The organism is Cryobacterium sp. M25 (genome assembly GCF_002929635.1).
Taxonomy (GTDB): domain Bacteria; phylum Actinomycetota; class Actinomycetes; order Actinomycetales; family Microbacteriaceae; genus Cryobacterium; species Cryobacterium sandaracinum.
The window spans coordinates 1-56878 of record NZ_PJJU01000058.1 but is presented as its reverse complement, the minus strand read 5'-3'; the positions used below and the strand labels follow the sequence as shown (position 1 = coordinate 56878).

Below are 56878 nucleotides of genomic sequence, written 5' to 3'. Positions count from 1 at the left end.
CACCCACTTTCTGGAACACCTTCTGTTCAAGGGCACCGCCAAGCGCACCGCCCTCGATATCGCGATCGCCTTCGACTCGGTCGGCGGTGAGCACAACGCGATGACGGCCAAGGAATACACCTGCTACTACGCCAAGGTGCAAGACCGAGACCTGCCGATGGCGGTCGAGGTGCTCACCGACATGCTCACGTCGTCGCTGCTCGACCCGGTTGAGTTCGAGAACGAGCGGGGCGTCATCCTCGAAGAGCTGGCCATGGCCGACGACGACCCGGCCGACGTCGCCAATGAGCGCTTCTTCGAGGCGGTCATGGGAGATCACGCGCTCGGGCGCCCGATCGGCGGCAGTCCCGACACGATCCGTGCGGCCACCCATGCCGCCGTTCTAGAGCACTACCGGGCGAACTACCGCCCACAAGACTTGGTCGTCACCGTGGCCGGCGCGGTCGACCACGACGTGCTGGTCGCAGCAGTCACCCGGTCCCTCGCCCTCGCCGGCTGGGACCTCAGTGTTTTCGCACCCCCGGTCGGCCGCCGGTCCGGTGCCCCCGCCGCCCTCAGCCAGGGTGATCCGGTCACCATCGTGCGCCGCCCGCTCGAACAGGCGAACATCCTGATGGGCTTCCCCGGCCTCCTGGCCACCGACGAGCGGCGCGTGACCATGAGCGTGCTCACCTCGATCTTCGGCGGGGGCATGTCCTCGCGCCTGTTCCAGGAGATCCGCGAGAAGCGCGGTCTGGCCTACTCGGTCTACTCCTTCGCGCCCGGCTACTCGGATGCGGGACTGTTCGGCATGTACGCGGGCTGCACCCCGGCGAAGTCCGGCCAGGTGGCCGAGCTGATGTTGGGCGAGCTGCACCGACTCGCCGACAACGGCGTCACGGCCGACGAGATGAAGCGGGCCGCGGGTCAGTTGTCCGGCGCATCCGCTCTCGCCCTTGAAGACTCCGATACCCGGATGTCCCGGTTGGGCCGCGCCGAGATCACCCTCGGCGAGTTCATCGACCTCGACGAGGCCCTCCGCCGGCTCGCGCGCGTCACGGCCGACGACGTTCAGAACCTCGCCGCCGAACTGGCCGCCGGCTCGCTCTCCATCTCTGCGGTCGGCGCGCTCGACGACGACGTCTTCGCCGCGATCCTGCCGACCTTCGTGCCCTCCTGAGCAGAACTGTCGAGCCCAGAAACTCGGTGCCCAGAAACTCGGAGCCCAAAAACTCAGTGCCCAGATACTCAGTGCCCAGATACTGAATGCCCAAAACCACCGAGACCCAAAGCCGGGGCCACACGCTGATGTGCGGCTCCTGACTGAGAGAGATCCCCTTGCACCATTACATTTACCTCGTTCGTCACGGTGAACAGCAGGATGCCGAGCACGGCATGCCCGACGGGCCTCTGTCCGCGCGCGGCACCCGGCAGTCTCAGCTGATCGCCGAGCGTCTCGGCGGCGTGCCGTTCACGGACGCCTGGCACTCCCCGCTGCAGCGCGCCGCCGACACGGCGAAAATCATCGCGCAGCGACTGCCGGCCCTGACCTCGGTGCCCAGCCCGCTGCTCTTCGACTGCATCCCCTCCGGCAGGGCGCCGGAGACGCCGTCGGCCTATGCGCCGTTCTTCGGTGGGGTCACTGAGGCCGACATCGAGGCCGGCAGCGCGCAGATGGGCGACGCAGTGGCCGAGTTCCTCCAGCCGCGCCGCGGCGAACGCCACGACCTGCTGATCACCCACAACTTCGTCATCGCCTGGTTCGTGCGGGAGGTACTGGGCGCCCCGAACTGGCGGTGGATCAGCATCAACCAGGCGAACTGCGGCCTCACCGTGCTGCACCAAAAACCGGGCCGCCCCTGGACGCTGCTGACCCACAACGACACCGGGCACCTCCCCGTGGAGCTGCGCACCGGTCTGCCGGACCCGCTCCTGTTCTAAATGGATAGGCGGGTTCCGGGCGGTCGGCTCTCGGCTGGCCCGGCTCCGTCCGTTTTCCGGGTGAGGCTCTTGCGATACCAGGTCGTGGCATTCGGGTTGTCGTTATACGGCGCGCAGGACTCGTAGCCCGACCGCGCGTAGAGCGCTCCGGCCGCGGTCAGGCTCGCGTTGGTGTCGAGCACGACGTCGTCGGCGCCGAACTCCCGAGCGCGTCGTTCGAGCTCGGTCAGCAGCGACTGCCCCCAGCCGCGCCCGCGCACCTGCGACTGCAGCCAGAGATGCTTGATCTCGAACCGCACATTTCCGGCCGGGGAATCCTCGAGACGACGGATGCCGCCACACCCCACAAACGCACGTTCGGCCGGTCCCATTTCCTCGCTGACCAACAGGAACACCCCGGACGGCGGCAGGAACTGGATCGGATCGGGGAACGTGGTGCGGTACCGGCCCTGCGCGGCCGGGAAGCCCGACTCCCGATCGCTGAAGTACTGGGTGAGCAGCACGATGGAGCCGGCATCCGTCACCGACACAGCGGTGAAGGCAAGGGCGGGAGAGTCAGGCATGGCCCAAGGCTAACTCGATGCCCCGCGATTGATAGATTGGACCCATGAAAACACGGGTGGCCATCGTCGGCGTATCGGGAACGATGGGCCGCTTGGTCTCGGGTCTCGTCGAGCAGTCCGAGGAGTACGATCTCGTCGCCGGCCTGAACTCGAAGAGCGACCTGTCCGAGATGATCGGCGCGGAGATCGTGATCGACCTGACCCTGCCCGGGGTCAGTCAAAGCGTGGTCGACTTCGCGGTGGACCACGGCCTGCGCGTGCTCGTGGGCACCTCCGGCTGGTCGCAGTACCGCATCGACGCCCTCTCCGCCCGCCTCGCCGGGCAGAATGAGATCGGCGTCGTCATCATCCCCAACTTCTCGATGGCGTCGGTCATCGCGACCGGCCTGTCGGTGCTCGTCGCCCGCTTCTTCGACTCGATCGAGATCGTCGAGGCCCACCGGGCCGGCAAGGTGGACTCTCCGTCGGGCACGGCCGTGCGCACCGCCGAACTGATCGGGCGGGCCAGGGCCGAAATCGGGCCGGTGTCGGCGCCGCACACCGACCAGCGCGCCCGTGGCCAGCAGGTGTCGAGCATCCCCGTGCACAGCCTGCGCCTCGACGGCATGCTCGCCCGCCAGGACGTGTTCTTCGGCGGTGCGGGGGAGACCCTCACGATCAGCCACAACACTCTGTCGGCCGCATCCTACGAACGTGGCATCCTGCTGGCCCTGGCGGCCACCCGCACGGCCGTCGGCGTCACCGTCGGGCTCGACCAGATCATCGATCTCGGACTGGGTGCGCCGACGACGGCCACAACTGCCCACCCGGGTGAGGCCGCCGTATGAAGGGCCGGCTTGCCGCCGGCCTGATGGCCCTGCTGCTGGTCTTCTACCTGGTCCTCGTCGGCTGGCGAGCGGTGTTGTTCCTGCAGAGCGGCGAAATCATCGGCATCGTGATCGGGGTGGCGCTTCTCGTGCTCCCGTTGGTCGGAGTCTGGGCGCTGGTCGCCGAACTCCGGTTCGGGCGCAACTCCGAGCGGCTCGTGCGCCGGCTGGAGGCCGAGGGCGGGCTCCCTGTCGAAGAACTGCCGATCAGGCCGAGCGGACGCCCCATGCGGGACGAGGCTGACGCCGAATTCCCGATCTTCCGGGCGGCCGTCGATGCCGCCCCCGACGACTGGCGCGCCTGGTTCAGGCTTGGCCTGGCCTACAACTCCTCGGGGGACCGCCGTCGCGCCCGCGGCGCCATCCGTACCGCGATCGCCCTCGAGCGCGCCTAGCCTCCACCGGTGCGTGAGCCCGCCGAAATGCGGTGACCCGGCCCTCGAACCAGCTCACCGGCGTCCATCACCGCGTGCTAAATGTGGAGTTTTTCGCGACACGCCGCCGGAGCAACCGAAAAATGCGGCGTGTCCCGATTTACTCCGAGTTTACGTCGCGACGGATGCCTTCGGCCCGCTGCGACCGCGCCCGAATCCCCGACCGCGCCCGAACCCCGGGCGGGGTGGTGCCTCGGCCGTCCAAGGCCGCGAACCGTCAGAACTACGGGCGGCTGAGCATCCAGGCCACGGCCTCGGCCGCGGTTTTGTGGGTGAAGACGAAACCGTCTTTGTGCAGCCTCTCCGGCACGATCTGCTGGTCGGCGAGCAGCAGTGCGCGAGCGGCATCCTGCAGTGCGAGCGTCAGCACGAATTCCGGCACCGGCACCAGGAACGGGCGGTGCAGCCCGGCTGAGACGGCCCGGATGACGTCGTTCGCGGTGGCCGGTTTCGGGCCGACCAGGTTGACCGGACCCGACAGCGTCGAGGTGAGCAGGTGCACGACGGCCGCGGCCTCGTCGTGCAGGCTGATCCACGGCCAGTGCTGGGTGCCGCGGCCGAGCGGGCCGCCCAGGCCAAGCTTGACGATCGGCAGAAGCGGCTTCAGGGCGCCGCCGCGGGCGATGACCAGCCCGGTGCGGAGGGTGACGACACGGGTCGACTCCGGCGCACGTGCGGCCTCGGCCTCCCAGTCTCTGGTGACCTTCGCCAGAAAATCGTTGCCGGCAGGGGAGTTCTCGGTGAGCACCTCGCTCGGACGGTCGCCGTAGATGCCCACGGCCGACGCATTGAGCAGCACGGCTGGCGGTGTCGCCTGCCGGCCCATGGCATCCGTCAGCGTGCGTGTGGCCTGCACCCTCGAGTCACGGATCTCCCGGCGATAGGCCTTCGTCCACGGCAGACGGGCGATGGATGCCCCCGACAGGTTGATCACGGCGTCGACGCCGTCGAGGACGCCCTTGTCCATGCTCAGCGCGGCCGGGTCCCAGCGGAATTCGTCGGCCCCGCGCGGATCGCGGCGCACCAGACGGGCCACGGTGTGGCCGGCCGCGCGCAACTGTGCGCTCAGCTCGGTGCCGATCAGTCCGGACGCGCCGGAGACGAGAACTCGCATTGTGTGCGGGCCGCGCCTACGCCAGCTCGGCTTCGATGGTGATCGGGATGCCCGCGAGCGCCTTCGAAATCGGGCAGTTGGCCTTGGCGTCCTCGGCGTAGACCGCGAACTCCTCTTCGGTCAGGCCGGGGATCTTGGCGCTGACCAGGAGGTGGCTGCCCACCACGCCGACGCCGGCTTCGAAGGTCACGGCCGCGGTGGTCTGGATGCTGTCGGGAGTGTGTCCGCCGGCGCTGAGGCCGTTGGCCAGGGCCATCGAGAAGCAGGCCGCGTGGGCGGCTCCGAGGAGCTCTTCCGGGTTGGTGGTGTTCGGGGTGCCGACGGACCGGGCCTGCCAGGTGACCGGGAACTCGGCAGTCTTGGAGGAGTCGAGGGTGACGATACCGCTGCCGGACTTCAGATCGCCGGTCCAGACAGTTGTTGCTTCGCTGGTGAGTGCCATGGTGTTGCCTCCTGAGGTGAAGCTTCAGCCTAACTGTCGCCTCGGCTCACATGGGGTTCACTCTCAGCCAATGATCAGGGATGGAGCCGCGGCGGCCGTCAGCTCCCGGCCACCGGCGTCGGCCCGCGTCCGAGGATGCCGGCACGCATCAGGAGCAGGTACAGCTGGCAGCCGAGGCAGTAATCGAACACGGCGTTCAGGAACGCCGCGACGAACGCGACGGCGGCAGCGACGCCCACAGCGGGCGTCAGCCCGGCCAGACCGAGCACCACGCCGGTCACGGTGACCAGCAGCCCTACCCCCTGCGCAAACGTCGGCGGGGCCGCTTTCTCCAGCGCGGTGGGCGGGCCGAGCCGCGGCCGCATGACGGTCTTGAACAGCACGCCGTAAGGGTGCCGCCCGGCGCCGGCGAACGCACCCCAGGCAAAGAGGGCCGCGAGGATCGTGAGGAGGACGAAGGCGGCGACGGATGCCCCGGTCAGCGACAGGAACACCACCACCAGGAGCAGAACGGCCGTGATCGCGGCGCCGAAGCGTGGTCCGCGCGGGTCGAGGTCCGGGCGATCCGGGCGGGCCCGGCGCGCGGAGGGCTGCGGCCGGGGCTCAGCGGGCGAACTGGGCATGGCTGCTCCCGGTGAGGTCGTCGAGTTGCCGGAGGACGCCGGCCCGGTTCGGAACGCCGCCGATCCGGGCGCGCACCTGACCGGTTCCGTCGAGGATGAGTGTGGTCGGGGTCTGCAGGATCCCGAACCGGTTCGCGAGGTCGCGGCGGTGGGTCAGGTCGACGTCCAGGTGCGCGACGCCGGGACGGGACCGGGCCAGGCCGGCGAGGAGCACCTGGGTGCCGGGGCAGCGGGCGCAGTGACTGGTGGAGAACTGCACGAGCGTGGCGTTCGCGCCGAACGGAACCCGGCTGCTGACATCCGCCGGCGTGAGCGCGTCCGGCACACCGAGCGCCTCCGGAGCCGCCGGGGTGACCACGATGGGGCGCCCCTGGCGGGACCGCCAGAAGAGGCCCAGCACGGTGGTGCCCGAGACGAGAACCAGCACGAGAATCAGGGCGGAGATCGGACTCATGCTGCGACGTTACAAGGATCTCGGGTCGGGCGGGTCCGTGTGACGACAGGTTACGCGTGCAGCAGGTATCGTTTAGCCGTGTCTGAAATCGAGTTCCGCTCCGATGTAACCGTCGAACTGGTGCGCGCAAGCGCCCACGACTCCGATGTGCTGTTCGCCGCACGGGTGTCGACTCAGGGGGAGCAGACCCTGACCAAGGCCCTGCTCGAGGAATCGGACGGCGACGCAGCGAGCACGGGTGACGCCGGGCTGATCAACTACCTCATGCGCGACCGCCACGGCTCGCCGTTCGAGCACAACTCGATGACCTTTTACGTGCAGGCGCCGATCTTCGTATTCCGCGAGTTCATGCGGCACCGCATCGCCTCCTATAACGAGGAATCGGGCCGCTACCGCGAGCTGAACCCGGTCTTCTACGTTCCGGCCCCGACCCGCAACCTCGTGCAGGTCGGCAAGCCCGGCGCCTACGACTTCCTGCCCGGCACGGCCGAGCAGGGCGCGCTGGTCGATCAGCTGACCCGCGAGGCCTCCGCGCACGCCTACGCGTCGTATCAACGGATGCTCGAAGCCGGCGTGGCCCGCGAGGTTGCCCGCATCGTGTTGCCGCTCAACATCTTCTCCTCGATGTACGTGACCATGAACGCCCGGTCGCTGATGAACTTTCTCAGTCTGCGTACCAAGCGCGAGGGAACCCACTTCCCGTCGTTCCCGCAGCGCGAGATCGAGATGTGCGCCGAGAAGATGGAAGACCAGTTCGCGACCTTGATGCCGCTCACCTACGCCGCCTTCAACAAGAACGGTCGCGTCGCCCCGTAACGTGACGCCGCGGCGGTGCGCGGCCGCACACTGACCGGTAGCCTGTCCCTCGTGTCTATGTCTCAGAATCCCTTCGGCCAGGTCCTCGTTGCCCTCGTGACTCCCTTCACCGCCGACGGCGAAGTCGACTGGGCGGGCGTTGCCCAGCACATCGACGACGTCATCAACGCCGGAGCGGACGGCATCGTCGTCACCGGCACCACCGGTGAGACGTCTACCCTCACCGACGCGGAGAAGATCCGCCTGGTCGAGGTCGGCAAGGATATCTCGGGCGGACGCGCGAAGATCATCACCGGCGGCGGGTCCAACGAGACCGCCCACGCCATGCAGCTTGCCAAGCAGAGCGAGAAGGCGGGCGCCGACGGCAACATGATCGTCACCCCGTATTACAACAAGCCCACCCAGGCCGGCGTGCTCACCCACTTCCGCATGATCGCGGATGCCACGGATCTGCCCGTGATCCTCTACGACATCCCCGGACGCACCGGTATCCCGATCGAATACAAGACGATCCTGCGGGCCGCGAAGCACCCGAACATCCTCGCCGTCAAAGACGCCAAGGGTGACCTGGCCCAGGTCAGCCGCGTGCTCAACCAGACCGACCTGATGTACTTCTCCGGCGACGACCCCAACGTTCTGCCGCACCTCTCGATCGGGGCGACCGGCCTGATCGGGGTCACGGCGAACATCGCCGCCACCCCGTATCGCCAGATGGTCGACGCCGTGAATGCGGGCGACCTGAAGGCGGCCACCGCCGCGCATCAGCAGCTCGAACCGCTGGTGCGGGCCTGCATGACGCACGTTCCGGGTACGGTCGCGGTCAAGTACATCCTGCACGGCCTCGGTCGAATCAACAGCCCGCGCGTGCGCCTGCCCCTCGTCGGCCCGGAGGAGTGGGAAGCCGCCCAGATCGAAGACGAAATAGACCTGGTCAAGAACATCCCCGGGGTCAACTTCTCCAACTTCCGCCCGGACCGCAATGCCGCGGCCGGCGGCGCCCTGCCGAAGGTCGCCGGAACGACACGCTAACCGCTCCACCGAACCCCGAGGAGGGCCTGTGCCCATCGATGTGTACGACCCGGCCCCGCTCACGGCGGGAACCCTCCGCATCACGCCGATCGGTGGCCTCGGCGAAATCGGCCGCAACATGACCACGTTCGAGATCGACGGCAAGCTGCTGATCGTCGACTGCGGGGTGCTGTTTCCCGAGGAGCACCAGCCGGGCGTGGACCTGATCCTCCCCGACTTCAGCCCCATCCGGGACCGCCTCGACGACATCCTCGCGGTCGTGCTCACGCACGGCCACGAGGACCACATCGGCGCCGTCCCCTACCTTCTGAAGCTGCGTGCGGACATCCCGCTGATCGGTTCGGGCCTGACCCTCGCCTTTATCGAGGCAAAGCTCAAGGAACACAAGATCACGCCGTACACGCTGCAGGTCAAAGAGGGCCAGACGGAACGGCTCGGCCCGTTCAACCTCGAGTTCGTCGCCGTCAACCACTCCATCCCCGACGCCCTGGCTGTGGCCATCAAGACCGCCGGCGGCACCGTGCTGCACACCGGCGACTTCAAGATGGACCAGCTGCCGCTCGACAACCGCCTCACCGACCTGCGCGAATTCGCGCGCCTCGGCACCGAGGGCGTCGACCTGTTCCTGGTCGATTCCACCAACGCGGATGTCCCGGGCTTCACACCCACGGAACGCTCCATCGGCCCCGTCCTCGACGACGTCATCGCCCGGGCTCCCCGACGGGTGATCGTGGCCAGCTTCTCCAGCCACGTGCACCGGGTGCAGCAGGTGCTCGACGCCGCCCACGCGAACGGTCGCCGCGTCGCGCTCCTGGGCCGCTCGATGGTGCGCAACATGACCATCGCCGCCGACCTCGGCCACCTGCGGGTGCCGGAGGGTGTGCTGGTGGACTTCAAGAAGGCCGGCAACATCCAGGGCGACAAGATCGTCTACATGTCCACGGGCTCGCAGGGGGAGCCGATGGCCGTGCTCAGCCGGATGGTCAACCAGGACCACCAGATCGAAGTCGGCCACGGCGACACCGTCATCCTGGCGTCCAGCCTGATTCCCGGCAACGAGAACGCGGTCTACCGGATCATCGACGGCCTGACCAAGCTGGGCGCCACAGTGGTGCACAAGGGTAATGCGAAGGTGCACGTCTCCGGGCACGCCGCCGCCGGGGAACTGACCTACTGTTACAACATCCTGAAGCCGAAGAATGTGCTGCCCGTGCACGGCGAATACCGGCACCTGGTCGCCAATGCCAAGCTCGCGGTGCAGACCGGCGTGCCGGAGGCGAACGTGCTCCTTGCCGAGGACGGCACGGTCATCGACCTGCGGGACGGTGTGGCCACCAAGGTCGGCCAGCTGGACCTCGGCTACGTCTACGTCGACGGCTCCACCGTCGGCGAGATCACCGAGGCCGACCTCAAGGACCGCCGAACCCTCGCCGAGGAGGGATTCATCTCGATTATCATCGTGGTCGACGCCGCCACCGGCAAGGTGATCGTCGGGCCCGAGATCCACGCGAAGGGCTTCGCCGAAGACGCCTCGGTGTTCGACGCCGTGCGCCCGAAAATCGAGGCGGCCCTGGCGGAAGCCGCCGAGCACGGGGTGCGCGACCCGTTCGCGCTGCAGCAGATCGTGCGCCGCACGGTCGGCCGCTGGGTGAATACCGCCTTCCGTCGCCGCCCGATGATCGTCCCTCTGGTGATCGAGGCCTGATCCCGCCGAGGGCGACGGATGCCGCGCGTCCGCCCAGCCCTGATGTCGCGGTCGCTGATCGCCGCCCGCAGGCGCTTTGGCGTGCCTAAGCCCCAATGTCGGGGGATCGAAGTACCGTAGTTGCATGGCTACGAGCACTAAGTCGAACGGTCGCGCCCGCAGCACGCCTGCGCGCGGCACCCCGGCGCGCAAGCCCGCAGCCCGCACCGCCGCTCAGAAGACGGTCAAGTTCACCGCGGTCGAGGTCAAGCCGAGCCTGTTCGTGCGGTCTTGGATGGCCCTGGCCCACGTGACCGGCGGGGCTGCCCGCGCGCTCGGCCCGGAGAAGCTCTCCAAAGAAGAGCGCCGCGACGGCCTGCCCTTCTTCCTCGTGCTGCTGTCGGTCGCCGGCGCCGTGATCGAGTGGTTCCTGATCAACAACGCGGTCGCCCAGACCCTCGACGCCTGGACCTTCGGCGGACTGTTCGGCCGCGTCGCGTTCGCCCTGCCCGTGATCATGCTGCTCTTCTCCGTCTGGCTGTTCCGCAAACCCAGTTCGGTGCACGACAACGGCCGCATCGGCATCGGACTATCCGTGCTACTCGTTTCGGTGTCGGGTCTCTGCCACATCTTCGGTGGCCAGCCTGCCCCCAGCGACGGCATGGAGACCCTCGCACTGGCCGGCGGCGTCATCGGCTGGATGATCGCTGCCCCCCTGATCTACCTGACCACGGCGATCGGCGCCACCATCGTCGTCATCCTGCTTCTCGCCCTGAGCCTCTTCATCATCACCAAGACCCCGCCCAACCGCATTGGTGAACGCAGCCGGGAGCTCTATGCCTGGCTGTTCGGGGCCCAGCTCCCCGATCCCGAGGAGCGCGCCGCCGCCCGGGAAGCGAAGCATGAGAAGGCCGTTCAGGTCGAACTGGACGGGGTCGACGATGACGACGGAGATGCCGGAGCGCTGCCCTGGTGGCGGCGCAACACGAGCAAGCGCGAGGAGGACCCTGACTTTGGCGGGCCGCTCGGCCCGAACGGCGCCGGTACCCCCGCCGACGATCCGAACGCCGCAGGCCCGCACGGCGCCGACCCGCTGCGCACCCTGCTCGGCGGCGACAAACGAGGCAGCTTCGACACCGCGCTGGAGACGACGCCGACGACCCCCGGTCCCAACCAGGACCATTACGGCACCGAGGTGCTCGAAGACCTGCTCCGAGCCGAAGACGCCCTCAAACGTTTCACGGGCGCGATCGACCTGCCGCAGGGCTCGTCGACCGGGCTCCAGGCCGACGACCAGACGGGCCTGACCGAGGTTCTTCCCGGTTTGACCGGAGCAGGATTCGACGCACTCGACCCGGCCGCGGCCGGTGGGGCCGCCGGTTCCGCCGACACGCCCCTGTCCCTGGTGCCGGCCCCGGTTCCGCCGGCATCAGACCAGCCCGCCGCGCCCTACCTGCTGCCCTCGGACACGACCCTCACCAAGGGCCCGCCGGCCAAGGCCCGCTCGGCGGCCAACGACGAGATCGTCAAGTCCATCACCGAGGTGCTCCGCCAGTTCCAGGTCGACGCGAAGGTGACCGGGTTCTCCCGCGGCCCCACCGTCACCCAGTACGAGATCCAGCTCGGCCCCGGAGTCAAGGTGGAGCGCGTCACCGCGCTGAGCAAAAACCTCTCCTACGCCGTCGCCTCAAACGAGGTGCGCATCCTGTCGCCGATCCCGGGCAAGAGCGCGATCGGCATCGAGATCCCCAACACCGACCGCGAAATCGTCACCCTCGGTGACGTGCTCCGCTCCCCGGCGGCCTCGAACAGCACCCACCCGATGACCATCGGCGTCGGGAAAGACGTCGGCGGCGGCTTCGTGCTCGCCAACCTCGCCAAGATGCCTCACCTCCTGGTCGCCGGTTCCACCGGTTCCGGCAAGTCCAGCTTCGTCAACTCCATGATCACGAGCCTGCTCATGCGGGCCAAGCCGAGCGACGTGCGCATGGTGCTGATCGACCCGAAGCGGGTCGAGCTGGCTGCCTACGCGGGGGTTCCACACCTGATCACGCCCATCATCACCAGTCCGAAAAAGGCCGCCGAGGCGCTGCAGTGGGTGGTGAAGGAGATGGACATGCGTTACGACGACCTGGCCAGCTTCGGATTCCGCCACATCGACGACTTCAACAAGGCCGTCGTCAACAACGAGATCGTGCTGCCCGCCGGCAGCCTGCGCAGCCTCAAGCCGTACCCCTACCTCCTGGTCGTCGTCGACGAGCTCGCCGACCTGATGATGGTCGCACCGCGCGACGTCGAAGACTCGATCGTGCGCATCACCCAGCTGGCCCGCGCGTCGGGCATCCATCTCGTGCTCGCCACCCAGCGCCCCAGCGTCGACGTCGTCACGGGCCTGATCAAGGCCAACGTGCCCTCCCGCCTCGCCTTCGCCGTGACCAGCGTCACCGATTCCCGGGTCATCCTCGACCAGCCGGGCGCCGACAAGCTGATCGGGCAGGGCGACGCCCTGTTCCTGCCGATGGGAGCCTCCAAGGCCATCCGCGTTCAGGGAGCCTGGGTGAACGAGGCCGAGATCGAACGCGTCGTCAAGCACGTCACTCTGCAGGCCCGCCCCGACTACCGGCCGGATGTCTCCATGGTCGCCCCCCGCAAAGAAATCGACTCCGACATCGGAGACGACCTCGAGGTGCTCCTCGCAGCGGCGGAACTGGTCGTGTCGACCCAGTTCGGGTCCACGTCGATGCTGCAGCGCAAGCTCCGGGTCGGCTTCGCCAAGGCGGGCCGCCTGATGGACCTGCTCGAGTCCCGCGAAATCGTCGGTCCCTCCGAGGGATCGAAAGCGCGCGACGTGCTCGTCTCCGTGGAGCAGCTGCCCGGCGTGCTGGCCCTGCTGCGCGGCTCCGACGCCGAACACCACGCCGCCACGGCCACCGCTCAGGCCGCCGCAGCTCACCAGTCCGCGGCCCAGCACACGCCCGGCCCGCCCGATCCGCGCTACGCCGACGACCCGGTCGCCAAAATGTCGGAGGGGTACCGTGAAGAAGACGCATCTCCCGATGAAGACGCCTGGCAACTGACCGACAGGGACTGACCCATGGCCACACCATCCACGCCGGTCGTCCGGCCCAGCAACTGGAATCTCCCGAATCTGATCACGATCGTGCGCATCCTGCTCGCGCCTGTGTTCATCTATATGCTCCTCGCCGACGCCGGCCAGGACGGCGCGCTGCGCTGGTGGGCGGCCGCCCTGTTCATCGTGGCCATCGCCACCGACGGGATCGACGGGGCCATCGCCCGTCGGCACAACCTGGTCACCGACCTCGGCAAGATCCTCGATCCGATCGCCGACAAGGTGCTCACCGGCGGAGCCCTGGTCTGCCTCTCCATCCTCGGCGAACTGTGGTGGTGGGTGACCATCGTCATCCTCGTGCGCGAAGTCGGCATCACGGTGTTCCGGTTCGTCATGCTGAAGAACCGGGTCATCCCGGCGTCACGGGGTGGCAAGCTCAAGACCGTGTTGCAGTCCGTGGCGATCTCCCTGGCCCTCGTGCCCCTCTGGCTGCTGCTGGGCGACTGGATTTACTGGGTCAACTGGACGGCCATGGCCCTCGCCCTCATCGTTACCGTCGTCACCGGCTTCGACTACCTCGTGGCCGCGCGGCGCGAGAACCGGCTCCAGCACGACCATGGCTGATCCGATTCCCCCGGCATTCGACGCGGCCCTGTCACCTGCTGACATACCCGGAGCGACGGATGCCACCGCGCGCCTCGTCGCCGAGCTCACCCGCCGCGGCCTCACTATCGCCGTGGCCGAGTCCCTTACCGGCGGGGCGCTGACAGCCGAACTCATCCGCATCCCCGGCGCATCCGTCGTCGTCAACGGGGGAGTGGTGGCGTACCAGAGTGCGCTCAAGCACACCCTCCTCGGCGTCGACGCGGCTCTGCTCGAGGAGCACGGCCCGGTGCACCCGCAGGTTGCCCTGCAGATGGCAGAGGGAGTGCGTACGCGCCTCGCCGTCGACGGCCGGCCCGCCGACATCGGCATCGCCACGACGGGTGTGGCAGGGCCCGACGGCCAGGGTGGCCACGAGCCGGGAACGGTGTTCCTCGGGCTGGCTCGTGGAGGAGAAATATCGGTCATCCCGCTCCGGCTGCACGGAGACCGTGCCCTCATTCGAGCGGCCTCCGTGGCCGCGGCCGTCGAAGCTGTGTGGCAGCTGTTAGCCCGTGACGCGGTGGAATAGTTCCCCGAATTCCGTGGTTACAACGAGCGTATTCACAAGAAAAGCCCAGTCGATATCGGTAGTGTCAGGGTGTTCAAGGTTGTAGTACTCTTGCGATCCAACACACGCAACCACCCGGTTGAGTGGGCGCCAGAAGTATCAAACGGTACTCGATAAGCAACACATAATCAGTACGAGAAGGAGGTTCCGATGATTCTTGTTCGACAGGAAATCGGCGATGTGCTCAGGGACTTCCGCCTGCAGAAAGGGCGCACACTCCGTCAGGTAGCCAGCAAGGCCAGCGTGGCCCTCGGGTATCTGAGCGAGGTGGAGCGTGGCCAGAAAGAAGCGTCTTCCGAGATTCTGGCTTCCGTTGCAGAAGCGTTGGAGACCCCGATCTCGGTCATCATGCGGGAAGTCGGCGACCGACTGGCCATCATCGAGGGAATCGACAGGTTCCCCGACACTGTGCCCGACGAGCTCGTGGCCAACTACGACGACATGATGGTGCGCTAGTTCCATCCCATGCGACTCAGTGAGTTCCGTCAGGCTCTGAGCGACGAGTTCGGCGAAGGCTACGGCCGCGTCCTCACTCGCGATCTCATCCTGACCCCGTTTGGATGCACCGCCGACCAGGCCCTGGCCGGCGGTGCTTCGGCGCGCGACGTCTGGCTTGCCCTCTGCGCCGAGACGGATGTCCCGAAGGCCCGTTGGTACGGTGCGGGACTGCCCGCCGCCCGCAGCTAGGTTTCGCTCGACACGCCCCGGATTCCGTGGAATTCTCGAATGCGTGTTCGCATTTTGATATGCTCCTCCACAGCAGGAGTCGAAGACGGCTTATCCACTGCCGCTCCCCGTTCCCGGCTCTGTCGGACGTGCCGCGTACAGTCGGTTTGTGTCAGCGACAGAGAGCACATGCCTTGTTGAAAGCGGGTGTCGGGGTCTTCCCGGTGGCCAAACGCGACAGCCTGTAGGCGCCGGAATGCACGACCGAAGGAGATCACTCATGGCATCATCAGCAGATCGCGAAAAAGCGCTCGACACCGCTCTTGCAGCAATCGACCGCCAGTTCGGCAAGGGTTCGATCATGCGTTTGGGCAGCGACGAGCGCGCCCCCGTCGAGACGATCTCCACGGGGTCGATCGCGCTAGACGTGGCCCTCGGCATAGGTGGCCTGCCCCGAGGTCGCATCGTGGAGATCTACGGTCCGGAATCGTCGGGAAAGACCACGCTCACCCTGCACGCCATCGCGAACGCGCAGAAGAACGGCGGCATCGCCGCCTTCATCGACGCCGAGCACGCTCTGGACCCTGAGTACGCCCGCAAGCTCGGAGTCGACATCGACGCGCTCCTCGTCTCCCAGCCCGATACGGGTGAGCAGGCGCTGGAAATCGCCGACATGCTCGTGCGAAGCGGGTCCATCGACCTGATCGTGATTGACTCCGTCGCCGCGCTGGTTCCCCGCGCCGAGATCGAGGGCGAGATGGGTGACTCGCACGTGGGCCTGCAGGCCCGTCTGATGTCCCAGGCCCTGCGCAAGCTCACCGGTGGCCTCAGTCAGACCAACACCACCATGATCTTCATCAACCAGTTGCGCGAGAAGATCGGGGTCTTCTTCGGCAGCCCCGAGACCACCGCCGGTGGCAAGGCGCTCAAGTTCTACGCGTCGGTGCGCCTCGACATCCGCCGTATCGAGACCCTGAAAGACGGCACCGAGGCCGTCGGTAACCGCACGCGGGTCAAGGTCGTCAAGAACAAGATGGCACCGCCCTTCAAGCAAGCGGAATTCGACATCATCTACGGCATCGGCATCTCCCGGGAAGGCAGCCTGATCGACTTCGGTGTCGAGCACGGCATCGTCAAGAAGTCCGGCGCCTGGTACACCTACGACGGCGACCAGCTGGGCCAGGGCAAGGAGAACTCGCGCAACTTCCTGCTGCGTGAAGCGGAGATGGCCAACGAGATCGAGAACAAGATCCTCTTCAAGCTCGGGATCAGCCCCGAGGGTGCGGCCGCCAAGAAGGCTCAGGCCGCAATCGACGCCGCGGCCGCCCTGGTCGCCGCAGCCGCAGCCAAGGAGGCCGCAGCCGCCAAGGCGGAGTCCCTCCAGGCCAAGCTCGCCGCCCGCAAGGGGGCGTAGCGCATGGTCCACTTCGAGCCGGCCGACGAGGTCGCGTCGCTGAGTGCGGCACGTCGCAAGAGCGCGGCCCGCGGCACCGCCGCGACCCGGCCGGTCGAGCTCGAGACGGCGCCGATCGCCGACGAACAACTGGCGCCGGTCACGTATCTCGGAGACGGTGGTCCGGCGGCGTCGAGCGGCCCCGCAGTCGACAGCGGTGCCGGTGCCGGTGCCGGTGCCGGTGCCGACGCTGGTGTCGGTGCCGACGACGGGGACGACACCCCCGAGGGCGTGGCGTCCCGGGCCGCCGCCGATCGCGAGCACGCCGAGGGGGTGCTGCGCCAGCGGCTGCGCGGCCGGTCCCTGTCGGCGGCCGAGGCCCGCACAGTTCTTGGCGGTACGGAGGTCGCTGAGCACGAGATCGAAGAGATCATCGAGCGCTTCATCGAGTTGTCCTACATCGACGAGGGCCGCCTCGCCGATCAGATCGTGCACAGCCACCACGAGCGCAAAGGCCTGGGGCGCTCCGGTGTGCAGGCGGAGATGCGCCGCCGCGGGCTCGATCAGGACCTCATCCTGGAAAAGCTCGACGAAATGCCCGACGACGAGACGGAACGGGCCATCGAAATAGCCGTCAAGCGGGTGGGGCAGCTCGGGCGGCTCGACGACCAGACCATCGACCGTCGACTCAACGCGTTCCTGATGCGCAAGGGCTATTCCTCGTCCATCGTGCGCGTGGCGGTGAAGGCCGCCCTAGCCTCCCGCGGTGGTTCGCCATCGCGGGTGCGGTTCCAGTAGGGAGCGGGTCGGGGCAACCCGGCCCGGTTTCGGAGGTGCCACGCGTAAGCTGGTACCCACTATGACCAGCAGCACCGCTACGCCCCCATTCTCCAGCGCCGAGACGCTGGACCCGCAGCAGTCGGCCCTGCGCACCTCGGCCCTGCGCACCTCGGCCCTGCGCACCTCGGCCCTGAGCGCGCCGACTCTGATTGCTCCAAGCCAGGCGGCGCACGATGCTGAGGGCCGGGCCCGCACCTACGAGGTGCGCACCTTCGGCTGTCAGATGAACGTGCATGACTCCGAACGGCTCAGCGGGTCGCTCGAAGCGGCCGGCTACGTGACGGCCGGCGGGGAGGAAGCCGACATCGTCGTGCTCAACACCTGTGCCGTACGCGAGAACGCCGACAACAAGCTCTACGGCAACCTGGGGCAGCTGGCCTCGGTCAAGCGCCGCCACGACGGCATGCAGATCGCCGTCGGCGGCTGCCTGGCCCAGAAAGACAAGGACGTCATCCTCAAGAAGGCACCCTGGGTCGACGTCGTCTTCGGGACGCACAACATGGGGTCGCTGCCGAGCATGCTCGAGCGTGCACGGCACAACGGCGAGGCCCAGCTCGAAATCCTCGACTCCCTCGAGACCTTCCCCTCGACCCTGCCCACGAAGCGCGATTCGAGCTACAGCGGCTGGGTCTCCATCTCCGTCGGCTGCAACAACACCTGCACGTTCTGCATCGTGCCCGCGCTGCGCGGTAAGGAGAAGGACCGCCGTCCCGGCGAGATCCTCGCCGAAATCCAGGCCCTCGTCGACGACGGGGCAATCGAGGTCACCCTGCTCGGCCAAAACGTCAACTCCTACGGGGTTGAGTTCGGCGACCGTCTCGCCTTCGGCAAGCTGCTGCGCGCGGCCGGCAAGATCGAGGGGCTGGAACGCATCCGTTTCACCAGCCCGCACCCGGCTGCCTTTACCGACGACGTGATCGACGCCATGGCCGAGACGCCGTCGGTCATGCCGCAGTTGCACATGCCGTTGCAGTCCGGCTCGGACCGTATCCTCAAGGCCATGCGCCGCTCCTACCGGTCGGCGCGGTTCCTCGGCATCCTCGACCGCGTGCGCGCGCGGATGCCGCACGCGGCCATCAGCACGGACGTCATCGTCGGCTTCCCCGGCGAGACCGAGGAGGACTTCCAGGAGACCCTGCGGGTCGTGGAGCTGGCCCGGTTCGCCACCGCCTTCACCTTCCAGTACTCCATCCGGCCCGGGACCCCCGCCGCGACGCTGCCCGACCAGGTCCCCAAGGAGATCGTGCAGGATCGTTACGAGCGCCTCGCCGCCCTGCAAGAGCGGATTTCCTGGGAGGAGAACCAGGCTGTGGTCGGTCGAGAGGTCGAACTGCTCGTCGCCAACGGCGAGGGCCGCAAGGACGCCGACACCCGTCGACTCAGCGGCCGCGCCCTTGACAGCCGGCTCGTGCACTTCGACGTGCCGGAAGGCTCGGAACTGCCCCGTCCGGGCGACCTCGTGACCGTCACGGTCACCCAGGCGGCCCCCTTCCACCTGATCGCTGACTCCGTCGACGGGGCTCCGCTGCGCATCCGGCGCACCATCGCCGGCGACGCCTGGGACCGCCTCGAAGCCGAGTCCTGCGGCGTGCCCGGTCACGGCGGAGCAGTCGGCGGGTCTGGCTCGGTCTCCCTCGGCCTGCCGACCCTGCGCCTACCCGACCGGGCCGTGGGCTCGCCCGCGGTGACCAGTTACAGCACCACGCCGATCTACGACGTCACCGACGGGGAGCGCTAGGCAGGTGCCCGGCCCGAACCCGGTGACCGGCGCCGACCCGACGCTGATCGTTGTCGTCGGACCCACCGGCACCGGCAAGTCCGACCTCTCGCTCGACCTCGCCGAACGTCTGGCCGAGGCCGGTCGGGGGGCGGAGATCGTCAACGCCGACGCCATGCAGCTGTACCGCGGCATGGACATCGGCACCGCCAAGCTCACCGTGCTGGAGCGCCGCGGCATCCCGCACCACCTGCTCGACGTGCTGTCGGTCACCGACGAGGCCACCGTCGCCCGCTACCAGACGGAGGCTCGCGCCGCGATCACCGACATCGTGGCGCGCGGCAACGTGCCCATCCTGGTCGGCGGCTCCGGGCTCTACGTGTCCGCCGTGGTCTACGACTTCCAGTTCCCCGGCACGGATGCCGTGCTGCGCGCCCGACTCGAAGCCGACCTGATCGAGCAGGGGCCTGGCGCCCTGTACACCCGGTTGAAGGCCGTGGACCCGGTCGCCGCCGCCCGCATCGGCGCCGGCAACGGTCGGCGCCTCGTGCGCGCCCTCGAGGTCGTTGAGCTGACCGGGGGGCCGCACACCGCCGCCCTGCCCGACGAGCCGGTCTACTGGATGCCCGCGGTCACAGTGGGCCTCCGCGCCCAGCGCGCGGAGCTCACCCCCCGCCTCGACGCCCGGGTGGAGGGCATGTGGGCCCGCGGGCTCGTCGAGGAGGTGCGCGGGCTGATCCCGAGCGGAATCGAGACCGGTGTCACGGCCAGCCGGGCCATCGGCTACGCCCAGGCCCTTGGGCAGCTGACGGGCAGCCTCCGCCGGGCGGAGGCCATCCAGGAGACGCAGCAGTTCACCCGCCGTTACGCGAGACGGCAGGTGAGCTGGTTCAAGCGTTCCCCGCACACCCACTGGATCGACTTCGACGCGCCGGATCGGGTTGACCGGGCGCTGACCCGCCTGGCCGACCCGGAGCAGCCGGCCGAGCACTGGGCGGCCGACCCGGCCTCCTAAACTGGACGGCATGGGTATTGATCTGAACTTCACCAAGGGCCACGGCACCGGGAACGACTTCGTGCTTTTCTCTGATCCCGACGGGCAGATCGACCTCACCCCGAGCCAGATCCGGGCCATCTGCGACCGCCGATTCGGCATCGGTGCCGACGGTATCATCCGCGCGGTGCGCTCCACGAGCCTGGCCGCCGGTGCGATCGCCCTCGCCGAGGACGACGCGGCCGAATGGTTCATGGACTACTGGAACGCCGACGGCACGGTGTCCGAGATGTGCGGCAACGGCATCCGCGTCTACACCCGCTTCCTGGTGGAGCAGGGCCTGACCACGCTCGACCGCGGCGACACGCTCTGCATCGGCACCCGCGGGGGAGTGCGCGACGTGCAGCGCGGCGCAACCGGCTACCAGGTCGACCTCGGCCGGTGGCGCCTCGACGGTATCGAACCGCTCGTTCGGGCGAAGGACCTGCCCGTGGCCCGCCCCGGTCTCGGTATCAACGTGGGCAACCCGCACGTGGTCGTGGCCCTGGCCGACGACGACGAGCTCGCAGGCGTCGACCTCACCTTCGTGCCGCAGCTCGACCCTGACCCGGCGGCCGGGGCGAACATCGAGTTCGTGCTTCCGGGCGATCCGCTCGTCGTGAACGGTGTCGGCCGCATCCGGATGCGCGTGCACGAGCGCGGCAGCGGCGAAACACTCTCCTGCGGTACGGGGGCGGCAGCGGCGGCCCTCGCCACCCGGCACTGGGCCGGCGCGGGTGCCCCGAACCAGTGGCAGGTCGAGGTCACCGGCGGCACGCTCGGCGTGCGCATGTTCCCGACCGAGGACGGCGAGCACGTCTCACTGTCGGGTCCGGCGGAACTCGTGTTCGACGGGGTCTTCCGCCTCGGCTGAGTATTAGCTCGGGGCGATGGGCCGCGACGCGGTCTAGTCCTGGCGTTTCACCCGCAGGACCCGGAAGCCCTTGCTGATGGAGTGCCGTGAGGTGCTGTATTCGGCGGGCAGGTCGCCGTCGAGCCAGCGCTGCAGGGAGTCGGAGCCGAGGTTGCGCTGCACGACGAGCCAGGCATCCGAACCCGGCTCCAGGCGCGGCAGCCAGGTACGCAGCATGGTGTGCAGTTCGGTTTTGCCGACCCGGATCGGGGGATTCGACCAGATGGTGCGGAACGTCACGTGGGCGGGCATCTGATCGGGCAGCACCGCGGTGATGTTGGTGAGGCCGAGCTTCTCCGCGTTCAGCCGCACCAGGTCGAGCGCCCGCTCGTTAACGTCGACGGCCCAGATCGTGGCGCGGGGTGAGGCGAGGGCCAAGTGCAGGCTGATCGGACCCCAGCCGCAGCCCAGGTCGAGGAAATCGCCGCCGGGCGGCGGGGTCGGCGCGTTGTTCAAGAGCACCTGGGTGCCGGTGTCGATGTGCTCCGGGCTGAAGACCGAATTGGCTGTGGTCAGCTCGCGTTCTTGGCCTCCCAATCGAACGGTCACCTGGCGGAGTTTCAGGGTGCTGTCGGGTGCCGGGGTGAAGTAGTGGTCGGAAGGCATAGAGGGAACTTACCGTGCATCGAGGAAGTATTGTTAAAGGAATGACTGAGTCACATCTGCCCGACGACACCGACGACGTGGTCGCCCGCGTTCTTGCCAGCGCTGATAGCAAGGCTGCCGGCTATTCGCTGTTCCGCAGCGGCTCCGCGCAGGCTCTGCAGGCCGAATCCGGCCCGTCGCACGACGACGAGGGCCACGACGGCGTGCAGCAGGACCGCGAGGACCGCAACGCGCTGCGCCGCGTGCCCAGCCTCTCCACCGAACTCGAGGACGTCACCGAGGTCGAGTACCGCCAGCTCCGGCTGGAGAACGTCGTCCTGATCGGCCTGTACACGCACGGGACCGTCGCGGACGCCGAGAACTCCATGCGCGAACTCGCCGCGCTGGCCGAGACCGCCGGCGCCACCGTTCTCGACGGCCTCATGCAGCGCCGGGCGAAGCCCGACGCCAGCACCTACCTCGGCAAGGGCAAGGCCGAAGAGGTGGCCGGCATCGTCAAGGCGATGGGCGCCGACACCGTCATCGCCGACACCGAGCTGGCGCCCAGCCAGCGGCGCGCCCTCGAGGACGTCGTCAAGGTGAAGGTCATCGACCGCACCGCCGTGATCCTCGACATCTTCAGTCAGCACGCCAAGAGCCGCGAGGGAAAGGCCCAGGTCGAACTCGCCCAGCTCGAATACCTGCTTCCCCGCCTGCGCGGCTGGGGCGACTCGATGTCCCGCCAGGCCGGAGGCCAGGTGGGCGGCGCCGGTGCAGGCATGGGTTCGCGCGGCCCCGGCGAGACCAAGATCGAGCTGGACCGCCGGCGCATCCACACCCGGATGTCCCGCCTCCGCAAGCAGATCCTCGAGATGAAACCTGCTCGCGAGGCCAAGCGGGCCAACCGCAAGCGCAACGCCGTGCCATCCGTCGCCATCGTCGGTTACACCAACGCCGGCAAGTCGAGCCTGCTCAACCGCATCACCCGGGCCGGCGTACTCGTCGAGAACTCCCTGTTCGCCACCCTGGACGCCACGGTGCGCAAGTCGACGACGGCCGACGGGCTGCTCTACACGCTGACGGACACCGTCGGGTTCGTGCGGAACCTGCCCCACCAGCTGGTGGAGGCGTTCCGGTCCACCCTCGAGGAGGTCGCCGACGCCAACGTCATCGTGCACGTCGTCGACGGCTCGCACCCTGACCCGGCGAGCCAGCTTGCCACAGTGCGCGAGGTCATCGCCGAGGTCGGCGCCCGGGAGATCCCGGAGGTCGTCGTCTTCAACAAGAGCGACCTGATCAGCGATGATGACGGGCTCGTGCTGCGCGGACTCTGGCCGAAGGGCATTTTCGTCTCGGCCCGCACCGGCGAGGGCATCCAGGAACTGCTCGCGACCATCTCGGACCTGCTGCCGCGGCCGTCGATCAGGCTCGAGTTGCTCATCCCCTACGAGCGGGGAGACCTGATCGCGGTGCTGCACGATCAGGGCACGGTGCTGTCCACCGAGTACGCCGAGACCGGCACCCGGGTTACGGCTCTGGTGACTGATGAGATCCGGGCGCTGTTCGAGCCGTTCGCCGTGCCGCCGGCCGTCACCGGCTGACCGCCGCCGGCTTCGCTCCGCGTACCTTGGCAGGCCTTCGCCTGCCGATGTCCGCACTCCTCCGGCCTGCCTGAGCCGCTCCGGCGCCAGCTGATGACATATTCGGTCACAGACCTGCTGGGCACCGGGCGTGCTTGTTAGAGTCTTCTCAATCGTTGCCGCCGGTCTCCTGACCGGCGGCATGGAGCGACAGCCGAGCCCGGCACCCGCCCGCGAACGTCCGCCTGGCTTGCCGGGCGGTCCGCGGCCGCCCGGCCCCCGGTGACTGACACTGGCAACTGTCGAATGAGGAGCAATGCCCCACACCTCGGATCCTGCGTGCCGGAAAATCCCGTTCTCATTCGAGTTGTATCCGCCCACCTCGGATGCCGCCACCTCCGTGCTGCACGCCACTATCGAGCGGCTGGCCGCGGCCGGCCCGGAATTCATCTCGGTCACCTACGGTGCGAACGGCTCCTCCCGGCGCTCCTCCCTGGACGTGCTCACCCACATCCTGCGCACCACCACCGTGGACCCGCTGGCCCACCTCACCTGCGTGGGCTCGTCCAACGCGGAAGCGAGCCAGCTGATCCGGGAGTTTCTGGACGCCGGGGTGCGGAGCTTCCTGGCCCTGCGTGGCGACCCGCCGGAAGGCATTCGGGAGGGTGAGGCCTTCCTCGGCGACCTGGGCAGCGCCGCGGAACTGGTGCAGCTGATCCACCGGGTGCAGGCCGAGCGGGTGCCGTACCGCGAGGCCGTGATCCCTGGACTCCCTGCCGCCCGCACGATCAAGCGGGAACGGGAGAAGGTACGCATCGCCGTGGCCGCCTTCCCGAACGGCCACCCGCGCTCCCGGTCGGCCACCCAGGACATCGACGCGCTCCTGGCCAAGCAGGCCGCCGGCGCCAACCTGGCGATCACGCAACTCTTCTTTCACGCCGACCACTACCTCAGCTTCATCCTGCGAGCTCGTGCCGCCGGGGTCGAATTCCCGATCCTGCCCGGGATCATGCCGGTCACGAGCCCGGCCCGCCTGCGCCGCATCCTCGAGTTGTCCGGTGAGGAACTGCCGTCCGAGCTGGCGATCGCGCTCGAGGTGGAGCCGACGAAGGAAGGCCAGCGTGAGATCGGCATCCGTCAGGCCACCGAACTGGCCCGGGAACTCATCGCCGGCGGTGCCCCCGGGCTGCACCTCTACGCCTTCAACCAGCACGAGACCGTGCTCGCCGTGCTCGACGGCTGCGGTCTGCTCACCCCCACCCTGCCTGCTTCCGCACAGCCTGCCCCTCACCCCGTCAAGGAGAACCGATGACCCACTCTTCCGCCTTTTCCGCCTTTCCCGCCGGCACCATCCTGGGCTACCCGCGCATCGGGCCGCGCCGCCAACTGAAGAAGGCCGTCGAAGCGTTCTGGACCGGATCGGTCAGCGCCGACGAGCTCGAGGCGACCGCGGCCGCCCTGCGTCAGAGCACCAGGGAGCGCCTCGTGCTGCTGGGACTCGGCCGGGACGACTCGTCCATCCCGGAATCGTTCTCCTACTACGACCAGATGTTGGATGCCCTGTGCACGGTGGGCGCCGTCCCCGCCCGGTTCGCGCATCTGCGGGGCGCGGACGGCCACCTCGACCTGGCCGGCTACTTCACCCTCGCCCGCGGCGAAGGGGAGAATCCGCCGCTGGAGATGACCAAATGGTTCGACACCAACTACCACTACCTGGTGCCGGAGATCGGCCCCGAGACCGAGTTCACCCTCGCCGGCACCCGCCTGGTGCGCGAGTTCGAGGAGGCGAAGGCGGCCGGATTCCTGACCCGGCCCGTCATCGTCGGCCCGGTCACCTTCCTGCTGCTGAGCAAGCCCAGCGACGAGGCCCCGGCCGGATTCAGTCCGCTTGACCGCCTCGACGACCTTGTGCCGGTCTACGCCGCCCTCCTGCAGCGGCTGCGCGCCGCCGGAGCCGAATGGGTGCAGCTCGACGAGCCTGCCCTGGTCAGCGAGAGCATCGACACCCCGAGAACGGATGCCCTCGCCGGCCTCCGCTTCGCCTACAACACCCTCGGCGCCCTCGCCGAGCGTCCCGCCCTGTTCGTCGCCGCGCCGTACGGCAGCCTCGACGACGCCCTACCCGTTCTTGCCATCACCCCGGTGGAAGCCATTGGGCTTGACCTCGTGCGGGGAAGCGTGCCGGCGGAGACCCCCGGACTGGACACGACCACTCTCGTGGCCGGCATCATTGACGGCCACAATATCTGGCGCGGCGACCTGGCCGCCGCCTTCGACACGGCGGCCGGCCTGGTCCGCCTCTCGCCGCGGATCTCGGTTTCCACCTCAACCTCGCTGCTGCACGTTCCCCACGACGTCGACGATGAATCGGCGCTGGACGACGACCTGAAGAGCTGGCTGGCCTTTGCGGATCAGAAGGTCGCGCAGGTTGCCACACTCGCCCGCGGCCTCAGTCTGGGTCGCCGTGCCATCGAGACCGACCTCTCTGCGGCCTCCGCGGCCCTCGACGCGCGGGGGGTGGCTCCCGGAGTCCACGATGGCGCCGTTCGGGTGCGCGCCGACGCGCTCGCTCCGGGCGACTTCACCCGGGGCGCCTACGCAGACCGAGTGGCAGCCCAGGAGATGGCCCTCGGGCTGCCGTTCCTGCCGACGACCACGATCGGATCCTTCCCGCAGACCGGGGACATCCGTCGGGCCAGGGCGCAGCTGGTACTTGGGGTGCTGAGCACCGCGGAATACCGGGACCTGATGCGCGCCGAAATCCGTCGGGTCGTCGCGTTGCAGGAAGACATCGGCCTCGACGTGATCGTGCACGGGGAGCCGGAACGCAACGACATGGTGCAGTACTTCGCCGAGAACCTGGACGGCTTCGCGGTCACCGAGAACGGCTGGGTGCAGTCCTACGGCAGCCGGTGCGTGCGCCCGTCGATCCTCTGGGGTGACGTGTCCCGACCGCGGCCCATCACGGTCGAGTGGTCGGCGTTCACGCAGGGGCTGACGCCCAAGCCCGTCAAGGGGATGCTCACCGGTCCGGTCACGATCCTCGCGTGGTCGTTCGTGCGCGACGACCAGCCGCTGGGCGAGACGGCCAGGCAGGTGGCCCTGGCCCTCCGGGACGAGATCGCCGACCTGGAGACGGCCGGCATTCAGATCGTCCAGGTCGACGAGCCCGCGCTGCGGGAGTTGCTGCCATTGAAGCAGAAGGACCAGGCGGAATACCTCGACTGGTCGGTGGGGTCCTTCCGCCTGGCGACGGCCGGTGCGGCCGTGGCCACCCAGATCCACACCCACCTCTGCTACTCGGAGTTCGGGGTGGTCATCGACGCGATCCGCAACCTGGACGCCGATGTGACCAGCATCGAGGCGGCACGCTCTCGCATGGAGGTGGTGGGCGATATCCGGTCCCAGGGCTTCGACCACGGTATCGGCCCGGGAGTGTGGGACATCCACTCGCCGCGTGTGCCGAGCGTATCCGAACTCACCGACCTGCTCGAGCGCGCCGCGGCAGCCATCCCGGCCACCCGGCTCTGGGTGAACCCCGACTGCGGCCTCAAAACCCGCGGCTACGCCGAAACCGTCCAGTCCCTGCACAACATGCTCGCCGCCACCCGCATCCTCCGCGCCCGCCTGACCTCCTCCGTCTCCGCCTGACCCCGCCTCCACCCACACAAAAGCCGGGCACGACACCAAAAACAGTGTTCGTGCCCGGCCCACAAGACCCGGATCACAAGACCCGACCGAAATAACCATGGTGACTCAACGCACGCGCGTCTCCACGACGCTGGTCGAAACCGTCGAGACCAAGAGTCGGACTGAAGTGCTGAAGTGCTGAAGTGCTGAAGTGCTGATGTGCTGTAGTGCTGATGCCCTAAACCGACCGCAGCACTGCCACAACCTTCCCCAGAATCTCGGCGTGATCGCCGACGATGGGTTCGAAGTTGGTGTTGCGGGGCAGTAGCCAGGTGTGCCCGTCGCGCTGGCGGAAGACCTTGACGGTTGCCTCGTTGTCGAGCATGGCTGCAACGATTTCACCGTTTTCGGCGGTCTTCTGCTGCCGCACGACGACCCAGTCGCCGTCCATTATGGCGGCGTCGATCATCGATTCGCCCGACACCTTGAGCATGAACAGGTCGCCCTTGCCCACCAGCTGGCGGGGTAGCGGGAAGATCTCGTCGATCTGCTGTTCGGCGGTGATCGGGATGCCGGCGGCGATTCGACCGACGAGCGGAACCATGGCGGCGTCGCCGACCTGCACTCCGGTGTGGAAACTCTCCGAGGCTCCGGCCGTCGTGTCTTCGGGCGACTGCGGAATCTCGATGAGCACCTCCAGTGCTCGGGGACGGTTCGGGTCTCGGCGGAGGTAACCGCTCAGTTCCAGCTGGTTGAGCTGGTGGGTGACGCTCGACAGTGACGACAGGCCGACGGCGTCGCCGATCTCGCGCATGCTCGGCGGATAGCCGCGTTGGCTGACCGAGCGCTGGATGACGTCGAGGATGGCGAGCTGCTTCTCGCTGAGGCTCTTGCGCCGTCTGGTGCCGCCCTTGTCGCGGGGACCGCTGGTGTTCTGTGCCACGTTCGTCGCTCCTCGTTTTGATTGATGCGCTGGCGGCAAACAGCGAATGCCGCCGATTCACGCGAATGTCGGGGGTGCCTGATTGAGTGTCAATCAACAATCGAAACTGTATCCGCGTTGAGCCCATTAAACAAACATGTATTCGAGTGGGTCGGAGTAAATATTTCAGAAACTACCGAATAAAGCTTGATTGTTCGAATAATCGAATATACATTCGGAACATAAGTTCGCATCCGGCTCTCCCGGCCGAGAGTCGGATGCGTCTTCTCACAGGAGGTATGACATGAGCACTGCACTTGAACGAGGCGCCCCCATCGCGACCGGACGCACCCGGCTCCGACTCACCCGGCGCGGTCGCGTCGTTTTCACGTCCCTGGCTGCCTTGCCGCTCGTAGCCGTGGCCCTGGCCGTCGCCCTCAACGGAGGCATCGCCGCCGCCGAGAACTCAACCGTCGCTCGCGTGGCCACGGCCTTCGACTACGTCACTATCAAGTCGGGGCAGTCGCTCTGGCAACTTGCCGAGACAATCGCGCCCACGTCCGATCCGCGCGAGGTGATCGCCGAGATTGTGAGCCTCAACCAGCTGCCGTCCGACAGCGTGCAGCCCGGTCAGCGGCTGGCGCTTCCGAACGACCTGTGAACTACCCGCGGCGAGCCCCCGCCGGTCTCACCCCGGTAACATGGGGGGAGTGACCAGTCTCAACGATCTGCCCCTTCGCGATAATCTGCGCGGACTCACTCCCTATGGGGCGCCGCAGTTGCACGTGCCGGTGGCTCTCAACGTGAACGAGAACACCCACGGCATCCCGGCTGAGGTGGCGCAGGACATCGTGGCGGCATTGGCTCTGGCGGTCACGACCGTGAACCGATACCCCGATCGGGAGTTCACCGAGCTGCGGGATTCCCTCGCCCGTTATCTTGGTCACGGCCTCACCCGAAAGAACATTTGGGCCGCCAACGGTTCCAACGAGGTTCTTCAGCAGGTGCTGCAGGCCTTCGGCGGCCCGGGTCGGTCCGTGCTCGGCTTCGCGCCGACCTACTCCATGTACCCTCTGCTCGCCTCCGGCACCGGCACCCGCTGGATCGCGGGTGGTCGTGACGCAAAGTTCGAACTCTCACCGGCCACGGCGCTCGAGTGGGTCGACCGGGTTGCCCCTGACGTCGTCTTCCTCTGCTCGCCGAACAACCCCACCGGCACGCCCCTGTCCCTGGAAACGATCGAGGCCGTCTACGATGCGAGCGACGGCATCGTCGTCGTCGACGAGGCGTACGCCGAGTTCGGGACGGATGACGCGCCAACCGCCCTGAGCCTGCTTCCCGGCCGGGAGCGCCTGCTGGTGTCCCGCACCATGAGCAAGGCGTTCGCCTTCGCCGGTGTGCGCGTCGGCTATCTGGCCGCCGATCCCGCTGTGACGGATGCCCTCCGCTTGGTTCGTCTGCCCTACCACCTGTCCGCGCTCACCCAGGCTGCCGCGGTCGCCGCGCTCGTCCACACGCCCGCGATGCTTGCCATGGTCGACGACATCCGCGGGCAGCGGGACCGCATCGTGAGCGAACTGGCCCGGCTTGGCTACACTCCGCTGCGCAGTGCGAGCAACTTCGTGCTGTTCGGCGGCGTTGAGGACCCTCGGGCCACCTTCGAGGCGCTGCTGGCGGAAGGCATCCTTGTGCGCGACGTCGGCATCCCGGGCCACCTGCGGGTCAGCGCCGGCACCGAGGCCGAGACCACGGCGTTCCTCGACGCCCTCGAGGCGCTTGGGCGGTCGTGAACGGCTCGGGCCAATAAACTAGCCGTATGAGCTTCTCTTTCGCGACCACCTCGCCCCGTTTCGCCCACCTGCAGCGCGAGACCAGCGAGTCGAGCATCGACCTGTCGCTCAATCTCGACGGCACCGGTGAGTCGGACATCCAGACGTCGGTCCCGTTCTTCGATCACCTGCTCACGGCCTTCGCGAAACACTCGTTGACCGACCTCACCGTGCGCGCCCGCGGCGACATCGAGATCGATGTGCACCACACGGTCGAGGACGTCGGCATCCTGCTCGGCCAGGCGATCAAGCAGGCTCTCGGGGACAAATCCGGCATCTCCCGCTACGGTGACGCCGTCGTGCCGCTCGACGAGGCCCTCGTACAGGCCGTCGTCGACATTTCCGGGCGCCCCTACCTCGTGCACCAGGGCGAGCCGGCCGGTTTCGAGTTCCACCTGATCGGCGGCCACTTCACCGGCTCCATGGTGCGCCACGTGTTTGAGGCTATCGCCTTCAACGGCGGCCTCACGGTGCACGTCACCGTGCAGGGCGGCCGCGACCCGCACCACATCGCCGAAGCCGAATTCAAGGCGTTCGCCCGCGCGTTCCGCCAGGCGAAGGCGCTCGACCCGCTGGTGTCCGGCGTCCCCTCGACCAAGGGTGCGCTGTGACCAGCGTCGTTGTCCTCGACTACGGCACCGGAAACGTGCACTCCGCCGTCAAGGCACTCGAACTCGCCGGGGCCGAGGTGACGCTGACCAGCGACCGCCGTCAGGCGCTTGAGGCCGACGGGCTCGTCGTGCCCGGCGTGGGCGCGTTCAGCGCCGTCATGCAGGCTCTGAAGGCGGTGCACGGCGACGAGATCATCGACCGCCGGATCGCGGGCGGACGCCCGGTGCTGGGCATCTGCGTGGGCATGCAGATCATGTTCGAGCACGGCGTCGAACGCGGCGTGGACACGGAGGGGCTGGGCGAATGGCCCGGCACCGTGACGCAGCTGACGGCGCCGGTGCTGCCGCACATGGGCTGGGACACGGTCACGCCGGGGGAGGGCTCGACGCTGTTCCATGGCCTCGAGCAGGAGCGCTTCTACTTCGTGCACTCCTACGCCGCCCAGGAATGGTCCCTCGACGTCATGCCACCGTTCCCGAAACCGATTCTCACCTGGTCCGAGCACGGACAACCTTTCCTGGCCGCCATCGAGAACGGACCGCTTACCGCCACCCAGTTCCACCCGGAGAAATCCGGTGAGGCAGGCATCCGTCTGCTCCATAACTGGCTCGGCACAGTCAAGAACTGACCTTGACTTTTCCCTGACTGACCTGGTCGCCGCGACCATTCCCAACCGAGGACACCCATGACTGTGAATACCCCTTCCCTCCGTCTCGTTCTGCTGCCCGCCGTGGATGTGGCCGACGGCAAGGCCGTTCGCTTGACCCAGGGCGAAGCCGGCACCGAGACCAATTACGGCGACCCCGTCGACGCGGCACTTGACTGGGCCCGCCAGGGCGCCGAGTGGATCCACCTCGTCGACCTCGACGCGGCCTTCGGTCGCGGCAACAACACGGATGTCATCCGCACTGTGATCCGCGAGGTCACGGGCGTGAAGATCGAGCTATCCGGCGGGATCCGCGACGACGCGTCGCTGGACGCGGCCCTGAACGCGGGCGTCAGCCGGATCAACCTGGGCACCGCGGCACTGGAGAACCCGGAGTGGGCGGCGCAGGTCATCGCCCGGCACGGTGACGCCGTCGCCGTCGGGCTCGACGTGCGCGGAACCACCCTCGCCGCCCGCGGCTGGACCAGGGAGGGAGGGGACCTCTGGGAGGTGCTCGCCCGTCTCGAGGAGGCTGGCTGCTCGCGCTACGTCGTCACCGATGTGACCAAGGACGGCACGTTGCAAGGCCCCAACATCGACCTGCTCCGCCAGATGATGGAGCGCACTGACCGACCGGTCGTCGCCTCCGGCGGCATCTCCAGCCTCGACGACCTCTGCGCATTGCGCGAACTTGTACCGCTCGGACTCGAGGGCGCGATCGTCGGAAAAGCCCTCTACGCGGGGGCGTTCACCCTGGGCGAGGCGCTGGATGTCGCGGGCGCGTAACCTCGGCTCCACCGGCCTTCCCGGCGGACCCGGAGGGGGCGACTCCGCCGGGCAACCGTGGGAGGGACGACAGTTTGAGCCCAACATGCACAGCGACGACGACGGGCTCGCGCCCGAGCCGCTGCTGGCGGCCGTGCGCCGCTTCCAGGCTCGGGAGGCCGGCGAAGAGACGGTGGTCGACGCCATCCGTGGCTCACGGCTGCTCGTTCCCCTGGTGACCGAACTCGGCCAATCGGGCACTACCGAAGTTGGCCTCCGCGGCGACAAGACCCAGGAACTGTCGATCATCACCGTGGCCGGGCCTGACGGCCGCACGGTGCTTCCCGTGTTCTCCTCGGTCGCGGCGATGACGGCGTGGAACACGCAGGCCCGGCCGGTCCCGGCCGACGGCGTGCGCGTCGCGCTGGCCGCGGCTCAGGAGAACACCGATCTGGTCGTGCTCGATCCGACCGCGCCCACCGAGTTCGTGGTGCGGCGCCCGGCCCTGTGGGCCATCGCCCAGTCCCTGCCCTGGACCCCCAGCTATGCCAGTCGCGACGTCGCGGATGCCTTTGCCGACTCCGTGGCCACCGAACTGAGTGTGCTCGGGGTTGAGCTGGCCCCCGGCGACCCGGCCGCCCGCCTCGCCGGACCGGAACTAATTGTGCGTCTCGAGCTCGTGGACGGCCTGACCCGCATCGAGCTCGACGCGACCCTCGCCCGGCTCGCGGCTCGCTGGTCATCGAGCGACGTCATCGCCACCCAGGTGGACTCCCTCACCGTGCAGCTGCTGCCCTCCGCCTAGGCGGCCTCTATCATCGTCGGCGGTTCCGGGCCCCGGGCTCCGGGCCCCGGGCTCCGCGCTCCGCGTTCCGCCCGCGCCCCCGCCACGGACGAATTCGACGGAGATTGTGGCAAAATCGGTCCTGGATGTCCGGGAAAGCCCGTTTTAGCTCAGAATCTCCGTCGAATTGGTTCGAGTGGCCCGGCTCAGGCGGATCGACGAGGATAGTCGTATGAACGAGGTTCTGCACCGATTCACCCCGGCCACCCGCGCCTGGTTCGCGCAGGCCTTCGCCGCACCCACCGAGGCCCAGCTCGGGGCGTGGGACGCCATCTCTCGGGGCTCGCACGCGCTGGTGGTGGCCCCCACCGGGTCAGGTAAGACCCTCGCCGCGTTCCTCTGGGCCATCGACCGCCTGGCCGCGGATACTGCAGAGGCCGCAGATGTCTCGGAAGCCTCGGCGCGTCCTGACCGGGTCACCGCGCCGGGAACCCGCGTGCTCTACATCTCGCCGCTCAAGGCGCTCGGCGTCGACGTGGAACGCAATCTGCGGGCCCCGCTGGTGGGCATCGTCCAGGCTGCCGAGCGCCTCGGGTTCGCCCCGCCCCGGGTGACCGTCGGCGTGCGGTCGGGGGATACCCCGGCCACGGAACGCCGAAGCCTGGTCAAAACGCCGCCGGACATCCTGATCACCACGCCAGAATCGCTGTTCCTCATGCTCACCTCGGCGGCGCGGGAATCGTTGCGCGCCGTGGACACGGTCATCATCGACGAGGTGCACGCGGTCGCGGCGAGCAAGCGCGGCGCGCACCTGGCCGTCTCACTGGAACGGCTCGACGACCTGCTCGCCCGCCCGGCCCAGCGCATCGGACTGTCGGCTACCGTGCGACCGGCCGCCGAGGTCGCCCGGTTCCTCGGAGGGTCCGCACCGGTGGAGATCGTCGCACCGGTGTCGACCAAACGATTCGACCTCAGCGTGGTCGTTCCCGTCGACGACATGAGCCAGGTCGGCACGGTACCGGTGCGGGAGGGTTCAACGGCCGCCGCCGCCCCACAGACCGGGTCCATCTGGCCGCATGTGGAAGAGGCAATCGTCGACGAGGTGCTGGCGCACACCTCCTCGATCGTGTTCGCCAACTCCCGCCGTCTGGCCGAACGGCTGACCGCGCGCTTCAACGAGATCTACGCCCAACGCCTCGAGGACGAGCTCGTGCCCGCCGCGATGCCGGCCGTGATGACCGAGCGGATGCCTGCCCTCGTGCCCGTCCGCACTGCGGCACCCGGCCCGCCGGCCGCGCTCATGGGCGCCAGCGGCCAGAGCGCCGGGGCCGAGCCGCTGCTTGCCCGCGCCCACCACGGCTCCGTCAGCAAGGAGCAGCGCGCACTGATCGAAGACGACCTGAAAGCCGGGCGGCTGCGCTGCGTGGTGGCGACGTCCAGCCTCGAACTCGGCATCGACATGGGCGCCGTCGACCTGGTCGTGCAGGTGGAGTCGCCGCCGTCCGTGGCCAGCGGGCTGCAGCGAATCGGCCGGGCCGGGCACCAGGTGGGCGAGGTCTCCCGGGGCGTGATCTTCCCCAAACACCGGGCCGATCTCATCCATGCGGCCGTCGCCGCCGAGCGCATGGCCGCCGGCCTGATCGAATCCCTGCAGGTGCCGTCCAACCCACTCGACATCCTCGCCCAGCAGACCGTGGCGGCGACCGCCCTCGAACCCATCCACGCGGAGGAGTGGTTCGACACCGTGCGCCGCAGCGCCCCCTTCCACACCCTCCCGCGGTCGGCCTACGAGGCCACCCTCGACCTGCTTGCCGGCCGGTATCCCTCCGACCAGTTCGCCGAGCTGCGCCCCCGCATCGTCTGGGACCGGGAGACGGGCATCCTCACCGGGCGCCCGGGCGCGCAACGGCTCGCGGTGACCAGCGGCGGCACGATCCCCGACCGCGGCCTGTTCGGCGTCTTCATGGTCGGCGGCGACCAGGCCACCGGCCGCCGGGTGGGGGAGCTCGACGAGGAGATGGTCTACGAGTCCCGGGTCGGCGACGTCTTCGCCCTCGGTACGACGAGCTGGCGTATCCAGGAGATCACCCACGACCGGGTGCTCGTGCTGCCCGCCTTCGGTGAACCGGGGCGGCTGCCGTTCTGGAAGGGCGACGGCCTCGGCCGGCCTGCCGAGCTCGGTGAGGCGATCGGCGCGTTCCTGCGCGAGGTCTCGGCGCTCCCCGACGCGGAGGCCCGGGTGCGCTGCCGGGCCGGCGGCCTCGACGAGCGGGCCGTTGACAACCTCCTGGCCTTCCTCGCCGAGCAGCGCGCCGCGACCGGTCAGGTCCCGACCGATCGCACCCTCCTCGTCGAGCGGTTCCGAGACGAGCTCGGCGACTGGCGGGTGGTGCTGCACTCCCCGTTCGGCCTGCAGGTGCACGCGCCCTGGGCCCTCGCCGTGGGCGCCCGGGTGCGGGAGCGCTACGGGCTCGACGGGGCCTGCGTGGCCAGTGACGACGGCATCGTCGTGCGCATCCCCGACACCGAGTCCGACCCACCCGGAAGCTCCCTCTTCGTCTTCGACCCGACCGAGCTCGAACAGATGGTCACCGACGAAGTCGGCGGGTCGGCCCTGTTCGCCGCCCGGTTCCGCGAGTGCGCCGCGCGGGCACTGCTGCTCCCGCGCTACAACCCGGGCCGGCGGTCGCCGCTCTGGCAGCAGCGCCAGAAGGCCGCGCAGCTGCTCGACGTGGCCCGCACCTTCCCGACCTTCCCGATCATCCTCGAAACCGTGCGCGAGTGCCTGCAGGACGTCTACGACCTGCCCGCCCTCTTGGCCCTCACCCGCCGCATCGACAGTCGCGCCCTGCGCCTGGTCGAGACCCAGACGGATGCCGCGAGCCCGTTCGCGAGCACCCTCCTCTTCGGCTACGTGGCCGCGTTCATGTACGAGGGAGATTCCCCGCTCGCCGAGCGGCGCGCCACCGCCCTCTCGCTCGATTCCAGCTTGCTGGCCGAGTTGCTCGGTCGGGTGGAGCTGCGCGAGCTGCTCGACCCGGCCGTGATCGAGCAGACCGACCTGGAACTGCAGCGGCTGCCGGCCGACCGGAAGGCGCGCGGAGTCGAGGGCATCGCCGACCTGCTCCGCGGCCTCGGACCGCTCACCACGGCGGAGGTGGCCGCCCGCCTCGACCCCGCCGTGTCACCGGGCGCCGCCGAGGGCGTGCAGGTGCTTTTCGACGCCCGGCGCATCATCCCGGTCGGTTTCGCCGGGCAGCAGTGGTGGGCGGCCATCGAAGACGCCGCCCGGCTTCGCGACGCCCTCGGCGTCCCCCTGCCGCAGGGGGTCCCGGCCGTGTTCACCGAGCCGGTGCCGGACCCGCTCGGCGACCTGGTCAGCCGGTACGCCCGCACCCACGGCCCGTTCACTCTCACCGACGTGGCCGCGCGCTTCGGGCTCGGTCCGGCCGTGGCGCTCGTCGCCCTCCGGCGGCTGGCCGGGGCCCGCCGCCTCCTCGAGGGCGAGTTCCGGCCGCACGGCACCGGCAGCGAGTGGTGCGACGCCGAGGTGCTGAGGCGCCTCCGCCGCCGCTCCCTGGCCGCGCTCCGGCACGAGGTCGAGCCGGTCGACCAGGTCACAATGGGCCGGTTCCTGCCGGCCTGGCAGCATGTGGGCGGGCGCCTGCGCGGGATCGACGGGGTCGCATCCGTGATCGAACAGTTGGAGGGGGCGCGCATCCCGGCATCCGCCTGGGAGACGCTTGTGCTGCCTTCCCGCGTCGCAGACTACCGGGCGGGCATGCTCGACGAGCTCACCAATACGGGCGAGGTGCTCTGGGCCGGCGCCGGCACGCTGGCCGGCAACGACGGCTGGATCAGCCTGCACCTGCGCGACACGGCGCCGCTCACCCTGCCGCTGCCCACCCCGCTGGAGACCACTGCGCTCCAGCAGGAGATTCTGACCACCCTGGCCGGCGGCGGGGCCTTCTTCTTCCGTCAACTCGCGGATGCCGTCGGCAGCCAGGACGACGCCGGCCTCGCCGCCGCCCTCTGGGACCTGGTCTGGGCGGGACTGGTGGGCAACGACACCTTCGCCCCCGTACGCGCCCTGCTCTCCGGCGGGCGCGCGGCGCACAGCACCCGCCGGGCCGCCCCGCGAGCCCGGCTGCACGGCGGCCGCATCCCCGCGCGTAGCACCCTCCCGTCCCGCACCGGGCCACCGACCGTATCCGGGCGCTGGTCGATCGTTCCGGTCGCCGATGACTCGCCCACCCGTCGGGCGCACGCCCTCGGCGAGACCCTGCTCGAACGCTACGGCGTCGTCACCCGGGGCGCGGTGATGGGGGAGGGCGTGACGGGCGGCTTCGCCCTCGTCTACCGCACCCTCAGCGGCTTCGAGGAGATGGGGCGGTGCCGGCGCGGCTACTTCATCGAGGGTCTCGGGGCCGCCCAGTTCGCCACGGTCGGCACGATCGACCGGCTGCGCTCCTACGTCGCCGAGGCACAGCATCCGGAACCGGTGGCGATCACCCTCGCCGCCACCGACCCGGCGAACCCCTACGGCTCGGTGCTGCCCTGGCCTCCGCTGCCCGAGGGCACCGGGCACCGCCCCGGACGGAAGGCCGGCGCGCTGGTCGTGCTCGTCGACGGGGCCTTGGTGCTCTACGTCGAACGCGGCGGCAAGACCGTGCTCGCGTTCGACGGAGCGGCCGGGAACGGAGCGGCTGGGAATGGTGCCGACGGGAACGGTGCCGACGGGAACCGTGAACCCGCCGTCGAAAATGGCGGACCGACTGCGGTCCTGACCCTCGCCGCCGCGACCCTTGCCGGCACGGTCACCGCCGGGCGGGTTCCGAAGCTCGGCGTGGAGACCGTCAACGGCGTGTTCGTGATCGGAACAGCGGTGGGCACCGCCCTGCTCGCGGCCGGATTCGGTGTCACCCCGCGGGGAGTGAAGCTGCATGCCTGAGGGTGACACCGTCTACCGCACCGCGTGGAACCTCGACCAGGCCCTGCACGGAGCCCGGCTCACCCGCTGCGACGTGCGGGTGCCGGCGTTCGCCACCGTCGACCTGACCGGGCAGACCGTGCACGAGGTTCTCAGCCGCGGGAAGCACCTGCTGATGCGCGTGGGGGAGGCCAGCATCCACTCTCACCTGAAAATGGAGGGGTCGTGGCACCTCTACCGTCATGGGAGCGCCTGGCGCCGCCCCGCGTTCCAGGCGCGCATCGTTCTCGAGACGGTGGAGTGGGTGGCTGTGGGCTTCGAACTCGGGCTGCTCGAGGTGGTGCCGCTCAATCAGGAGGCCGCGCTCCTCGACTACCTCGGACCTGACCTCCTCGGCCCCGACTGGGATGCGGCCGAAGCCGTGCGTCGCCTCGAATCACGTCCCGCGCAACCCATCGCGGTGGCGCTCGCCGACCAGGGCAACCTCGCCGGGCTCGGCAACGTTTACGTGAACGAGCTGGGTTTCCTTCGCGGCCTGCTGCCGTCCCGGCCGGTGGCCGAGGTGACGGATGTCCTGGGCCTCGTCGCTCTCGCCCGCCGCCTGATCCTGGCGAACCGTGACCGCACCGAGCGGATCACGACCGGCAATGCCCGGCGCGGCATGCAGAGCTGGGTCTACGGCCGCGCCGGCCAGCCCTGCCGGCGCTGCGGTACCGCGGTCGAGCAGGGCCGGCTCGGCCGCACCGAGCTCGAATTGCGGGTCACCTACTGGTGCCCGCGCTGCCAGACCTGAGCTCGTGGCCCCGTAGCGGCTCTGGCCCGAACCAATTCGACCGCAGAAACCCCCGCCGGAGTCGACGGGGTTTTCCACGGTGCTAGGTCACTTCAGGGAGCCGCACCGCGACCCATCCGAGCCGGCTGTTCGTCCCTAGTTGACCGGCCCGGTAAACTTTTCGCCCGGACCCTGGCCGATCGCGTCGGGGATGGCCGAGGCCTCCCGGAACGCCAGCTGCAGCGATCGCAGACCGTCGCGCAGGCTGCGCGCGTGCATGTCGGCGATGTCGGGGGCCGCGGCGGTGATCAGGCCGGCGAGGGCCGTGATCAGCTTGCGCGCCTCGTCAAGGTCGGTCTGGTTCTCCGGGTCGTCGGCCAGGCCCACCTTGACCGCGGCGGCGCTCATCAGGTGAACGGATGCCGTCGTGATGATCTCCACGGCCGGCACGTCGGCGATATCGCGTGTTGCCTGGGCTGCATCCTGCTCGTTGCTGTTGGTCACTGCATTCCTCTGTTAGACTCGACCGGGCTCCGAGATGCAAGTCTCGGTACGAAAGTGGATAATCTCCCACCCGCGCATACCGCTTCATAAAGGTTACCGGGTAGTTGCACTCCGCCTTCGCGGCGCTGGACTCCAACAGGAATCCGGTCCACGTGGGTAGACAGGGTGTCGTCTGTGATATTCGGGCAGTTTTCTCCGACTGTCCAGACGCGTTTTTCCTCTCTTCGTCTCCGGGCGACATCCGTCTCCTGGCTGTAGCCACGATGCATGAGAAGAGGAGAGACGCATCAGCGATCCCCGTACAAATGACCGTATCCGCGTCCCCGAAGTCCGTCTCGTTGGTCCTAACGGCGAGCAGGTAGGGGTCGTGGCCATCGATGTTGCGCTGCGCCTTGCACAGGAGGCCGATCTTGACCTCGTCGAGGTTGCACCGACCTCGAAGCCGCCCGTTGCCAAGATCATGGACTACGGCAAGTTCAAGTACGAGGCTGCGCAGAAGGCCAAGGAGGCCCGGCGCAACCAGGCGAACACGATCCTGAAAGAGGTTCGTTTCCGTCTCAAGATTGATAAGCACGACTACGAGACCAAGCGCAAGCGCGCCGAGGGCTTCCTGAAGGCCGGTGACAAGGTCAAGGCCATGATTCTGTTCCGTGGCCGCGAACAGTCCCGTCCCGACCAGGGCGTACGTCTGCTCCAAAAATTTGCCGAGGATGTCGCCGAGTTTGGTTCCGTGGAATCGAGCCCGACCATTGACGGTCGAAACATGGTCATGGTCGTTGGCCCGCTGAAGAACAAAGCGGAAGCCAAGGCCGAGATCAACGCACACAAGGCTGCCGATCGGGCAGAAAAGGTTGCCGACAAGGCTGACAAAGTTGCTGATAAGGCAGCGAAACTGGAGGAAAAAGATGCCTAAGATGAAGACCCACTCCGGGACGAAGAAACGCTTCAAGGTCACCGGTTCCGGCAAGATCATGAAGCAGCAGGCCGGCCTGCGCCACAACCTCGAGGTCAAGAGCACCCAGCGCAAGTCCCGCCTGAACCACGACCAGGTGCTGGCCAAGGCCGACACCAAGGTCATCAAGAAGCTTCTCGGTCGCTAGACCCGTACCCCGTAAGGAACTAAGAAAATGGCAAGAGTCAAGAGGGCCGTAAACGCCCATAAGAGCCGTCGCGTTATTCTCGAGCGCGCCAAGGGTTACCGCGGTCAGCGCTCGCGTCTGGTCACCAAGGCCAAGGAGCAGCTCACTCACTCCTTTACCTATAGCTACCGTGACCGTCGTGCACGCAAGGGTGACTTCCGTCGCCTATGGATCCAGCGGATCAACGCTGCGTCCCGCACGAACGGCCTGACCTACAACCGTCTGATCCAGGGTCTCGCCCTGGCCGGCATTCAGGTCGACCGTCGCATCCTGGCCGAGCTGGCCGTCAACGAGCCCGCCACGTTCGCGGCCATCGTCGAGAGCGCCAAGGCAGCACTGCCCGCCGACACGTCGGCACCCCGGGTCGCCGCGTAGCTGTCAGCCGGCACCAGCACTATCACGCACTCTCCACGGGAGCGGGCCCCGCGCCCGCTCCCGTTTTGCGTGCCCGGGGCCGGTTCGCCGGGTCACCGCGTGTGCCCCGAGCGGGAACACAGCCGCCCCGCCCCGGCAAGTAAGCTGGAGGCATGCTAGATAATCCCCGTTCTCCGCGCGTGCGGGCTGTCGCGAAACTGGCGAATCGAGCCGCTCGCTCCGAGGCGGGGCTGTTCCTCCTGGAAGGACCCCAGTCGGTCTCCGAGGCCCTCAACTTCCGGCCCGACCTTGTTGTGGAGCTCTTCGTGACCCCCACCGCCCTCGAGCGGCACCCCGAGATCGCCCAGGTCGCCCAAGAGGTGGGCGCCGAGCTCGAATTCGTCACCGAGCAGGTGCTCGAAACGATGGCCGACACGGTCACGCCGCAGGGTTTCATCGCGGTGTGCCGTCAGTTTCCCACCTCGGTCAAGGACATCTTCGCCAACGAGCCCAAGCTCATCGCCATCCTCGAAGAGGTGCGCGACCCCGGAAACGCCGGCACCATCATCCGTGCCGCGGATGCCGCCGGCGCCGACGCCGTGATCCTCACCGGCCGCAGCGTGGACCTGTACAACCCGAAGGTCGTGCGCTCCTCGACCGGCTCGATCTTCCACCTCCCCGTCGCCGTCAGCGCGACGCTCTCGGACGTGCGCGAACGGGCCCGGTTCGCCGGCCTGCAGATCTTCGCCGCCGACGTCAAGGGCACCGATTTGCTCGCTGCCCGCACCGAGGGGCTTCTGGTCGCTCCGACGGCGTGGCTGTTCGGCAACGAAGCCCGCGGACTGACCGACGAAGATCTCGCCGTGGTCGACCGGTCCATTTCTGTTCCCATCTACGGTCACGCCGAATCGATGAACCTGGCGACGGCCGCCAGTGTTTGCCTGTATGAAAGCGCGTTTGCTCAGCGCAGCTGATTATCACAGCTCGGTAACCACCGGCTTGGTGGTTCTGAGAAACCCTGTTCTAGCCTAGATTTGGGACATGGAGCCTACAGAATCTGCGCCGGCGACGTCCAACATCACGGTGTTGCGCGGTGAGCCTCTCGTCGTGATCAGCGACGTGGACAAGCACTACGGTGACCTTCACGTGCTGAAGAAGATCAACGCCGTGGTCAACCGCGGCGAGGTCGTGGTGGTGATCGGGCCGAGTGGCTCCGGCAAGTCCACCCTCTGCCGGGCCATCAACCGGCTTGAGACCATCGACGCGGGCGTCATCACGATCGACGGCGTCAAGCTGCCGGCCGAGGGCAAGGCGCTGGCCAAGCTGCGCGCGGACGTCGGAATGGTGTTCCAGGCGTTCAACCTCTTTGCCCACAAGACCGTCCTCGAGAACGTCACCCTCGGACCGATCAAGGTGCGCGGCCTGTCGAAGGCCGAGGCCGAGAAAAAGGCCATGGTCCTCCTCGAGCGCGTCGGCGTGGCCAACCAGGCCAAGAAGATGCCCGCCCAGCTCTCCGGTGGACAGCAGCAGCGGGTCGCGATCGCACGGGCCCTCGCCATGGACCCGAAGGTCATCCTGCTCGACGAGCCCACCAGTGCGCTCGACCCCGAGATGATCAACGAGGTGCTCGAGGTCATGATCAACCTGGCCAACGACGGCATGACCATGATCGTCGTCACGCATGAGATGGGCTTCGCCCGCCGCGCCGCCGACCGGGTCATCTTCATGGCCGAGGGCGAGATCGTCGAGGAGACCACGCCCGAACAGTTCTTCACCAACCCCCAGAGCTCGAGAGCGAAGGACTTCCTCTCCAAAATACTTGCCCACTAACCGGTGTGCAGGACGACACAGCAATCAGGAGATACCCATGAGACTCACTAAAGGTCTAATGATTTCGGCCATTGCCCTCGCGAGCGTTCTCACGTTGAGCGGATGTACCGATTCCGCCCAGACGCCCGAGGCCGCACCGGTCGAGGAAACGGTTGAGTTCGAAGCCGGCACCTCCATGGCCGCGTTGAACGAGGCCGGGGCGATCACCATCGGCACCAAGTTCGACCAGCCGCTGTTCGGCCTCAAGGGCCCGGACAACAACCCGGTCGGCTTCGACGTCGAGATCGGCAAGCTCATCGCCGCAAAACTCGGCATCTCCGCCGACAAGATCAAGTGGACCGAGACCGTCTCGGCCAACCGCGAGCCCTTCCTCCAGAACGGCCAGGTTGACCTTGTCGTCGCGACCTACACGATCAACGACACCCGCAAGGAGGTCGTCGACTTCGCCGGACCGTACTACCAGGCCGGCCAGGACCTGCTTGTGCTCGCCGGCAACCCCGACAAGATCACCGGCCCGGAAGACCTCGCCGGCAAGCCCGTCTGCACCGTAAGCGGCTCGACGTCGGAGAAGAACATCGCCGCGTACACCGACAACGTGATCGCGACCGACACCTACTCCAACTGCTTGGGCCCGCTCCGCAGCGGCGAGGTTGTCGCCGTGACCACGGACAACGTTATCCTGGCCGGCCTCGCCGACCAGAACGCCGGTGAGTTCGAGGTTGTCGACAACCCCTTCACCAAGGAGCCCTACGGCATCGGCGTGAAGAAGGACGACACCGAGTTCCGCACCTTCATCAACGATGTGCTCGATGAGGCGTACGAGGATGGCACGTGGGCCGAAGCCTGGGAAGCGACCGCCGGTACCGTGCTCGAGACCCCGACCCCGCCGGCAGTCGACCGGTACTAGTCGCCGAAAGCAGCACCTGCTGATCGGGGCGGCCGCGCCGCACGGGAGGCCGCCTCGACCAGCACCTTTTTCCCGGAACCCGCACGACCCAACCGCACGACATCCAGATAGTCACTACAGAAGAGGAGGTGAGTTGTGGACGCAGTCATCGAAAACCTGCCCCTGTTTCTGGAGGGCTTCAGAAATACGTTGGGCCTTCTGCTTCTGGCCGGCACGGGAGCGCTCGTGTTCGGCATCATCATCGCTGCCATGCGCATCTCGCCCGTCGCATCCCTGCGCGGATTCGCCACCGTCTACACCGAGATCGTGCGCAACACCCCGCTCACGCTGGTGCTGTTCTTCTGCGCCTACATCCTGCCCTACCTCCAGTTCAGCCCAGGCTACTTCGTGCTCGCCACGATCGGACTCACCGTCTACACCTCGCCGTTCGTCGCCGAAGCCCTGCGCTCGGGCGTCAACGGTGTGCACGTGGGTCAGGCCGAGGCCGCCCGCAGCGTGGGTCTGACCTTCACGCAGACCCTCTCGTTCGTCGTCATGCCCCAGGCGGTGCGCATGGTCATCCCGCCGCTCATCAATGTGTTCATCGCCTTGACGAAGAACACCTCGGTCGCCGGCGCCTTCTTCGTCTTCGAACTCTTCGGCGCCGCCCGTAAGATCACCAACGATCGCGGCGATGAGGTGCTCGCGATCTTGCTCGCCGTGGCAGTCTTCTACCTCCTGGTCACCATCTCGCTCGGCCTGATCGCCGGTCGGGTCGAGAAGAAGGTGGCGGTTCTCCGATGACTTCCGTGCTTTACGACGCTCCGGGCCCCAAGACCATCTTCCGTTCCCGGCTGTTCTCCGTGGTGGCCGGCCTCGTCATCGCCGCCGGCCTGGTCTGGCTGATCCTGGCGCTGGGTGCGCCCAAGACCAGCGCCAACGGCGCCGTTCAGCCGGGCCTCTGGGACGTCTCCCGGTGGGACGTCTTCGCCGACCGCGAGGTCTGGCGCACGCTGGGCCGCGGAGCGCTGAACACCCTCCGAATGGCCGGCGTCGCCGCCGCGTTCGCCCTGGTACTCGGTGTGCTGTTCTCCTTCGGGCGCGTCTCCGACACTAAATGGATTCGGATCCCGACCACGGTCGTGCTCGAATTCGTGCGCGGCATGCCCGTACTGCTGATGATGCTTTTCATCCTCCTCGTCTTCTCCACCGGCTCCTTCTGGGCCGGTGTCGCCGCCCTCTCCGTCTATAACGGCGCGATCATCGGCGAGGCGCTGCGGGCCGGCATCAAAAGCCTGCCTCGCGGCCAGCGCGAGGCTGGGCTGGCCATCGGGCTCACGCCCGTGGCAACCCGGTTCCGGATCGAGTTCCCGCAGGCGTTCCGGCAGATGCTGCCGATCATCATCGCGCAGCTCGTCGTGCTTCTCAAGGACACGTCCCTGGCGTTCGTGGTCGGCTACGAGGAGCTCCTCCGCAGCGGGCTGTACAACCTGACGAACTTTTTCGGCAGCCGGTACTCCTTCTCCTTCTTCCTCGTCGTGCTCGCGATCTACCTGACGATGAACCTACTGCTCTCCTGGCTGGCCCGCGTCATCGCCCGCCGCACCGGCTCCAAGTCCGGCGGCGTCACCACGGACACGAAGGCGCCGCCTGAGAAGCCCCTCGATCCCGAGGTGGTCTACCCCGCTGCGCTCGGCAACCAGATGGGCGCCCGGGGTCTTTAGCGGCACTAAACTTGTGCCTTGTGTCTGACCCCACTGAGATCTCTGAACCAGTCGTGAGCGCGGCCGTCGACGCCGCACTCGCCGCCATTGACGCCGCGAACGACTCCGCGGCCCTGAAAACCGTGCGCACCGAGCACACCGGCGAGGCCTCCCCGCTGGCCCGGCTCAACGCGCTGATGCGCGGCGTGCCGGGCAACCAGAAGGCCGCCGCCGGCAAGCTCCTCGGCCAGGCCCGAGGTGCCGTCGCCCAGGCGTTCGCCGCCCGCGAGGCCGCGATCACCGAGGCTGAGGCAACCGCTCAGCTCGCGGCCGAAACGGTCGACGTGACCGCGGCGGCCTTCACCTGGAAGCCCGGAGCGCGGCATCCGCTCACCCTGTTGCAGGAGCGCGTCGCGGATGTCTTCGTCGGCATGGGCTGGGAGGTCGCCGAGGGCCCCGAGCTCGAGAGCGAGTGGTTCAACTTCGACGCCCTCAATTTCGACGAGGACCACCCGGCCCGTGCCATGCAGGACACGTTCTTCATCGACCCACCCGAGGCACACCTGGTACTGCGCACCCACACCTCGCCGGTACAGCTGCGTGCCCTGTTGTCGCGCGAACTTCCCGTTTACGTCGTCGCGCCCGGCCGGGTGTTCCGCACCGACGAACTTGACGCCACGCACACGCCCGTGTTCCACCAGATCGAGGGCATCGCCGTCGACAAGGGCCTGACCATGGCGCACCTGCGCGGCACCCTCGACCACTTCGTGCAGGCCATGTTCGGCCCCGAGGCGAAGGTGCGCCTGCGCCCCAACTACTTCCCGTTCACCGAGCCGAGCGCCGAACTCGACCTGTGGCACCCGACCTTCAAGGACGGCGCCCGCTGGATCGAGTGGGGCGGCTGCGGCATGGTCAACGCCAATGTGTTGCGTTCCGCCGGGATCGACCCGGAGGTCTACTCCGGATTCGCGTTCGGCGTCGGCGTCGAACGGGCATTGATGTTCCGAAATGATGTGAAGGATATGCACGACATGGTCGAAGGCGACGTCCGGTTCAGCCAGCAGTACGGGATGACCGTCTGATGCGCGTACCGCTGAGCTGGCTGGCTGAGTTCGTCGACCTGGCCCCGGGCACCACGCCCGAGGACGTGCACGCCGCCCTGGTGAGCGTGGGCCTCGAAGAGGAGGAGATCCACCGCTTCGAGCTGACCGGGCCGATCGTGGTCGGCCAGGTGCTCGAGTTCGTCGGCGAGGAGCAGACCAACGGCAAGACCATCAACTGGTGCCAGGTGCGCGTCGCCGCTGACGGCGAGCTCGCGGCCGACGGCGGCCCGGCCGTGCACGGCATTGTCTGCGGCGCCCACAACTTCGTCGTCGGCGACAAGGTCGTCGTGACCCTGCCCGGCGCCGTGCTGCCAGGTCCGGTCCCGATCGCGCCCCGCAAGACCTACGGCCACGTGTCCGACGGCATGATCGCCTCGGCCCGCGAACTCGGCCTCGGCGACGAGCACGACGGCATCCTGGTGCTCGGCAGCCTCGGCCTCGACCCCGAGATCGGCACGGATGCGATCAGCCTGCTGGGCCTGGACGACACCGCCGTCGAGATCAACGTCACGCCCGACCGGGGCTACGCCTTCTCGATCCGTGGCGTCGCTCGCGAGTACGCGCACGCCACCGGGGCTGCCTTCCGCGACCCGGCGCTCTCCGTCACCGCGGACGCGTCCACGGTCGCCTTCCCGGTCACCATCGCCGATCAGGCCCCGATCCGCGGTCGCGTCGGCGCGAGCGTGTTCGTCACCCGCGCGGTGCGCTTCGTGGACCCCACCCGACCGTCTCCGGCGTGGCTGATCGCCCGCCTGAAGCTGGCCGGCATCCGTTCGATCTCGCTGATCGTCGACGTCACCAACTACGTGATGATCGAGCTCGGCCAGCCGATCCACGGCTACGACCTTGACAAGCTGGCCGGCGGTATCACCGTGCGTCGCGCAGAACCGGGCGAGAAGCTCGTCACCCTCGACGACGTCACCCGCATCCTCAACGCCGAAGACTTGCTGATCACCGACGAGTCCGGACCGATCGGTCTGGCCGGCGTAATGGGCGGTCAGAGCACCGAGATCGGTTCCGCGACCACGAATGTGCTGATCGAGGCCGCGAACTTCGACCCGGTATCGATCGCGCGCACGGCCCGCCGGCACAAGCTTCCCAGCGAGGCATCCCGCAGGTTCGAGCGCGGGGTGGACCCGGCCGTGGCCGCGGTCGCCGCCGCCCGCGTCGTTCAGTTGCTGGTCGAGCTCTCCGGGGGAGAAGCCGACGGCCTCGGCTCCCTGCACGACGCCACGCCCGACGCCGAGCCGATCTTCCTGCCGACCGGCTTCATCTCCGGCCTGATCGGACTCGACTACACCCGCGAGGAGGTGCGCACCTCGCTGGCCGAGATCGGCGCCTCGATCGAGGAGACCGAGATCGGGATGAACGTCACCGCCCCGAGCTGGCGCCCCGACCTGACGGACAAGTGGACCCTGGCCGAGGAAGTCGCCCGCATCGTCGGTTACGACCGCATCCCCTCGGTGCTGCCCGTCGCCCCGCCCGGGCGCGGCCTCACCCACGCGCAGACCCTGCGCCGCCAGGTGGCGCAGACCCTGGCGGCCACCGGCCACACCGAGGTGCTCGCGTACCCGTTCGTGGCGGAGAAGTCGAACAACCTGTTCGGGCTGCCCATCGGCCCTGCTGTTCCGCAGATCCGGGTTGCCAACCCGCTCGACGGAGAGGCGCCGTTCCTGCGCACGTCGATCCTGCCCGGGCTGCTGCAGATCGCACACCGCAACCGCTCGCGGGGCCTCACCGACCTGGCCGTCTTCGAACTGGGCCTGGTGTTCCGGCCGGTGGCGGGCATCCGTTACGGCGGCTCCGTCGTGCCGCCTGGCGCGGTGCGCCCGAGCGCGCAGCTGGAGGCCGAGCTCAACGCGGGCATCCCGCCGCAGCCTCTGTCGGTGGCGGTCGTGCTGACCGGCTCCGTCGTGCGGCACCAGCCGGGGCAGCCCGCCGTGGCCGCAAGCTGGCAGCACGCCCTCGCCGCGGTGCAGCAGGTCGCGCTGGCCGCCGGCGTTCCGATCACGGTTCGCCAGGGTTCGCACCAGGCCATGCACCCCGGCCGCACCGCCGAGCTGTTCGTGACGACGGATGCCGGCACGACCTCGGTCGGCTACGCCGGCGAACTGCTGCCCAGCATCGCCCGCGACGCGGACCTGCCCGCGGTCGTCGCGGTTGCCGAGATCGACCTGACCGCCGTGTTCGCGGAGGCCGGCGCCGAGTTGCGCGCCACACCGATCGCCACGATGCCGGCCGCCACACAGGACCTGTCCCTCGTGGTCGACGCCGGCGTGCCGGCCGGCGACGTGCTCCGCACGCTGCTCGAGGGCTGCGGGCCGCTGCTCGACCACGCCGAACTCGTCGACGATTACCGCGGCACGGGCGTGCCGTCCGGGCGCAAGTCACTGACGTTCGCGCTGCGGTTCCGGGCGCCCGAGCGCACCCTCACCGCCGCGGAGGCCAGCGACGCCAAACTCGCCGGCGTCGCGGTGGCCGCCGTTCGCTTCGGGGCCACTCTCCGCGAGTAGCGCGAGTAGCGCGAGCAGCGCGAGTAGCGCGAGTGGCGCGGGCTGGCGCCCGCTCCGCGCGCCGAGTGTCGCCCGTTTTGCCGAGAGTCACCGCCCGGGCGGCGATTATCGGCGCGAACGGCGATTCTCGGCGCGCGGGGCGGCGCGCTAGGTTGGGAACATGTCTTTTTCGGTGGCGGTGGCAGGTGCGAGTGGCTACGCGGGCGGTGAATTGTTGCGTCTGTTGGCCGGGCACCCCGACTTCGAGGTGCGCACGGTTACGGCGCACAGCACTGCCGGGCAGCGTCTGATCGACGCGCAGCCGCACCTGCGCTCGCTCGCGCACCTCACCCTGGTCGACACGACGCCCGAAACCCTCGCCGGGCACGATGTGGTGTTCCTCGCCCTGCCCCACGGGGCATCCGGTGCCCTCACCGCGCACCTTTCCGCCGACACGCTCGTCGTGGACTGCGGTGCCGACCATCGGCTCGAAAGTGAGAGCGACTGGGCGGCGTTCTACGGGGGCGACTACTTCGGCGCCTGGACCTACGGCGTGCCCGAACTCCCGGTGGTCGGCGGCACGCAGCGCTCCCGGTTGGCCGGCTCCCGCCGCGTCGCCGCCCCCGGCTGCAACGCGAGCACGGTGGCGTTGGCGCTGGCGCCGGGCATCCGTGCCGGGGTGATCGAGCCCGAAGACTTGGCCGCGGTGCTCGCGGTCGGACCCTCCGGCGCCGGCAAGAGCCTGACGCTGCAGAACCTCGCAAGCGAGATCCTCGGCTCCGCGAACCCCTACGCGGTCGGCGGCGTGCACCGCCACATCCCCGAAATCCAGCAGAGCCTGCGCTGGGCAGGGGCCTCGAACCCGACCATCTCATTCACCACGGTGATCGTGCCGATGTCGCGGGGCATCCTCTGCACCGCGACGGCCCGTCTCGTGCCCGGTACATCCGGCGCCGCGGTGCGCGCCGCCTGGGAGGCGACCTACGCCGACGAACCGTTCGTGCATGTGCTGCCGGAGGGCCGATTCCCGCGCACTGGCGACGTGCTCGGCGCCAACACCGCGCTGATCGGCCTCGCCGTCGACGAGGCCGTGGGCCGCGTCGTGACGATCACCGCCGTCGACAATCTCACCAAGGGCACCGCCGGTGCCGCCATCCAGTCCGCCAACCTGGCGTTGGGACTGCCCGAAACCACGGGCCTGAGCACGAATGGAGTTGCCCCATGAGTGTCACCGCCCCCGCCGGGTTCGCCGCCGCCGGAGTCACCGCCGGCCTGAAACAGTCCGGCGGGCTCGACCTCGCCGTCGTGCAGAACCTCGGCCCGCTCACCAGCGCGGCCAGCGTTTTCACCAGCAACCGGTGCAAGGCGAACCCGGTGCTCTGGAGCGAGCAGGTCATGAAGGGCGGCCGAGTCAAGGCCATCGTGCTCAACTCGGGCGGCGCGAACTGCTACACCGGCAGCATCGGCTTCCAGACCACGCACGCCACCGCCGAGGCCATCGCCGACCGCTTGGAGATCTCCGCCGGCGAGGTGCTGGTCTGTTCCACCGGCCTGATCGGCGAACAGCTCGACCTGGGCAAGATCACCGCCGGCGTGTGGGACGCGACCCTCGCGCTGCAGGGTGAGAAGGCCACCTCCGACGCCGCCGGCCTGGCCGCGGCGCAGGCGATCATGACCACCGACACCACACCCAAGCAGACCATGCTCGTTTCCGACACCGGCTGGACCATCGGCGGCATGGCCAAGGGCGCGGGCATGCTCGCGCCTGGCCTGGCCACCATGCTCGTGGTGCTGACCACCGATGCCGTGCTCGACTCCGAGCAGCTGGACGTGGCCCTCCGCCAGGCCACCCGGGTCACGTTCGACCGCCTCGACTCCGACGGCTGCATGTCCACCAACGACACGGTCACCCTCCTCGGCTCCGGGGCGAGCGGGGTCACCGCCGACCTGGCCGAATTCACGGATGCCCTCATCGCCATCTGCCAGGACCTCACCCTGCAGCTGCAGGCCGACGCCGAGGGGTCTGCCCACGACGTCGCCATCACGGTGCGGCACGCCGGCACCGAGGCCGACGCCGTCACGGTCGCCCGCGCGGTCTCCCGCAGCAACCTGTTCAAGACCGCGATCTTCGGCAACGACCCGAACTGGGGCCGCGTGCTCGCGGCGGTCGGTACGACGGATGCCGCCTTCGACCCCTACGGCATCGACGTCGCCATCAACGGCGTGCAGGTCTGCACCGCGGGGGAACCCGACCAGCCGCGCGAGCTCGTCGACCTGACCCCCCGCTCGGTCTCCGTGCTGATCGACCTGCACGAGGGCGACGAGACGGCCACCATCTGGACCAACGACCTCACCCACGCCTACGTCGAAGAGAACAGCGCGTACTCGAGTTGAACCCGGTCCACGAAACCCCCGGCGACGAGACGACCCCAGGCGACGAGACGAACAGCCGGGCGGAGGCAGCCGTCAAGGCCGCCACGCTGATTGAGTCGCTGCCCTGGCTCAAGCGGTTCCACGACCAGATCATCGTGGTCAAGTTCGGCGGCAACGCCATGGTCAGCGAGGAACTGCAGCGCGCGTTCGCCGAAGACATGGTGTACCTGCGTTATGCCGGCATCCGCCCCGTCGTCGTGCACGGCGGCGGCCCGCAGATCTCCGCGATGCTCGACCGCCTCGGCATCGCGAGCGAGTTCCGCGGCGGCTACCGGGTGACCACGCCCGAGGCGATGGACGTCGTGCGGATGGTGCTCACCGGCCAGATCAACCGCGAGCTGGTCAGCCGCATCAACCAGCACGGCCCACTGTCGGCCGGGCTGTCCGGCGAGGACGCCGGGCTGTTCCAGGGCCGTCGCCGCGGCACCGTCATCGACGGCCTCGGGGTTGACCTCGGCCTCGTCGGCGACGTGATCGGCGTCGACCCCGAGGCCGTGCTCGCCCAGCTCGCCGTCGGCCGCATACCGGTCGTCTCCTCGATCGCACCCGACACGGATGTCCCGGGCCAGTCCCTGAACATCAACGCCGACGCCGCCGCCGCGGCCCTCGCGGTCGCGCTCGGCGCCGCCAAACTGGTCATCCTGACCGATGTCGCGGGGCTGTACAGCGACTGGCCCAACCGTGACTCGCTGGTGTCGGTCATCGACGTGGACTCGCTTCGCTCCCTGCTGCCGGGCCTCGAGTCGGGAATGATCCCCAAGATGACGGCCTGCCTCGACGCGGTCGAGGGTGGCGTCGCGAAGGCGGCCATCATCGACGGCCGGGTACCACACTCGATCCTGCTCGAGGTCTTCACCGGCAGCGGGATCGGAACCGAAGTGGTCCCGGCATGAGCAATACGCACCCAGAATCAAGCACTGCACAGATGGCCGACTCCGGAACCCCCGACTGGCGCGAGCGTTTCAGCGCCGCCATGATGCACACGATCGCACCGCCGCTGGCGATGCTCGTGCGCGGGAAGGGGTGCTACGTCTGGGACGACGAGGGCACGAAGTACCTCGACTTCCTCGCCGGAATCGCCGTGAACTCGCTCGGCCACGCGCATCCGGCTCTCGTCGCCGCGGTCACCGACCAGGTCGGCCGGCTTGCCCACGTCTCGAACTACTTCGCGTCGCCACCGCAGCTGGAACTGGCCGAACGGCTCAAGCGCCTCACCGGTGCGGGACAGGCCGGCCGGGTCTACTTCTGCAATTCCGGCGCCGAGGCCAACGAAGCCGCATTCAAGCTGGCCCGGCTGAACACCGGCGGTGGCAACCGAACCCGCATCCTCTCCCTGCACGACTCGTTCCACGGCCGCACGATGGGGGCGCTCGCCCTCTCCGGCAAGCCGGCCATGCGCGAGCCGTTCCTGCCCGTCCCCGAGGGGGTCGAGCACATCCACGCCACGCTCGAGGGGCTGGATGCCGCGATCGACGAGACCGTCGCCGCCCTCTTCCTCGAGCCCGTGCAGGGCGAGGCCGGGGTGGTCGACCTGCCCGCAGGGTTCCTGCGCCGCGCCCGCGAACTGTGCACCCGAAACGGCGTGCTGCTCATCCTCGACGAGGTGCAGACCGGCGCCGGCCGCACCGGCGAGTGGTTCGCCTACCAGCACGACGGTATCCAGCCGGATGCGCTCACGCTGGCGAAGGGGATCGGCGGCGGCCTGCCCATCGGCGCCCTCGTCACCTTCGGGGCGGCGTCGGAGCTGTTCCAGCGCGGCCAGCACGGCTCGACCTATGCCGGCAACCCGCTCGTCACGGCCGCCGCCAACGCCGTGCTCGGCGCCATCGAGGCCGACGGCCTGGTCGCCAACGCCGCGCGGCGCGGCGAGCAGCTGCGGGAAATCCTCGCCGGGTTCGGCTCCCCCCTCATCGGCGAGGTGCGCGGCCGCGGGCTCCTACTCGGTGTCGGGCTGACCGAACCGGTCGCCACCCGCCTGGCGGCCGCGGCCCAGAGCAACGGCTTGATCGTGAACGCCGCAAACGAGTCCACCATCCGTCTGGCCCCGCCCCTCATCGTCGGCGACGACGAACTGGCCGATTTCGAGTGCCGATTCGGGCTCGCTCTGGCCAGCCTCTAGAGTTGAACGATCTATTCCCCAGAAGCGAAAGTGACGCCGTGACCCGCCATTTCCTGCGCGACGACGACATCTCACCGGACGAACAGGCCGAGATCCTCGACCTTGCCCTGGAACTCAAGCGTGACCGATTCGCGGTCAAACCTCTGGCCGGCCCGCAGACCGTGGCTGTCATCTTCGACAAGTCATCGACCCGCACCCGGGTCTCCTTCGCCGTGGGGATCGCCGACCTCGGCGGCAGCCCGTTGATCATCAGCACCGCGAACAGCCAGCTCGGTGGCAAGGAAACCGCTTCCGACACGGCCCGCGTGCTCGAACGCCAGGTGGCCGCGATCGTCTGGCGCACCTACGGCCAGGCCGGACTCGAGGAGATGGCCCTCGGCACCACGGTGCCCGTCGTCAATGCGCTGTCGGACGACTTCCACCCCTGCCAGTTGCTCGCCGACCTGCTCACCATCCGTGAGCACCGCGGCGACCTGGCCGGTCAGACCCTCGCGTTCCTCGGCGACGGCGCCTGCAACATGGGCCAGTCCTACCTGCTCGCCGGCGCGACCGCGGGCATGCACGTGCGCATCGCCTCCCCGGTCGGGTACACGCCCACCGACGAGGTCGTCGCGGATGCCGCGGCGATCGCCCTGCGCACCGGCGGCTCCGTGGAGCTCTTCACCGACCCGGTCGCGGCTGTCACCGGCGTCGACGTGGTCGTCACCGACACCTGGGTGTCGATGGGCAAGGAAGAGGAGAAGGCCACCCGCCTGGGCGACCTCGGTCGCTACCGTGTGGACGCCGCCCTGATGGCCCTCGCCAAGCCCGACGCGCACTTCCTGCACTGTCTGCCGGCTGATCGCGGTTACGAGGTGACCGCCGACGTCATCGACGGCGTGCAGAGCATCATCTGGGACGAGGCCGAAAACCGCCTGCATGCCCAGAAGGCGCTGCTCGTCTGGCTGCTCACCCAGAACAGCGCCTGAACGCCCCGGCGGGCGTCACAGCGTGACCGTAAACTTGAACAGATCGAATTTTTTAGGGAGAACCATGGCTGAACGCGTTGTGCTGGCATATTCGGGCGGTCTCGATACCTCGGTTGGCATCGGCTGGCTGAAGGATGCGACCGGCAAAGAGGTCGTGGCCCTCGCCATCGACGTGGGACAGAGCGGCGAGGATATGGACGTCATCCGCCAGCGCGCCCTGGACTGCGGCGCCGTCGAGTCCATCGTCGTCGACGCGAAGGACGAGTTCGCCAGCGACTACGTCGTGCCGGCCCTCAAGGCCAACGCGCTCTACCAGAAGCGTTATCCGCTCGTCTCCGCGCTCAGCCGCCCGCTGATCGCCAAGTACCTCGCCTCCACGGCCAAGGAGCTCGGAGCGAACAGCGTCGCGCACGGCTGCACCGGCAAGGGCAACGACCAGGTGCGCTTCGAGGCCGCCGTCGCCGCCCTCGCGCCCGAGCTCACCTCGCTCGCCCCGGTGCGCGATTTCGCCCTCACCCGGGACAAAGCCATCGAATACGCGGCGCTGCACAACCTGCCCATCGCACAGTCGAAGAAGAGCCCCTACTCGATCGACCAGAACGTCTACGGCCGTGCGGTCGAAACCGGCTTCCTCGAAGACCCGTGGAACGCCCCGATCGAAGACCTCTACACGTACACGCAGGACCCGGCCGTGACTCGCGAGCCCACCGAGGTCGTCATCAGCTTCGACCAGGGTGTTCCCGTCGCGATCGACGGCGTCGCCGTCACCCCGCTTCAGGCCATCGAAATGATGAACCTGCTCGCCGGCAACCAGGGCGTCGGACGGATCGACATCGTCGAGGACCGCCTCGTCGGCATCAAGAGCCGCGAGGTCTATGAGGCCCCCGCCGGCATCGCCCTGATCGCCGCGCACGAAGAGCTCGAGAATATGACCGTGGAACGTGACCTGGCCCGCTACAAGCGCACGGTCGAGTCCAAGTGGGCCGAACTCGTCTACGACGGCCTCTGGTTCTCCGGCCTGAAACGCGCACTCGACGTGTTCATCGACGAGACGCAGAAGCACGTGACCGGCGACATCCGTCTGAAGATGCATGCCGGCACCGCCGTCGTCACCGGCCGCAAGTCCACTCGGAGCCTCTACGACTTCAACCTCGCCACCTACGACACCGGGGACACCTTCGACCAGTCCATGGCCAAGGGTTTCATCGAGCTGTGGTCGCTGCCGAGCAAGATCTCGGCCCGCCGCGACCTCGCCGGCAAGTAGGGCTGACGTGGCTGGCGACACGGACACGCACGAGAACCGCGCGGGCAAGGCGGGCGCCCTCTGGGGTGGCCGCTTCGCCGGGGGACCATCGCCGGAACTGGCGAAGCTGAGCAAGTCGACCCAGTTCGACTGGCCGCTGGCTCCCTACGACATCCGTGGTTCCCAGGCCCACGCGCGGGCCCTGGCCGCGGCCGGTTACCTGACCGCCCCGGAACTCGTCGCCATGATCGCCGGCCTCGACACGCTGATGCAGGCCGTGGTCGACGAGAGCTTCCTGCCCGCGGAATCCGACGAGGATGTGCATTCGGCCCTGGAACGCGGCCTGATCGACATCGTCGGCGTCGAACTGGGCGGCAAGCTGCGCGCCGGCCGCAGCCGCAACGACCAGGTCGCCACCCTGGTGCGGATGCTGCTGCGCGACAAGGCGAAGGGCATCTCCGCCCACGTCATCGACCTGATCGACGCCCTGGCGTCGCAAGCCGAGGCGAACGACGATGCCATCATGCCGGGCCGCACGCATCTGCAGCACGCCCAGCCGGTGCTGCTCGCCCACCACCTGTTCGCGCACTGCTGGCCGCTCGTGCGCGACCTCGAGCGGTTCACCGACTGGAACACGCGCGCCGACTACTCGCCCTATGGGTCGGGTGCCCTGGCCGGCAACACGCTCGGCCTCGACGCCAACCTGGTGGCGGCCGACCTCGGCTTCAGCGCCGTGGTCGAGAACTCGATCGACGGCACCGCGAGCCGCGACCTGGTCGCCGAGTTCGCGTACATCACCGCCCAGATCGGTATCGACCTGTCCCGTCTGGCCGAGGAGATCATCCTCTGGAACACCCGCGAGTTCGGTTTCGTCACCCTCGACGACTCCTACTCCACCGGGTCGTCGATCATGCCGCAGAAAAAGAACCCGGACATCGCCGAGCTGGCCCGCGGCAAGTCGGGGCGCCTGATCGGCAACCTGACCGGTCTGCTGACCACTCTCAAGGGGTTGCCGCTCGCCTACAACCGCGACCTGCAGGAAGACAAGGAGCCCGTCTTCGACTCGATCGAGACGCTCGAGGTGCTCCTGCCGGCCTTCAGCGGAATGATCGCGACCCTGACCTTTCACACCGAACGGATGGCCGAGCTCGCCCCCCAGGGATTCTCCCTGGCCACCGACGTCGCCGAGTGGCTCGTCAAGCAGCAGGTCACGTTCCGGGACGCGCACGAAATCACCGGTTCGCTGGTGAAGTTCGCGGAGCGAAACGGGCTCGACCTGCACGAGGTGGACGACGCCGCGCTGCTCGCGCTGTCGCCGCACCTCACGCCGGACGTGCGCGAGGTACTCACCATCACCGGTTCGGTGTCCCGCCGCGACGGCCAGGGCGGGACCGCCCCGGTGCGCGTGGCCGAGCAGCGCGCGGCGCTCGTCACCCGGGTGCGCGCGCTGACGGCTGCGCTCGGCATGTGACACTCGTCGACGGCATTCTGGCGCGACCGGCGGTTGAGGTCGCGCCACAGTTGCTGGGCGCGCTGCTCGACCGCGCCGGGGTGCGGCTGCGCATCACCGAGGTGGAGGCTTACCTCGGGCCAGGGCTCGACCCCGGCTCGCACGCCTTCCGTGGCCAGACCCGGCGGAACGCGTCGATGTTCGGCCCGAGCGGCCACGTCTACGCGTACTTCAGCTACGGCATGCACGTCTGTGCGAACATCGTCTGCTCGCCGGGCGGCGAGGCGTCCGCCGTGCTGCTGCGCGCCGGCGAGATCGTCGACGGTGTCGCCGAGGCACGGATGCGCCGCCCCACCTCACGCAGCGACCGCGACCTGGCGCGCGGCCCGGCCCGGCTCACGCTGGCGCTCGGCATCGGGCTGGGAGACGACGGTGCGGACCTCGGTGAGGCGCCGTTCACGCTGACCCTGCCTCCCGAACCGGTCGCTTTCCGCAGCGGACCCCGCACCGGAGTGGGCGGCGCCGGCGGGAGAGCGGAGTATCCGTGGCGATTCTGGATCCCGGGCGACGCGTCGGTGTCGCCGTACCGGCGACATCCGAAGCTGGGCGCTGAGCCCGACTCTCGCTAGGCGCGCGTCGTCGACAGGCTCGCGCCGTGACCGGGACCCGCGCTGGGGCATCCGGCGTCACGCAATTACGGAGATTTTCGGGAAACGCGGGCTTCGGTGGCTGGGGTGACCCGGTCTTTTCGGACGGGGTCCTTGGTTTCATTTTAGGCGGCGAGTGTGAGTTTGATGAGGCGTTCGGTG

The 56878-nt window shown here is 68.5% G+C and carries 54 protein-coding genes (1 of these 54 cut by a window edge); 46 read left to right on the top strand and 8 right to left on the bottom strand.

What is annotated here, in order from left to right; genetic code table 11:
* On the top strand, positions 1 to 1159 hold the 3' portion of the coding sequence (locus CXY81_RS14635) for a pitrilysin family protein (RefSeq protein WP_104170125.1). Its footprint begins 197 nt before the window's first position; only the last 1159 of its 1356 coding nucleotides appear in the window; its start codon lies beyond the left edge, outside the window; the stop codon is at positions 1157 to 1159.
* A gap of 158 nt (positions 1160 to 1317) precedes the next feature.
* A complete protein-coding gene (locus CXY81_RS14630; RefSeq protein WP_104195285.1) occupies positions 1318 to 1920 on the top strand; it encodes a histidine phosphatase family protein in 603 nt (200 codons plus the stop codon).
* Here the strand turns inward: CXY81_RS14630 and CXY81_RS14625 are convergent.
* Positions 1917 to 2483: a GNAT family N-acetyltransferase gene (locus CXY81_RS14625; protein ID WP_104195284.1), complete on the bottom strand. Its 567-nt coding sequence runs from the start codon at positions 2481 to 2483 to the stop codon at positions 1917 to 1919. The two genes, CXY81_RS14630 and CXY81_RS14625, sit on opposite strands and share 4 nt — an antisense overlap.
* A gap of 44 nt (positions 2484 to 2527) precedes the next feature.
* On the opposite strand from CXY81_RS14625, the gene dapB reads away from it, so the two are divergent.
* Positions 2528 to 3310: a 4-hydroxy-tetrahydrodipicolinate reductase gene (gene dapB / locus CXY81_RS14620; RefSeq protein WP_104170122.1), complete on the top strand. Its 783-nt coding sequence runs from the start codon at positions 2528 to 2530 to the stop codon at positions 3308 to 3310.
* The gene (locus tag CXY81_RS14615) at positions 3307 to 3744 is read left to right on the top strand and encodes a hypothetical protein (RefSeq protein WP_104170121.1); all 438 of its coding nucleotides are present in this window, start codon (positions 3307 to 3309) and stop codon (positions 3742 to 3744) included. Before dapB ends, CXY81_RS14615 begins: the two co-directional genes overlap by 4 nt.
* A gap of 262 nt (positions 3745 to 4006) precedes the next feature.
* Here CXY81_RS14615 and CXY81_RS14610 read toward each other — a convergent pair whose 3' ends face one another.
* The 4 genes from CXY81_RS14610 to CXY81_RS14595 all read right to left on the bottom strand — a co-directional run bounded on the left by CXY81_RS14610 (position 4007) and on the right by CXY81_RS14595 (position 6416).
* Complete coding sequence (locus tag CXY81_RS14610; RefSeq protein ID WP_104170120.1) at positions 4007 to 4897, bottom strand: TIGR01777 family oxidoreductase; 891 nt, start codon at positions 4895 to 4897, stop codon at positions 4007 to 4009.
* Between the two features lie 16 nt (positions 4898 to 4913).
* Complete coding sequence (locus CXY81_RS14605) at positions 4914 to 5339, bottom strand: OsmC family peroxiredoxin (RefSeq protein WP_104170119.1); 426 nt, start codon at positions 5337 to 5339, stop codon at positions 4914 to 4916.
* Between the two features lie 98 nt (positions 5340 to 5437).
* Positions 5438 to 5962, bottom strand: a complete 525-nt coding sequence (locus CXY81_RS14600; RefSeq protein ID WP_104195283.1) for a DUF4395 domain-containing protein — start codon at positions 5960 to 5962, stop codon at positions 5438 to 5440.
* Positions 5943 to 6416: a thioredoxin family protein gene (locus tag CXY81_RS14595; protein WP_104170117.1), complete on the bottom strand. Its 474-nt coding sequence runs from the start codon at positions 6414 to 6416 to the stop codon at positions 5943 to 5945. The genes CXY81_RS14600 and CXY81_RS14595 overlap by 20 nt, the downstream gene beginning before the upstream one ends.
* Positions 6417 to 6494: 78 nt before the next feature.
* Here CXY81_RS14595 and thyX point away from each other — a divergent pair, with 78 nt between their 5' ends.
* The 13 genes from thyX (at position 6495) to dapF (ending at position 20751) form a co-directional block, all read left to right on the top strand.
* On the top strand, positions 6495 to 7232 hold the full coding sequence (gene thyX / locus CXY81_RS14590; RefSeq protein WP_104195282.1) for an FAD-dependent thymidylate synthase: 738 nt from the start codon (positions 6495 to 6497) through the stop codon (positions 7230 to 7232).
* 51 nt (positions 7233 to 7283) lie between these two features.
* A complete protein-coding gene (gene dapA, locus CXY81_RS14585; RefSeq protein WP_104101302.1) occupies positions 7284 to 8261 on the top strand; it encodes a 4-hydroxy-tetrahydrodipicolinate synthase in 978 nt (325 codons plus the stop codon).
* A gap of 28 nt (positions 8262 to 8289) precedes the next feature.
* Positions 8290 to 9966 (top strand): ribonuclease J, encoded by a 1677-nt coding sequence (locus tag CXY81_RS14580; protein ID WP_199183072.1) that lies wholly within the window; start codon positions 8290 to 8292, stop codon positions 9964 to 9966.
* A gap of 124 nt (positions 9967 to 10090) precedes the next feature.
* Positions 10091 to 13036, top strand: coding sequence for a DNA translocase FtsK (locus CXY81_RS14575; protein WP_104195280.1), 2946 nt, complete (start codon positions 10091 to 10093; stop codon positions 13034 to 13036).
* Between the two features lie 3 nt (positions 13037 to 13039).
* Positions 13040 to 13639, top strand: coding sequence for a CDP-diacylglycerol--glycerol-3-phosphate 3-phosphatidyltransferase (gene pgsA / locus CXY81_RS14570; protein ID WP_104195279.1), 600 nt, complete (start codon positions 13040 to 13042; stop codon positions 13637 to 13639).
* Entirely contained in the window at positions 13632 to 14189 is a 558-nt protein-coding gene (locus tag CXY81_RS14565) for a CinA family protein (protein WP_104170112.1), read from the top strand. Before pgsA ends, CXY81_RS14565 begins: the two co-directional genes overlap by 8 nt.
* Before the next feature lie 189 nt (positions 14190 to 14378).
* The gene (locus tag CXY81_RS14560; protein ID WP_104195278.1) at positions 14379 to 14684 is read left to right on the top strand and encodes a helix-turn-helix domain-containing protein; all 306 of its coding nucleotides are present in this window, start codon (positions 14379 to 14381) and stop codon (positions 14682 to 14684) included.
* 9 nt (positions 14685 to 14693) lie between these two features.
* The gene (locus CXY81_RS14555; protein ID WP_104101179.1) at positions 14694 to 14915 is read left to right on the top strand and encodes a DUF3046 domain-containing protein; all 222 of its coding nucleotides are present in this window, start codon (positions 14694 to 14696) and stop codon (positions 14913 to 14915) included.
* 259 nt (positions 14916 to 15174) lie between these two features.
* Complete coding sequence (gene recA, locus CXY81_RS14550; RefSeq protein WP_104170109.1) at positions 15175 to 16308, top strand: recombinase RecA; 1134 nt, start codon at positions 15175 to 15177, stop codon at positions 16306 to 16308.
* A gap of 3 nt (positions 16309 to 16311) precedes the next feature.
* On the top strand, positions 16312 to 17085 hold the full coding sequence (locus CXY81_RS14545; RefSeq protein ID WP_104195277.1) for a regulatory protein RecX: 774 nt from the start codon (positions 16312 to 16314) through the stop codon (positions 17083 to 17085).
* Between the two features lie 61 nt (positions 17086 to 17146).
* Complete coding sequence (miaB, locus tag CXY81_RS14540) at positions 17147 to 18865, top strand: tRNA (N6-isopentenyl adenosine(37)-C2)-methylthiotransferase MiaB (RefSeq protein WP_104195276.1); 1719 nt, start codon at positions 17147 to 17149, stop codon at positions 18863 to 18865.
* A 4-nt stretch (positions 18866 to 18869) separates the two neighbouring features.
* The gene (gene miaA, locus CXY81_RS14535) at positions 18870 to 19859 is read left to right on the top strand and encodes a tRNA (adenosine(37)-N6)-dimethylallyltransferase MiaA (protein ID WP_233194198.1); all 990 of its coding nucleotides are present in this window, start codon (positions 18870 to 18872) and stop codon (positions 19857 to 19859) included.
* Positions 19860 to 19869: 10 nt separating this feature from the next.
* Positions 19870 to 20751 (top strand): diaminopimelate epimerase, encoded by an 882-nt coding sequence (dapF, locus tag CXY81_RS14530; RefSeq protein ID WP_104195275.1) that lies wholly within the window; start codon positions 19870 to 19872, stop codon positions 20749 to 20751.
* Between the two features lie 33 nt (positions 20752 to 20784).
* On the opposite strand, the gene CXY81_RS14525 is transcribed toward dapF, so the two are convergent.
* Positions 20785 to 21396, bottom strand: a complete 612-nt coding sequence (locus CXY81_RS14525; protein WP_104195274.1) for a class I SAM-dependent methyltransferase — start codon at positions 21394 to 21396, stop codon at positions 20785 to 20787.
* A 41-nt stretch (positions 21397 to 21437) separates the two neighbouring features.
* On the opposite strand from CXY81_RS14525, the gene hflX reads away from it, so the two are divergent.
* The 3 genes from hflX (at position 21438) to metE (ending at position 26606) form a co-directional block, all read left to right on the top strand.
* A complete protein-coding gene (gene hflX / locus CXY81_RS14520; protein WP_104170104.1) occupies positions 21438 to 22976 on the top strand; it encodes a GTPase HflX in 1539 nt (512 codons plus the stop codon).
* Positions 22977 to 23271: 295 nt separating this feature from the next.
* Positions 23272 to 24267 carry a methylenetetrahydrofolate reductase gene (locus CXY81_RS14515; protein WP_104170103.1) on the top strand — a complete coding sequence of 332 codons (996 nt, stop codon included), beginning with the start codon at positions 23272 to 23274 and terminating at the stop codon, positions 24265 to 24267.
* A complete protein-coding gene (gene metE / locus CXY81_RS14510) occupies positions 24264 to 26606 on the top strand; it encodes a 5-methyltetrahydropteroyltriglutamate--homocysteine S-methyltransferase (RefSeq protein WP_104195273.1) in 2343 nt (780 codons plus the stop codon). Before CXY81_RS14515 ends, metE begins: the two co-directional genes overlap by 4 nt.
* Positions 26607 to 26823: 217 nt before the next feature.
* On the opposite strand, the gene lexA is transcribed toward metE, so the two are convergent.
* On the bottom strand, positions 26824 to 27528 hold the full coding sequence (gene lexA, locus CXY81_RS14505) for a transcriptional repressor LexA (protein WP_104101199.1): 705 nt from the start codon (positions 27526 to 27528) through the stop codon (positions 26824 to 26826).
* Positions 27529 to 27811: 283 nt separating this feature from the next.
* Here lexA and CXY81_RS14500 point away from each other — a divergent pair, with 283 nt between their 5' ends.
* The 8 genes from CXY81_RS14500 to CXY81_RS14465 all read left to right on the top strand — a co-directional run bounded on the left by CXY81_RS14500 (position 27812) and on the right by CXY81_RS14465 (position 37866).
* Positions 27812 to 28168, top strand: a complete 357-nt coding sequence (locus CXY81_RS14500) for a LysM peptidoglycan-binding domain-containing protein (protein WP_104195272.1) — start codon at positions 27812 to 27814, stop codon at positions 28166 to 28168.
* Positions 28169 to 28217: 49 nt separating this feature from the next.
* Entirely contained in the window at positions 28218 to 29297 is a 1080-nt protein-coding gene (locus CXY81_RS14495; RefSeq protein ID WP_369828400.1) for a histidinol-phosphate transaminase, read from the top strand.
* Positions 29298 to 29323: 26 nt separating this feature from the next.
* Positions 29324 to 29947: an imidazoleglycerol-phosphate dehydratase HisB gene (hisB, locus tag CXY81_RS14490; RefSeq protein WP_104101207.1), complete on the top strand. Its 624-nt coding sequence runs from the start codon at positions 29324 to 29326 to the stop codon at positions 29945 to 29947.
* Positions 29944 to 30576: an imidazole glycerol phosphate synthase subunit HisH gene (gene hisH, locus CXY81_RS14485; protein WP_104170099.1), complete on the top strand. Its 633-nt coding sequence runs from the start codon at positions 29944 to 29946 to the stop codon at positions 30574 to 30576. The genes hisB and hisH overlap by 4 nt, the downstream gene beginning before the upstream one ends.
* A 57-nt stretch (positions 30577 to 30633) precedes the next feature.
* Positions 30634 to 31380 (top strand): bifunctional 1-(5-phosphoribosyl)-5-((5-phosphoribosylamino)methylideneamino)imidazole-4-carboxamide isomerase/phosphoribosylanthranilate isomerase PriA, encoded by a 747-nt coding sequence (gene priA / locus CXY81_RS14480; protein WP_104195271.1) that lies wholly within the window; start codon positions 30634 to 30636, stop codon positions 31378 to 31380.
* Positions 31364 to 32164: an SseB family protein gene (locus tag CXY81_RS14475; protein WP_104195270.1), complete on the top strand. Its 801-nt coding sequence runs from the start codon at positions 31364 to 31366 to the stop codon at positions 32162 to 32164. Before priA ends, CXY81_RS14475 begins: the two co-directional genes overlap by 17 nt.
* Before the next feature lie 211 nt (positions 32165 to 32375).
* The gene (locus CXY81_RS14470; protein ID WP_104195269.1) at positions 32376 to 37094 is read left to right on the top strand and encodes an ATP-dependent helicase; all 4719 of its coding nucleotides are present in this window, start codon (positions 32376 to 32378) and stop codon (positions 37092 to 37094) included.
* Complete coding sequence (locus CXY81_RS14465) at positions 37087 to 37866, top strand: DNA-formamidopyrimidine glycosylase family protein (RefSeq protein ID WP_104101222.1); 780 nt, start codon at positions 37087 to 37089, stop codon at positions 37864 to 37866. The genes CXY81_RS14470 and CXY81_RS14465 overlap by 8 nt, the downstream gene beginning before the upstream one ends.
* A gap of 135 nt (positions 37867 to 38001) precedes the next feature.
* Here CXY81_RS14465 and CXY81_RS14460 read toward each other — a convergent pair whose 3' ends face one another.
* Entirely contained in the window at positions 38002 to 38349 is a 348-nt protein-coding gene (locus CXY81_RS14460; protein ID WP_104101224.1) for a DUF1844 domain-containing protein, read from the bottom strand.
* 286 nt (positions 38350 to 38635) lie between these two features.
* On the opposite strand from CXY81_RS14460, the gene infC reads away from it, so the two are divergent.
* The 18 genes from infC to CXY81_RS14370 all read left to right on the top strand — a co-directional run bounded on the left by infC (position 38636) and on the right by CXY81_RS14370 (position 56698).
* A complete protein-coding gene (infC, locus tag CXY81_RS14455; RefSeq protein WP_104101226.1) occupies positions 38636 to 39262 on the top strand; it encodes a translation initiation factor IF-3 in 627 nt (208 codons plus the stop codon).
* Positions 39255 to 39449, top strand: a complete 195-nt coding sequence (gene rpmI / locus CXY81_RS14450; protein ID WP_104101228.1) for a 50S ribosomal protein L35 — start codon at positions 39255 to 39257, stop codon at positions 39447 to 39449. Before infC ends, rpmI begins: the two co-directional genes overlap by 8 nt.
* A 27-nt stretch (positions 39450 to 39476) precedes the next feature.
* Positions 39477 to 39863 carry a 50S ribosomal protein L20 gene (rplT, locus tag CXY81_RS14445; RefSeq protein ID WP_104195268.1) on the top strand — a complete coding sequence of 129 codons (387 nt, stop codon included), beginning with the start codon at positions 39477 to 39479 and terminating at the stop codon, positions 39861 to 39863.
* Positions 39864 to 40015: 152 nt separating this feature from the next.
* Positions 40016 to 40816, top strand: a complete 801-nt coding sequence (locus CXY81_RS14440; protein WP_104170095.1) for an RNA methyltransferase — start codon at positions 40016 to 40018, stop codon at positions 40814 to 40816.
* 67 nt (positions 40817 to 40883) lie between these two features.
* Positions 40884 to 41672 (top strand): amino acid ABC transporter ATP-binding protein, encoded by a 789-nt coding sequence (locus CXY81_RS14435; protein ID WP_104101236.1) that lies wholly within the window; start codon positions 40884 to 40886, stop codon positions 41670 to 41672.
* Between the two features lie 37 nt (positions 41673 to 41709).
* Entirely contained in the window at positions 41710 to 42579 is an 870-nt protein-coding gene (locus CXY81_RS14430; protein ID WP_104170094.1) for a glutamate ABC transporter substrate-binding protein, read from the top strand.
* 135 nt (positions 42580 to 42714) lie between these two features.
* Positions 42715 to 43362 (top strand): amino acid ABC transporter permease, encoded by a 648-nt coding sequence (locus CXY81_RS14425; protein ID WP_104170093.1) that lies wholly within the window; start codon positions 42715 to 42717, stop codon positions 43360 to 43362.
* A complete protein-coding gene (locus CXY81_RS14420) occupies positions 43359 to 44282 on the top strand; it encodes an amino acid ABC transporter permease (RefSeq protein ID WP_104170092.1) in 924 nt (307 codons plus the stop codon). Before CXY81_RS14425 ends, CXY81_RS14420 begins: the two co-directional genes overlap by 4 nt.
* 20 nt (positions 44283 to 44302) lie before the next feature.
* On the top strand, positions 44303 to 45343 hold the full coding sequence (pheS, locus tag CXY81_RS14415; protein WP_104195267.1) for a phenylalanine--tRNA ligase subunit alpha: 1041 nt from the start codon (positions 44303 to 44305) through the stop codon (positions 45341 to 45343).
* Positions 45343 to 47877, top strand: coding sequence for a phenylalanine--tRNA ligase subunit beta (gene pheT, locus CXY81_RS14410; protein ID WP_104195266.1), 2535 nt, complete (start codon positions 45343 to 45345; stop codon positions 47875 to 47877). The genes pheS and pheT overlap by 1 nt, the downstream gene beginning before the upstream one ends.
* A gap of 160 nt (positions 47878 to 48037) precedes the next feature.
* Positions 48038 to 49081, top strand: a complete 1044-nt coding sequence (argC, locus tag CXY81_RS14405) for an N-acetyl-gamma-glutamyl-phosphate reductase (protein WP_104170089.1) — start codon at positions 48038 to 48040, stop codon at positions 49079 to 49081.
* Positions 49078 to 50250, top strand: a complete 1173-nt coding sequence (argJ, locus tag CXY81_RS14400; protein WP_104170088.1) for a bifunctional glutamate N-acetyltransferase/amino-acid acetyltransferase ArgJ — start codon at positions 49078 to 49080, stop codon at positions 50248 to 50250. Before argC ends, argJ begins: the two co-directional genes overlap by 4 nt.
* On the top strand, positions 50247 to 51182 hold the full coding sequence (argB, locus tag CXY81_RS14395; RefSeq protein ID WP_104195265.1) for an acetylglutamate kinase: 936 nt from the start codon (positions 50247 to 50249) through the stop codon (positions 51180 to 51182). The genes argJ and argB overlap by 4 nt, the downstream gene beginning before the upstream one ends.
* 32 nt (positions 51183 to 51214) lie before the next feature.
* The gene (locus tag CXY81_RS14390; RefSeq protein ID WP_104170086.1) at positions 51215 to 52408 is read left to right on the top strand and encodes an acetylornithine transaminase; all 1194 of its coding nucleotides are present in this window, start codon (positions 51215 to 51217) and stop codon (positions 52406 to 52408) included.
* Between the two features lie 38 nt (positions 52409 to 52446).
* Positions 52447 to 53376, top strand: coding sequence for an ornithine carbamoyltransferase (gene argF, locus CXY81_RS14385; protein WP_104195264.1), 930 nt, complete (start codon positions 52447 to 52449; stop codon positions 53374 to 53376).
* Between the two features lie 64 nt (positions 53377 to 53440).
* Complete coding sequence (locus tag CXY81_RS14380; RefSeq protein ID WP_104170084.1) at positions 53441 to 54640, top strand: argininosuccinate synthase; 1200 nt, start codon at positions 53441 to 53443, stop codon at positions 54638 to 54640.
* A gap of 7 nt (positions 54641 to 54647) precedes the next feature.
* On the top strand, positions 54648 to 56090 hold the full coding sequence (argH, locus tag CXY81_RS14375; protein ID WP_104195263.1) for an argininosuccinate lyase: 1443 nt from the start codon (positions 54648 to 54650) through the stop codon (positions 56088 to 56090).
* The gene (locus CXY81_RS14370; RefSeq protein WP_104195262.1) at positions 56087 to 56698 is read left to right on the top strand and encodes a DNA-3-methyladenine glycosylase; all 612 of its coding nucleotides are present in this window, start codon (positions 56087 to 56089) and stop codon (positions 56696 to 56698) included. Before argH ends, CXY81_RS14370 begins: the two co-directional genes overlap by 4 nt.
* Positions 56699 to 56878 lie beyond the last annotated feature (180 nt).

Excerpts from the sequence above, each read along its gene's own strand:
- CXY81_RS14625 (WP_104195284.1), bottom strand. The coding sequence starts at position 2,483 with ATGCCTGACTCTCCCGCCCTTGCCTTCACCGCTGTGTCGGTGACGGAT.
- dapB (WP_104170122.1), top strand. The coding sequence starts at position 2,528 with ATGAAAACACGGGTGGCCATCGTCGGCGTATCGGGAACGATGGGCCGC.
- CXY81_RS14615 (WP_104170121.1), top strand. The coding sequence starts at position 3,307 with ATGAAGGGCCGGCTTGCCGCCGGCCTGATGGCCCTGCTGCTGGTCTTC.
- CXY81_RS14610 (WP_104170120.1), bottom strand. The coding sequence starts at position 4,897 with ATGCGAGTTCTCGTCTCCGGCGCGTCCGGACTGATCGGCACCGAGCTG.
- CXY81_RS14605 (WP_104170119.1), bottom strand. The coding sequence starts at position 5,339 with ATGGCACTCACCAGCGAAGCAACAACTGTCTGGACCGGCGATCTGAAG.
- CXY81_RS14600 (WP_104195283.1), bottom strand. The coding sequence starts at position 5,962 with ATGCCCAGTTCGCCCGCTGAGCCCCGGCCGCAGCCCTCCGCGCGCCGG.
- CXY81_RS14595 (WP_104170117.1), bottom strand. The coding sequence starts at position 6,416 with ATGAGTCCGATCTCCGCCCTGATTCTCGTGCTGGTTCTCGTCTCGGGC.
- CXY81_RS14575 (WP_104195280.1), top strand. The coding sequence starts at position 10,091 with ATGGCTACGAGCACTAAGTCGAACGGTCGCGCCCGCAGCACGCCTGCG.
- pgsA (WP_104195279.1), top strand. The coding sequence starts at position 13,040 with ATGGCCACACCATCCACGCCGGTCGTCCGGCCCAGCAACTGGAATCTC.
- CXY81_RS14565 (WP_104170112.1), top strand. The coding sequence starts at position 13,632 with ATGGCTGATCCGATTCCCCCGGCATTCGACGCGGCCCTGTCACCTGCT.
- CXY81_RS14560 (WP_104195278.1), top strand. The coding sequence starts at position 14,379 with ATGATTCTTGTTCGACAGGAAATCGGCGATGTGCTCAGGGACTTCCGC.
- CXY81_RS14555 (WP_104101179.1), top strand. The coding sequence starts at position 14,694 with ATGCGACTCAGTGAGTTCCGTCAGGCTCTGAGCGACGAGTTCGGCGAA.
- recA (WP_104170109.1), top strand. The coding sequence starts at position 15,175 with ATGGCATCATCAGCAGATCGCGAAAAAGCGCTCGACACCGCTCTTGCA.
- CXY81_RS14545 (WP_104195277.1), top strand. The coding sequence starts at position 16,312 with ATGGTCCACTTCGAGCCGGCCGACGAGGTCGCGTCGCTGAGTGCGGCA.
- miaB (WP_104195276.1), top strand. The coding sequence starts at position 17,147 with ATGACCAGCAGCACCGCTACGCCCCCATTCTCCAGCGCCGAGACGCTG.
- dapF (WP_104195275.1), top strand. The coding sequence starts at position 19,870 with ATGGGTATTGATCTGAACTTCACCAAGGGCCACGGCACCGGGAACGAC.
- CXY81_RS14525 (WP_104195274.1), bottom strand. The coding sequence starts at position 21,396 with ATGCCTTCCGACCACTACTTCACCCCGGCACCCGACAGCACCCTGAAA.
- hflX (WP_104170104.1), top strand. The coding sequence starts at position 21,438 with ATGACTGAGTCACATCTGCCCGACGACACCGACGACGTGGTCGCCCGC.
- CXY81_RS14515 (WP_104170103.1), top strand. The coding sequence starts at position 23,272 with ATGCCCCACACCTCGGATCCTGCGTGCCGGAAAATCCCGTTCTCATTC.
- metE (WP_104195273.1), top strand. The coding sequence starts at position 24,264 with ATGACCCACTCTTCCGCCTTTTCCGCCTTTCCCGCCGGCACCATCCTG.
- CXY81_RS14500 (WP_104195272.1), top strand. The coding sequence starts at position 27,812 with ATGAGCACTGCACTTGAACGAGGCGCCCCCATCGCGACCGGACGCACC.
- hisB (WP_104101207.1), top strand. The coding sequence starts at position 29,324 with ATGAGCTTCTCTTTCGCGACCACCTCGCCCCGTTTCGCCCACCTGCAG.
- priA (WP_104195271.1), top strand. The coding sequence starts at position 30,634 with ATGACTGTGAATACCCCTTCCCTCCGTCTCGTTCTGCTGCCCGCCGTG.
- CXY81_RS14475 (WP_104195270.1), top strand. The coding sequence starts at position 31,364 with ATGTCGCGGGCGCGTAACCTCGGCTCCACCGGCCTTCCCGGCGGACCC.
- CXY81_RS14470 (WP_104195269.1), top strand. The coding sequence starts at position 32,376 with ATGAACGAGGTTCTGCACCGATTCACCCCGGCCACCCGCGCCTGGTTC.
- CXY81_RS14465 (WP_104101222.1), top strand. The coding sequence starts at position 37,087 with ATGCCTGAGGGTGACACCGTCTACCGCACCGCGTGGAACCTCGACCAG.
- rpmI (WP_104101228.1), top strand. The coding sequence starts at position 39,255 with ATGCCTAAGATGAAGACCCACTCCGGGACGAAGAAACGCTTCAAGGTC.
- rplT (WP_104195268.1), top strand. The coding sequence starts at position 39,477 with ATGGCAAGAGTCAAGAGGGCCGTAAACGCCCATAAGAGCCGTCGCGTT.
- CXY81_RS14440 (WP_104170095.1), top strand. The coding sequence starts at position 40,016 with ATGCTAGATAATCCCCGTTCTCCGCGCGTGCGGGCTGTCGCGAAACTG.
- CXY81_RS14435 (WP_104101236.1), top strand. The coding sequence starts at position 40,884 with ATGGAGCCTACAGAATCTGCGCCGGCGACGTCCAACATCACGGTGTTG.
- CXY81_RS14430 (WP_104170094.1), top strand. The coding sequence starts at position 41,710 with ATGAGACTCACTAAAGGTCTAATGATTTCGGCCATTGCCCTCGCGAGC.
- CXY81_RS14420 (WP_104170092.1), top strand. The coding sequence starts at position 43,359 with ATGACTTCCGTGCTTTACGACGCTCCGGGCCCCAAGACCATCTTCCGT.
- pheT (WP_104195266.1), top strand. The coding sequence starts at position 45,343 with ATGCGCGTACCGCTGAGCTGGCTGGCTGAGTTCGTCGACCTGGCCCCG.
- argC (WP_104170089.1), top strand. The coding sequence starts at position 48,038 with ATGTCTTTTTCGGTGGCGGTGGCAGGTGCGAGTGGCTACGCGGGCGGT.
- argJ (WP_104170088.1), top strand. The coding sequence starts at position 49,078 with ATGAGTGTCACCGCCCCCGCCGGGTTCGCCGCCGCCGGAGTCACCGCC.
- CXY81_RS14390 (WP_104170086.1), top strand. The coding sequence starts at position 51,215 with ATGGCCGACTCCGGAACCCCCGACTGGCGCGAGCGTTTCAGCGCCGCC.
- CXY81_RS14380 (WP_104170084.1), top strand. The coding sequence starts at position 53,441 with ATGGCTGAACGCGTTGTGCTGGCATATTCGGGCGGTCTCGATACCTCG.